43 protein-coding genes (2 of these 43 running past the window's edge) are annotated in these 57,671 nt (G+C 46.9%); 22 read left to right on the forward strand and 21 right to left on the reverse strand.

What is annotated here, in order from left to right; all coding sequences use genetic code 11:
* The 3 genes from NBH07_RS02220 to recQ all read right to left on the reverse strand — a co-directional run.
* A protein-coding gene (locus NBH07_RS02220) for a DUF6850 family outer membrane beta-barrel protein (RefSeq protein WP_009017478.1) crosses the window boundary here: on the reverse strand, window positions 1-701 show its 5' end (the start). Its footprint begins 817 nt before the window's first position; 701 of the gene's 1,518 nt are visible here — the first part of the coding sequence; its start codon is at window positions 699-701; the stop codon falls past the left edge of the window.
* 6 nt (window positions 702-707) lie between these two features.
* The gene (locus NBH07_RS02225; protein WP_005856809.1) at window positions 708-1,886 is read right to left on the reverse strand and encodes a DUF4876 domain-containing protein; all 1,179 of its coding nucleotides are present in this window, start codon (window positions 1,884-1,886) and stop codon (window positions 708-710) included.
* Between the two features lie 95 nt (window positions 1,887-1,981).
* On the reverse strand, window positions 1,982-3,817 hold the full coding sequence (gene recQ, locus NBH07_RS02230) for a DNA helicase RecQ (RefSeq protein ID WP_005856811.1): 1,836 nt from the start codon (window positions 3,815-3,817) through the stop codon (window positions 1,982-1,984).
* A 108-nt stretch (window positions 3,818-3,925) separates the two neighbouring features.
* Between recQ and NBH07_RS02235 the strand changes: the two genes are divergently transcribed.
* From NBH07_RS02235 to NBH07_RS02280, 10 genes are all read left to right on the forward strand, one after another.
* Complete coding sequence (locus NBH07_RS02235; RefSeq protein WP_005856813.1) at window positions 3,926-5,191, forward strand: DEAD/DEAH box helicase; 1,266 nt, start codon at window positions 3,926-3,928, stop codon at window positions 5,189-5,191.
* Window positions 5,192-5,497: 306 nt separating this feature from the next.
* Window positions 5,498-6,100 carry an RNA polymerase sigma-70 factor gene (locus NBH07_RS02240; RefSeq protein ID WP_008780573.1) on the forward strand — a complete coding sequence of 201 codons (603 nt, stop codon included), beginning with the start codon at window positions 5,498-5,500 and terminating at the stop codon, window positions 6,098-6,100.
* An 81-nt stretch (window positions 6,101-6,181) separates the two neighbouring features.
* Window positions 6,182-7,204 carry a FecR family protein gene (locus NBH07_RS02245; protein ID WP_008780574.1) on the forward strand — a complete coding sequence of 341 codons (1,023 nt, stop codon included), beginning with the start codon at window positions 6,182-6,184 and terminating at the stop codon, window positions 7,202-7,204.
* Window positions 7,205-7,287: 83 nt separating this feature from the next.
* Complete coding sequence (locus NBH07_RS02250; RefSeq protein WP_005856819.1) at window positions 7,288-10,590, forward strand: SusC/RagA family TonB-linked outer membrane protein; 3,303 nt, start codon at window positions 7,288-7,290, stop codon at window positions 10,588-10,590.
* Between the two features lie 14 nt (window positions 10,591-10,604).
* Window positions 10,605-12,296: a RagB/SusD family nutrient uptake outer membrane protein gene (locus tag NBH07_RS02255; protein ID WP_005856821.1), complete on the forward strand. Its 1,692-nt coding sequence runs from the start codon at window positions 10,605-10,607 to the stop codon at window positions 12,294-12,296.
* A 6-nt stretch (window positions 12,297-12,302) separates the two neighbouring features.
* Complete coding sequence (locus NBH07_RS02260) at window positions 12,303-13,829, forward strand: sulfatase family protein (protein ID WP_009017476.1); 1,527 nt, start codon at window positions 12,303-12,305, stop codon at window positions 13,827-13,829.
* Between the two features lie 101 nt (window positions 13,830-13,930).
* Window positions 13,931-15,331 carry a Gfo/Idh/MocA family protein gene (locus tag NBH07_RS02265; protein ID WP_005856826.1) on the forward strand — a complete coding sequence of 467 codons (1,401 nt, stop codon included), beginning with the start codon at window positions 13,931-13,933 and terminating at the stop codon, window positions 15,329-15,331.
* A gap of 145 nt (window positions 15,332-15,476) precedes the next feature.
* Window positions 15,477-16,733, forward strand: a complete 1,257-nt coding sequence (locus tag NBH07_RS02270; protein ID WP_005856828.1) for a Gfo/Idh/MocA family oxidoreductase — start codon at window positions 15,477-15,479, stop codon at window positions 16,731-16,733.
* A 12-nt stretch (window positions 16,734-16,745) separates the two neighbouring features.
* Window positions 16,746-20,213 carry a DUF1080 domain-containing protein gene (locus NBH07_RS02275; protein ID WP_009017475.1) on the forward strand — a complete coding sequence of 1,156 codons (3,468 nt, stop codon included), beginning with the start codon at window positions 16,746-16,748 and terminating at the stop codon, window positions 20,211-20,213.
* A 138-nt stretch (window positions 20,214-20,351) separates the two neighbouring features.
* The gene (locus NBH07_RS02280) at window positions 20,352-22,250 is read left to right on the forward strand and encodes a PAS domain-containing sensor histidine kinase (RefSeq protein WP_005856831.1); all 1,899 of its coding nucleotides are present in this window, start codon (window positions 20,352-20,354) and stop codon (window positions 22,248-22,250) included.
* On the opposite strand, the gene upp is transcribed toward NBH07_RS02280, so the two are convergent.
* The 3 genes from upp to NBH07_RS02295 all read right to left on the reverse strand — a co-directional run bounded on the left by upp (window position 22,193) and on the right by NBH07_RS02295 (window position 24,303).
* Complete coding sequence (gene upp / locus NBH07_RS02285; RefSeq protein WP_005856833.1) at window positions 22,193-22,846, reverse strand: uracil phosphoribosyltransferase; 654 nt, start codon at window positions 22,844-22,846, stop codon at window positions 22,193-22,195. The two genes, NBH07_RS02280 and upp, sit on opposite strands and share 58 nt — an antisense overlap.
* Window positions 22,847-22,998: 152 nt before the next feature.
* Entirely contained in the window at window positions 22,999-23,283 is a 285-nt protein-coding gene (locus tag NBH07_RS02290; protein WP_005856836.1) for an HU family DNA-binding protein, read from the reverse strand.
* Window positions 23,284-23,466: 183 nt separating this feature from the next.
* Window positions 23,467-24,303: a hypothetical protein gene (locus NBH07_RS02295; RefSeq protein WP_005856838.1), complete on the reverse strand. Its 837-nt coding sequence runs from the start codon at window positions 24,301-24,303 to the stop codon at window positions 23,467-23,469.
* A 100-nt stretch (window positions 24,304-24,403) separates the two neighbouring features.
* Here NBH07_RS02295 and murB point away from each other — a divergent pair, with 100 nt between their 5' ends.
* From murB to NBH07_RS02315, 4 genes are all read left to right on the forward strand, one after another.
* On the forward strand, window positions 24,404-25,417 hold the full coding sequence (murB, locus tag NBH07_RS02300) for a UDP-N-acetylmuramate dehydrogenase (RefSeq protein ID WP_005856839.1): 1,014 nt from the start codon (window positions 24,404-24,406) through the stop codon (window positions 25,415-25,417).
* The gene (locus NBH07_RS02305; protein ID WP_005856841.1) at window positions 25,417-26,172 is read left to right on the forward strand and encodes an MBL fold metallo-hydrolase; all 756 of its coding nucleotides are present in this window, start codon (window positions 25,417-25,419) and stop codon (window positions 26,170-26,172) included. Before murB ends, NBH07_RS02305 begins: the two co-directional genes overlap by 1 nt.
* A 118-nt stretch (window positions 26,173-26,290) precedes the next feature.
* Entirely contained in the window at window positions 26,291-28,669 is a 2,379-nt protein-coding gene (locus NBH07_RS02310; RefSeq protein ID WP_005856843.1) for an SLBB domain-containing protein, read from the forward strand.
* A 6-nt stretch (window positions 28,670-28,675) separates the two neighbouring features.
* Window positions 28,676-29,782 (forward strand): Wzz/FepE/Etk N-terminal domain-containing protein, encoded by a 1,107-nt coding sequence (locus NBH07_RS02315; RefSeq protein WP_005856846.1) that lies wholly within the window; start codon window positions 28,676-28,678, stop codon window positions 29,780-29,782.
* Here the strand turns inward: NBH07_RS02315 and NBH07_RS02320 are convergent.
* The 13 genes from NBH07_RS02320 to NBH07_RS02380 form a co-directional block, all read right to left on the reverse strand.
* Complete coding sequence (locus NBH07_RS02320) at window positions 29,779-30,660, reverse strand: hypothetical protein (protein ID WP_005856848.1); 882 nt, start codon at window positions 30,658-30,660, stop codon at window positions 29,779-29,781. The genes NBH07_RS02315 and NBH07_RS02320 overlap by 4 nt on opposite strands.
* Window positions 30,657-31,295, reverse strand: a complete 639-nt coding sequence (gene nth / locus NBH07_RS02325) for an endonuclease III (protein ID WP_008772131.1) — start codon at window positions 31,293-31,295, stop codon at window positions 30,657-30,659. The genes NBH07_RS02320 and nth overlap by 4 nt, the downstream gene beginning before the upstream one ends.
* A gap of 168 nt (window positions 31,296-31,463) precedes the next feature.
* Complete coding sequence (locus tag NBH07_RS02330; RefSeq protein ID WP_005856852.1) at window positions 31,464-33,977, reverse strand: beta-N-acetylglucosaminidase domain-containing protein; 2,514 nt, start codon at window positions 33,975-33,977, stop codon at window positions 31,464-31,466.
* A gap of 101 nt (window positions 33,978-34,078) precedes the next feature.
* Window positions 34,079-35,662 (reverse strand): DUF3857 domain-containing protein, encoded by a 1,584-nt coding sequence (locus NBH07_RS02335; RefSeq protein ID WP_005856854.1) that lies wholly within the window; start codon window positions 35,660-35,662, stop codon window positions 34,079-34,081.
* Window positions 35,663-35,675: 13 nt separating this feature from the next.
* Entirely contained in the window at window positions 35,676-37,592 is a 1,917-nt protein-coding gene (locus NBH07_RS02340; protein ID WP_009275969.1) for a DUF3857 domain-containing protein, read from the reverse strand.
* A 2-nt stretch (window positions 37,593-37,594) separates the two neighbouring features.
* Window positions 37,595-38,668 carry an AMP-binding protein gene (locus tag NBH07_RS02345; RefSeq protein ID WP_009275968.1) on the reverse strand — a complete coding sequence of 358 codons (1,074 nt, stop codon included), beginning with the start codon at window positions 38,666-38,668 and terminating at the stop codon, window positions 37,595-37,597.
* Window positions 38,669-38,671: 3 nt separating this feature from the next.
* On the reverse strand, window positions 38,672-39,730 hold the full coding sequence (locus NBH07_RS02350; RefSeq protein ID WP_009017472.1) for an o-succinylbenzoate synthase: 1,059 nt from the start codon (window positions 39,728-39,730) through the stop codon (window positions 38,672-38,674).
* 37 nt (window positions 39,731-39,767) lie between these two features.
* Window positions 39,768-40,592, reverse strand: coding sequence for a 1,4-dihydroxy-2-naphthoyl-CoA synthase (gene menB / locus NBH07_RS02355; protein ID WP_005856861.1), 825 nt, complete (start codon window positions 40,590-40,592; stop codon window positions 39,768-39,770).
* 3 nt (window positions 40,593-40,595) lie between these two features.
* The gene (gene menD / locus NBH07_RS02360; RefSeq protein ID WP_005856863.1) at window positions 40,596-42,284 is read right to left on the reverse strand and encodes a 2-succinyl-5-enolpyruvyl-6-hydroxy-3-cyclohexene-1-carboxylic-acid synthase; all 1,689 of its coding nucleotides are present in this window, start codon (window positions 42,282-42,284) and stop codon (window positions 40,596-40,598) included.
* Window positions 42,285-42,298: 14 nt separating this feature from the next.
* Window positions 42,299-43,396 carry an isochorismate synthase gene (locus NBH07_RS02365; protein ID WP_005856865.1) on the reverse strand — a complete coding sequence of 366 codons (1,098 nt, stop codon included), beginning with the start codon at window positions 43,394-43,396 and terminating at the stop codon, window positions 42,299-42,301.
* Window positions 43,393-44,625 (reverse strand): Cof-type HAD-IIB family hydrolase, encoded by a 1,233-nt coding sequence (locus NBH07_RS02370; RefSeq protein WP_005856867.1) that lies wholly within the window; start codon window positions 44,623-44,625, stop codon window positions 43,393-43,395. Before NBH07_RS02370 ends, NBH07_RS02365 begins: the two co-directional genes overlap by 4 nt.
* A gap of 257 nt (window positions 44,626-44,882) precedes the next feature.
* On the reverse strand, window positions 44,883-45,689 hold the full coding sequence (locus NBH07_RS02375) for a Cof-type HAD-IIB family hydrolase (RefSeq protein WP_008779905.1): 807 nt from the start codon (window positions 45,687-45,689) through the stop codon (window positions 44,883-44,885).
* Complete coding sequence (locus NBH07_RS02380; protein WP_009017470.1) at window positions 45,679-47,601, reverse strand: AAA domain-containing protein; 1,923 nt, start codon at window positions 47,599-47,601, stop codon at window positions 45,679-45,681. Before NBH07_RS02380 ends, NBH07_RS02375 begins: the two co-directional genes overlap by 11 nt.
* Before the next feature lie 185 nt (window positions 47,602-47,786).
* Here NBH07_RS02380 and NBH07_RS02385 point away from each other — a divergent pair, with 185 nt between their 5' ends.
* The 4 genes from NBH07_RS02385 to guaD are packed head-to-tail and all read left to right on the forward strand — an operon-like array spanning window position 47,787 to window position 51,760.
* Window positions 47,787-48,158: an Hpt domain-containing protein gene (locus NBH07_RS02385; protein ID WP_005856873.1), complete on the forward strand. Its 372-nt coding sequence runs from the start codon at window positions 47,787-47,789 to the stop codon at window positions 48,156-48,158.
* Between the two features lie 44 nt (window positions 48,159-48,202).
* Window positions 48,203-49,495, forward strand: a complete 1,293-nt coding sequence (locus NBH07_RS02390; protein WP_008772137.1) for an L-cysteine desulfidase family protein — start codon at window positions 48,203-48,205, stop codon at window positions 49,493-49,495.
* A 9-nt stretch (window positions 49,496-49,504) separates the two neighbouring features.
* Window positions 49,505-50,407 (forward strand): cation diffusion facilitator family transporter, encoded by a 903-nt coding sequence (locus tag NBH07_RS02395; protein ID WP_009017469.1) that lies wholly within the window; start codon window positions 49,505-49,507, stop codon window positions 50,405-50,407.
* Window positions 50,408-50,419: 12 nt separating this feature from the next.
* Window positions 50,420-51,760, forward strand: a complete 1,341-nt coding sequence (gene guaD, locus NBH07_RS02400) for a guanine deaminase (protein ID WP_009017468.1) — start codon at window positions 50,420-50,422, stop codon at window positions 51,758-51,760.
* Here guaD and NBH07_RS02405 read toward each other — a convergent pair.
* Both NBH07_RS02405 and NBH07_RS02410 read right to left on the reverse strand, forming a co-directional pair.
* The gene (locus tag NBH07_RS02405; protein ID WP_009017467.1) at window positions 51,725-52,693 is read right to left on the reverse strand and encodes a 4Fe-4S binding protein; all 969 of its coding nucleotides are present in this window, start codon (window positions 52,691-52,693) and stop codon (window positions 51,725-51,727) included. The two genes, guaD and NBH07_RS02405, sit on opposite strands and share 36 nt — an antisense overlap.
* A 44-nt stretch (window positions 52,694-52,737) precedes the next feature.
* Window positions 52,738-54,006, reverse strand: coding sequence for a type IX secretion system plug protein (locus NBH07_RS02410; protein ID WP_005856883.1), 1,269 nt, complete (start codon window positions 54,004-54,006; stop codon window positions 52,738-52,740).
* A 132-nt stretch (window positions 54,007-54,138) separates the two neighbouring features.
* Between NBH07_RS02410 and NBH07_RS02415 the strand changes: the two genes are divergently transcribed.
* The 4 genes in view from NBH07_RS02415 to NBH07_RS02430 are tightly spaced (at most 23 nt apart) and all read left to right on the forward strand, a layout consistent with a single transcriptional unit that may run on beyond the window.
* On the forward strand, window positions 54,139-55,485 hold the full coding sequence (locus NBH07_RS02415) for a Na(+)-translocating NADH-quinone reductase subunit A (protein WP_008772142.1): 1,347 nt from the start codon (window positions 54,139-54,141) through the stop codon (window positions 55,483-55,485).
* A gap of 23 nt (window positions 55,486-55,508) precedes the next feature.
* Window positions 55,509-56,711, forward strand: a complete 1,203-nt coding sequence (locus NBH07_RS02420) for an NADH:ubiquinone reductase (Na(+)-transporting) subunit B (RefSeq protein ID WP_005856887.1) — start codon at window positions 55,509-55,511, stop codon at window positions 56,709-56,711.
* 13 nt (window positions 56,712-56,724) lie between these two features.
* Window positions 56,725-57,537: an NADH:ubiquinone reductase (Na(+)-transporting) subunit C gene (gene nqrC / locus NBH07_RS02425; protein WP_005856889.1), complete on the forward strand. Its 813-nt coding sequence runs from the start codon at window positions 56,725-56,727 to the stop codon at window positions 57,535-57,537.
* A 7-nt stretch (window positions 57,538-57,544) separates the two neighbouring features.
* Window positions 57,545-57,671, forward strand: partial view of an NADH:ubiquinone reductase (Na(+)-transporting) subunit D gene (locus tag NBH07_RS02430; protein ID WP_005856891.1) — the 5' end (the start) only. The gene runs 503 nt beyond the window's last position; only the first 127 of its 630 coding nucleotides appear in the window; it begins with the start codon at window positions 57,545-57,547; the stop codon falls past the right edge of the window.

Below are 57,671 nucleotides of genomic sequence, written 5' to 3' on the forward strand. Positions count from 1 at the left end.
AGGCGTTTTCCTTGGCTGCGAAACAGGAAACTTCCCGATAATTCTTGCATCGGAAGCCAATAACCCAGAGGAAATGTATAAAGTTTATCTTTACTATCCGTATCATACGTTAATTCCTCTGTACGATGGATATAATGGATCGAGGCTCCAAAGCGTCTGCGTACTTGTTCGTAAACGATACCTCCTGATATCCGGATTAAGTGTGCCATCCCATGGTAGATATGGTAAGAGGAGCGATCTTCGTTGCTTGTAGCTGTATAGTCTCCATCTATCCCGACCTTGATTTTCGGGGATAAGACGTAAGCCGCTTGTCCATAGATCCTGTATTTCTCGATGCGTTGTGGCTCTCCCAAGGAATCGCCGGCCGTAATCAGATAGTCCGGTTGCGATAATAAATTCCATTTTCTCCCTTCCAGTAGGCTTTGCGACCAATCGATACCACCCGCCAGCCAAAGCAGACCCAGCTTTCGGTTACCGGATACATAAGCCCTATAGGTCTGTGTTTGATCCGGCTGGTCGCTGGCAGGTAAGGCAGCTTGATGGATCAAATAACTTAAACCAGCTTCCATAGCGCTGCCCTTAGGCACATAGCTGATGCTGACAGGATTGGCGGATAAAGCCCATGCGCTCTCTTGTTGAGCCCATGACCGTGAGGCATAGACAGATAGTGATATCATATATAGAATGATAGTGATCTTCATAGAGGCTTACCGTTTTAAGGAAGGTGGAGTTTTCTCGAAATCCTCGGCGGTGTTATTGGAATCTTTCCAGCGGAAGCGTTTCCCCTCTTGCTCATATTTCCGACGCATTGCCAGGCCGGAACCGCCGGACGTGGCTATACCCGGACTCACATCCATAGAAGATGGGATACGTGTGTAAGCTACCGTAGAGGTTGAAGAGACGAAATTTGCGATATCCAGCACCCAATCAGCGGGTATATGGAGGTATTTTAGCGTATTGAAACTCTCTGGTTCTTTTTGGATGTGATCCGGATTGGCGATCCATTCTCTTAAGTCCGTTTTGGGACGGAACAAGAGGATCGTCGGGCCGTTCATGGAAAACAGATAGGAGAAACCGGTGCCACGCCATACCAAGTTTAGAGGTTTTACACCGGCGGAGATTTGGCTTCCGGTCAAGATAGGATCCCAAAAAGCCCATTCCACGCTGGATAAATCGAGCGAGGCCGGAACTCCCACTTCGCTATTGGTATGGTTTATGGCGTTAATCGCTATTGTTTGTCGCTCCCCCGGTTGAATGGGATATTCGGTTCCCGTTCCCGGAAACTCCCAGCACATCATGAATAAAGGTATTTCTTTCATATCGGTATGGAGCATCCATCCGGAAGGCTTTGTCACGCTTACGGGTCCTGCTTGTGCGATACATAGGCCATCTAGGAAAATCAAGTCATCGGAGTTATTGACCAACGTGAGGTATTGATCTTTGTTATAGACATTTTTCCCGTCAGGCCAGAGACAACCGCTGAAATAAATCTCGCTAATCAGTAGACGGCCTCGTTCGGACACTTCCAAAGGTATTTCCACGGATCGTTCTTCTCCATTGGCCTCGAACTGGATATTGGAGAGGCTACCACTCAATATATAATCCCTGTTGCCAGTCGTGGTTTCCTGATTTGCGGAGATTGCGCATATGCCAGCGGTTAGTTCAAATAGAGCTAGTCCATTTGTGTCGGTGGTCGTGGTGTAGACACAGCCTATACTTTGATTGATTAGTGTGACCGGGATATTCGCCAAGGAGATATCTACGTATCCGGAAGGTTTCTTCAATTGGATATGGATACTCCCCGTTTTGAAATACTCATTCTCGCATCCTGCCAGAAAACACAGACAGAGCAGGTGGGTGAGGAGAGAAAAATGTTTGTCTATCATGAATATGAGGCATTGTGCTTAATATATTGTAGACAAATATATGTGATTTTTTTATATTTCCATTTAGGAGCTAAAAACATTAACATGTGTTCTTCTTATTTCGGTAGCTTCAGCACGAACCGGATCAAGGCCACGAACACCTTCCCATACCGGTCCAGCTTGATTTGCCCCACGCCCCGGATGTCGCTGAACTGGTCCAAGGTGACCGGTTTCTTCTCCACCATGTCTTCCAAAGAATCGTCGGAGAAGATGATATAAGCCGGCGTATGCTCTCGCTCGGCGATTTGCTTGCGAAGTTGGCGGAGGGAGTCCAGCAAGGTCTCGTCCGTAGAGGCGGACCGGATCGGCCGGATCGGCTGGGCCTTGAAGGAGGATTTCCGCTCGCCTCTCCGGACGGGGCGTGTCAGCTCATCCGGTTCCCGATAGATGACGAGCTGGGCCTTTTGCTCCCCGTACAGGACACGCCTGCCTAGCGGGGTCATCCGCAAGACACGCTCGGCGGCGTAGTCGATCTCCATGTACCCGAGTTGGATCATCTGGTAAATGTACTCCTTCCATTCTTTATAAGAGAGATCCCGTCCGGCTCCGTACGTCTTTAGCTTATCGTATCCTCTCTCCAGCAGCTCCGCGCGGGCGGAGGCACGGAGTATGTCGATCAGCATCTGCATGCCCACGTGCTCGCCGGTCCGGATAACGGCGCTCAGCGCCTTTTGTATCAAGACACTGCCGTCGAAACGTTGCGGAGGGTTCTTGCACACGTCGCAGTTGCCGCAATCATGGTCCGCCTCCTCGCCGAAGTAACTGAGCAGGACACGGCGGCGGCACATATCGGACTCGCAATACCGTCTCATCCGGTTTAGCTTCTCCAAGTTCACCTCGCTTTGGCCACTCTCCTCGGCGAAACGGCGAAGTACGATCAAGTCGCTCAAGGAATAGAACAGGAGGGCATCGCTTTTCATCCCGTCCCTTCCGGCACGGCCGATCTCTTGGTAGTAGTTCTCGATACTCCCCGGCATGCTGTAATGCACGACCCAGCGGACATTGCTCTTGTCGATACCCATCCCGAAAGCTACCGTGGCGCACACCACGTCCACCCGGTCGTTGATGAAATCGTTTTGGGCCTGTTCCCGTTGGGCGGGCAGGAGGCCGGCGTGGTAGGCGATCGCCTTGATATTATACATCGCCAACTCATCGGCCAGCTCGGTCGTATCGTTGCGGCGCATGCAATAGATGATACCGCTCTGCTCCCGGTGCCCCCGGATGAAATGGACGATGGCGGCGATCTTCTCTTTCTTGTTAAGCCCTCGGCGTACCGTGAGGGAGATGTTCGGGCGGTCGAACGATGATATGAACGTTTGGGGCGTACGAAGCCGTAACTGCTCTAGGATATCCTTCCGGGTGATTTTATCGGCGGTAGCGGTCAGGGCCACGACCGGGACTTTCGGGAAACGTTCCTTCAATATCGCCAGTTGCGTGTATTCCGGACGGAAGTCATGTCCCCAATGCGATACGCAATGTGCCTCGTCGATAGCGATGAGCGAGATGTCCAGCCGGGGCAGGAACCAGTCCGCCTCCATCTTGATCCGTTCCGGGGAGATATACAATAATTTGATCTTGCCCTGCACGCAAAGTTGCTTCACCTGTTGTTGCTCCTCTTCCGGCATCATACTGTTCAACGCCGCCGCAGGGATGCCGTTGGCGATCAACCCCTCTACTTGATCCTTCATCAAGGCGATCAAGGGGGACACCACCAAAGCCGTACCCGGCAGATAGATAGCCGGTAGCTGAAAACAGATCGACTTGCCTCCACCCGTGGGCATCAGCACCAACGAGTCCTCTTTCTGTAAGATACGCTGTATGATGTCCGCCTGCAAGGGACGGAAGGAGGTATATCCGAAGAACTTTTTCAGTAGTAGTAATAATTCTTTCATATCGCTTTACGGGCATAAAAAGCGCAAAGATAGTTTATATCATAAAGTTTTACTACCTTTGCCCACATTATTTACATAACGAGCCGTGATGGCTCACCCTATTTTAGAATGACATTTGAAGATTTAGATTTGATAGAGCCGATACGTAAGGCTCTCGTGCAAGAAGGTTATACGACTCCAACACCTATACAATCAGAAGCGATTCCCATCGTTTCGCAAGGTTATGATTTATTGGGTTGCGCCCAGACAGGAACCGGTAAGACGGCGGCCTTCTCCATCCCGATTATCCAGCGGTTATATCTCCAGAAGAAGAAAGGTTACAAACGGGGTATCAAGGCATTGATCCTTACGCCTACCCGTGAGCTTGCCATCCAGATCGGAGAGAGCTTTGCCGCTTACGGCCGTTTCGCTGGATTACGCCATACGGTGATATTCGGGGGAGTAGGGCAAAAGCCCCAGACGGAAGCCTTGGAAAGAGGCATCGATATATTAATCGCTACGCCGGGACGTCTGCTGGACTTGATTGGACAAGGATTCATCCACTTGGATACCTTGGAGTATTTCGTCTTAGACGAAGCGGACCGTATGTTGGACATGGGCTTTATCCATGACATCAAGCGTATTTTACCGCTATTGCCCAAGAAACGCCAGTCCTTGTTCTTCTCCGCTACCATGCCCCCTGAGATCGAGCGCTTGGCAGGTACGATCTTGAGCGAGCCGCAAAAGGTGGAAGTAACCCCGGCCTCATCGACCGTGGACGCGATCGACCAATCCGTTTATTTCGTCGAGAAGGCCGAGAAGATCAACTTGCTGAAAAGCTTGTTGGAGAACCCGGAACTGGAATCCGTATTGATCTTTACCCGTACGAAACACGGGGCGGACAAGGTGGCCCGTGTCTTGTCGAAAGCGGAGATAGGGGCGGAGGCGATCCATGGCAACAAGAGCCAGACTGCCCGCCAGCGTGCCTTGACGAATTTCAAGGATCATACGACCCGTGTGCTGATCGCTACGGATATCGCCGCCCGTGGAATCGACGTGGATCATCTGACACACGTCATTAACTATGAGCTTCCTAACGTACCCGAGACTTATGTACATCGGATCGGGCGTACGGGTCGTGCGGGCCGTGAAGGTGTGGCGTTCTCTTTCTGCGACGCCGAGGAGGTACCTTTGTTGAAAGATATCCAGAAACTGATCGGCAAGGAAGTCCCCATAGCCGGTGGCCATATGTATGAGACCAAGGAGGTGAAAGCCGCCGTAGCCGAGAAGAAAGAAGCGATCAAGCAAGAGTCGAAACGCCGTAATATGTTCGGAAGCAAACGTGACGGTAGTTACTGGCGTAACAAGAAGCGTGCCGCCAATTCTTCTAAGTAATCTAAGTTGTTGTATTGTAACGACGTATAGTGTCAGTCCTTTCCATAGCATTGGCACAGTCGTGCCACGCCGGTGGCATAGCAGTGCCACAAGGATAGCAAGGGCGTGCCACAAGGATAGCAAGGGCGTGCCACAAGGATGGCACAGCTATGCCACCCGTATGGCATCCGGTTCGTCACCTAAGTATCCAAACAGTCCGCTTTAGCGAGCTGTTTGGCGCTATTACCCTATACTTTCTTTTAAAATGAGGTAATCTCTGGAATATTTCATTATTTTTGTGATTCAATTGTGAGTGAAACTTAAGGGTTGACGTTTGTGCTGATTGTAAAGGAGGACATAATATCTCGGATCAATAATGGCGATGCCAAAGCATTTGAACAATTATATACGACCTTCTACGTGTACTTGTGCGCCGTAGCGACTAAATATGTCTATAATTCGGAGGCGGCACGTGAGATCGTTAATGATGTTTTTATGAATGTATGGAATCACCATTCGGCGTTAATACATCCGGTAAACGCTTATTTAATTCGCTCGGTACGTAATTATTGCCTGAATTATTTAAGAGATAAACGTCAGCAAGAAGTCCCTTTATCAGATGTACAAGAAAGCTTATTGTCGATACAAGAGTTGCAAATCGACGCGGACCCCCATCCGTTGGCTTATCTGGAGAATAAGGAATTCGAGGAGAAAATCTATCGTGCCGTGGATTCCTTGCCCGCTAAATGCCGGGATATCTTCGTGCAATATCTTTACCATAACAAGACCTATGAGGAAATAGCGATAACAAATCATATCAGTTCCAGTACGGTACGAGTACAGATCAAGATCGGTTTGGCGAAGTTGCGTGAACTTTTAGGCGATCTTTACCCTCTTTTCTTACTTATATTTAATTTTTTCGAAAAATAATTGGAATCTCCTTAAACGGAATCTCTAAAACAGGTGTATATAATAGAAACCGGGTTGAAAACCGGCTCCTTTGTTAATATCATGGAAATAGAGAATAAACACATAGAAGATTTAATTTATAGCTACCTCATGGGAGATATATCCGAGGAGGGGCGAAATGAATTACTACAATGGTTGGAAACGGATGACGCTCATAAACAGTGCCTTTCCGAGATGGCAGATTGTTGGGCGACGGCGCATGTACCTTTGTTTGCCTCTGATATGAAAGCCGATTTCCAAAAACATTTCGGGGCACTTATCGATCCCGCTATTCCTTCTGAAAAGAATCATTGGCTAAATTTTCGGTTTTTAGGAAAAGTTGCCGCCTCGGTCTTGATCGTGGTATCGGTGGGAACTGCCTCTTATTATATAGGTACGAGACATAATCAGCCGAAATCTGCCGCCTTGGCTTATTTTGAGACGACAACTCCTATGGGAGCCCAAACGAAAGTCGTTTTGCCGGATCAATCCGTGGTTTGGGTCAACGCAGGTTCCACGTTGAGATATGGCAGTGATTTCAATACGAACGGACGTAGCGTACAATTGGATGGTGAGGCTTACTTCGAGATTACCCGGGATTCCCTTAAGCCTTTTATCGTAAAATCAAAGAAGTTGGATATCAAGGTTCTAGGAACTAGATTTAACGTAAAGGCTTACGGAATGGATGAAATGACCGATGTCACTCTGGTGTCGGGAAAAGTAAACGTGAGCTTGCGGGATGAGGTTGCCCATGCGGGCGATGTGACCTTGACTCCAAACCGGAAACTAAGCTTTAATAAGCAGACCAATAAGGTAAGAGTCAGTGAGGTGGATGCCAAGGATGCTCTCTCTTGGATGGACGGTAGCCTGAAATTCTCCGAGCAACCTTTCATGAGTATCGCCAAGGATTTGGAACGTAAGTTCAACGTGCGTATTCGTGTCGAGAGCGATCTTTTGAGAAAGGAAATCTTCTCCGGTAGCTTTACGAAAGATTATTCGTTGGATAAGATCCTTCGTGAGGTGGACGTGGATCATAAATATGTGTGGACTCGTTCGGGAGATGAGATTATTATAAAAGATAAGTAAAAACAAAAATACAAACCTTAATCCTAAGGTGTAAGTGTGGAAAATAGTATAAACGAGAAAATTATTTATTAAATCTAACTTTAATGGAAATGAACTATTTCAAGAAGACCGGTAAGATGATGGTAGCCGCATGTATGCTTGCGGGACTGCCGTTTATTCCCGGTACGGTTTCAGCGTCCGAACTTCAGACACAAATGATGTCTGTTCAAATGGAAAGTACGACATTAAAAGAACTTTTCGATTTGATCGAGGAAAAATTCAATTACACGTTCCTTATCCGTAACAATGACATCAATCTGAATGAGCGTATCTCAATCGACATGTCGAACCGCTCGGTCGAGGAGATTTTGACGACGGCGCTGAAAAATCAGCATGCTGATTTTGTTGTAAACAACAATAGGATTGTTGTTTACAAGTCATCTTCTAATCCAAATGAATTGAGAAACACGGAGAGAATGGTGGCGCAGCAGACGATTACGATTTCAGGTACCATTGTTGACGCGGTGACGGGTGAGCCGGTAATCGGCGCGAACGTGCTTGTGAAAGGCACTACGAACGGTACCAGTACCGATTTCGATGGAAAGTTTAGTTTGGAAGCTCCGGCCGGAGCTACTTTGGTCGTTTCTTACATCGGTTATGTGAACCATGAGGTTAAAGCGACTAGTGCTCCGATGACTATCCGTATCAAGGAAGACACTCAGAACCTTGAGGAGGTGGTTGTTGTTGGTTACGGCGTGCAAAAAAAGGAAAGCTTGACGGGTGCCATGCAGGTGGTGAGCAACGAGAAATTGTTGGATGCCACTAGCCCTACGGTCGAGAACTTATTGTCTGGTAAGGCTCCGGGCGTGCAGGTTACTTCGGGTGGTGGTCAGCCGGGCGCTGCCGGTAAGGTGGTGATCCGTGGTAAGTCTACGGTAAACGGTAGCACGGACCCTCTTTGGATCGTGGATGGCGTAATCGTCGGTACGGATGCGGGTAGCTTGAACCCGGCTGATATCGAATCCATGTCTATCTTGAAGGATGCCGCTTCAACCGCTATCTATGGTTCTCAAGGAGCGAACGGTGTTATCGTGGTGACTACGAAGAAAGGTAAGATCGGAAAAGCTACGATCAACGCTTCCGTAAAGATGGGTGTGAACCAGTTGCACCGTGGAAACATGAATATGATGAACGGCGAGGAATTATATGATTATTATAAATCTTTCGCTAATCAAGACGCCCTTCCGAGTTATTTTACGGAGGATTTGCGCAACCGTAACTTCGACTGGTGGAAAGAGGGTACGCATCTGGGCTTCGCTCAAGACTATAACGTATCTGTTTCCGGTGGCTCAGAGAAGATCAAGACGTATACATCCGTTGGTTACTATAATGAGGATGGTGCCGTGAAAGGATATGACTACAAGCGTTATAACTTGCGTTTCAATGTGGATTACCAAGCGACGGATTGGTTGACTATCAAACCTAAAGTATGGGCTACCCGTAGCGACGTGATGGACCAGCAGCAAGATCTAGGCGCTATCATGTACGTTAATTTCCCTTGGGACTCCCCGTATGACGAGAATGGCGACTTGATCCAGCAATACAGGCCGACCGATTGGGTGAATAGCGATGCTACAAATTACTTGTATGACCTGCAATGGAATTATGAGAAGAAAACTTCCTATGAGTTTATGGGAAACTTTGACTTCGATATCAAGTTTACCGATTGGTTGACTTTTGCGTCCGTGAATAGCTATAAATATAATAACATTCTTTTCAAAGGCTATAACGATCCTCGCTCTAAGGCAGGAGAGGCCGACAATGGATTGTTGCAAGATAAGACCACAACTTCTTATCGGGTATATAGCAACCAATTGCTTCGTTTTAATAAGGTGTTCGATAAACATTCCATCAATGCGATATTGGCTTATGAGTGGAACTCTTATACCCGGGAAATCAAGGATCAGACAGCGGCTAGTTTCGCTCCGGGTTTCTCCGTGGCAGATGTAGCGACAACTCCTAAGACAATAAAAGGATCGCAAGAGGAATGGGCTGTACAATCCTATTTGTTCAATGCCAATTATGCGTATGACAATCGTTATTTATTGTCTTTCTCTTTCCGCCGAGATGGTGCCTCAAACTTTGGTGAGGATGCTAAATATGGTAATTTCTTCTCTGTTAGTGGTGGTTGGAATATCCATCAGGAGGAATTTTTCAAGGCAAAGGATTGGGTACAGCAATTGAAGTTGCGCGCTAGCTATGGTTCTGTAGGTAATCGTCCTACTGAGCTGTATTCGCAGTATACTTTGTATGCTATGTCTACGGGATACAACGGTGATCCGGGTGCGGTAATTGCTCAAAAAGAAAATAAGAACTTGACATGGGAGAAAACCTATACGGCGGGTGTAGGTATCGACGCTATCTTGTTCGATCGTCTGACTATTAATTTGGATTATTACAATAAGAAAACAACCGATTTGCTTTATAAAGTGCCTCTGCCCGGTGTGACAGGTATCACGGGTATCTATCGTAACGTTGGTTCTGTTAAGAATAATGGTTTCGAGGTTTCATTAGGTGTGGACATCTTGAAAGGTGGTGATTGGAATTGGAGCGTTGCCGCTAACTTGGGCTTGAACCGTAATAAGATCACAGAATTGTATGGTGGTAAGAGCGAGATTATTACTGCCAACGCAGGAACAAGCTATTACATCTATATGGATAAGATCTTGACTCCGGGTCAGGATGTGGATACTTGGTATGGAACTGAATGGGCTGGCGTAGATCCGCAAACAGGAGCTCCGTTGTGGTATACAACAAATGAGAAAGGAGAACGCATAACAACTTCTGATTATAGCGAGGCTTCCAAGCACCAGACTATATTAGGAAAATTAAGCCCTGACTTCTACGGTGGTTTCTCTACAAATCTATCTTGGAAGAATATCGATTTATCCGCAGTCTTCGGTTATTCGGTAGGAGGTGAGATTTACAATTATGACCGTTCTATGTATGATAGTGATGGTGCTTATGTAAACTATAATCAAATGAATTTAAGGGATGATTGGAATCGCTGGGAAAAACCGGGCGATATCGCTACCCATCCAAAAGCTGAATATGGTAATAAGAGCCAATCCAGCAAGGGATCTTCCCGTTACTTGGAGGATGCGAGCTATTTACGTTTGCGTAGCTTGACATTAGGCTATACGTTACCTTGGAAGATCCAATATGTAGACAATGTCCGTCTTTCTTTCTCGGGTGAGAACTTGTTTGTTCTTTCGGGTTTCTCTGGAGTGGATCCGGAACTTCCTGCTGAGGTAGGAAGCCAATACAAGGCTGGTTCGGTTGGTGTGGCCATTTCTCCGTACCCACAAGCCCGTAAATTTATGTTTGGTTTAAATGTTACATTTTAATTAAAGGAATAAGAATGAAAAAAATAGCTATAGTGGCTCTTGCGGCAGCGGCCACATTTATAACAAGCTGTGATATCGAACGTATGCCTTATGATAAGTATACGGAGGACAAGATCATGGAAGATAAGGATGCTGCGGTTGATGTCTTATTAAACGGTTGCTACGCTAAATTGAAAACTGCATCTGAGCATTTACACTATTGTGGAGAGTTCCCCGGGGATAACGTTTGCAAGGATAAGCCGACCACAAATCCATTCGGTACTTACTTTACTTATCAGCATACCGTTAATAATGGTGGGCTTTCTACGGTTTGGAACAGTGCTTATAATATCATCTCGCAGACAAGTTCTTTAATGAAGATGATCAATGAGAATGAATCTCCAGAGTTGAACCAAAAGTTGGGTGAGGCCTATTATATGCGTGGCATGATGTATTTTTATCTGTGTCGTGTGTTTGGCCGTCCTTATTATCAAGAACCGGAGAAGAATCTGGGTGTACCTATTGTGAATGGTATGCCTGAGGATATGGATAACCTGGATCTTCCGGATCGTTCTTCCGTGAAAGATACGTATGAGCAAGTTCTGTCTGACTTGAAAAAGGCAGAAGAGTTGATGTCTGATTTTAAGTCGCCTGCCTATGCCTCAAAGTATGCGGCTCAAGCCTTGTTGGCCAAGGTTTATATGTATATGAGTGGTACTTTTGAGAATCCGAATAAGGAATACGCTCAATTATCTTATAATTATGCGAATGAGGTAATCGAGAGTAATCAATTCTCCTTATTGAGTCGTTCGACGTTTATGACATATAATGAGCTTGCTCCGGATGCGGCTTCTCAAACGGAGACTATTTTTGCCGTGAAATTCATTGCTTCGGATTGGGATGATTGGGGTAGCCCGTTAGGTAGTATGTATGCGGAGATTGATGGTCAAGGCTGGGGTGAGGTATACGCTAGCGCTAAATACATGGATTTGCTGCATGAGACAGGTAAAAATACGGATGCCCGCGAGGCTTTTATCCATCCACAATATAAGAAGAATGATGCGGGAGATCAAATTCCGGCTTTCCGTTTCGTCGCTAACTTGTATACGGACGGAAAGATTTCCGGTTATGTATATCGTCAGGGTGAGACAAAGGAAGTAGGTGGTAAGTTAATCGCTACCGTGGATGATGAAGAGTACACATTAACTCCCGTAGATGTGGATAATAAACGTTATTCTATTAGTTATAAGGGAAAAACTTATGTCGGTGATTATGATTACCTGATGTTAGAAAGCCAAGGTAATCCGAAATTCTATAGTTATAAATGCTCTAAGCAAGAAGGTTATCCCCACCTTTATTCACCGGTTATCTCTCGCTTAGGTGAGTTATACCTGATTCGCGCCGAGGCTAGCGCTAAATTAGGAAACTATACAAAAGCATTAGCCGATTTGAATACCGTTCGTACCCGTTCCTTACCTAACGCCGGATATAAATCTTTGGATGCGACAAACGCTCATGAGCTTATCATGAAAGAACGTCAGTTGGAATTAGCTTATGAGGCTGACCGTGGTTTTGATGTATATCGTGTAGGCGATACGATGAAACGTCATTACCCGGGATTCCATGACGGCGTGCCTGAATATCCTGCTACCAGCCCGTTGGCTATCCAGTATATTCCGCAGTCTGAGATTAACGCTTATCCGGGTACATTAACTCAGAATCCGTAATAAGCGATGAATAAGTATTGTATAATGAGTGTGTTGGCAGGGTTTTCCTTGCCAACAACTTTAATAGCTCAATCAGCTCCCCGGCAACCTAACGTGGTGATCATCGTGGCCGATGATCTCGGGTATGGTGATCTAAGCTGTTACGGGGCTCATCGCATACAGACTCCGGGAATGGATCGTATCGCAAATGAAGGCATACGCTTTACGCAAGGTTATTGTACGGCGGCTACTTCTACCCCCAGCCGGTATTCCTTGCTTACCGGATTATATCCTTGGACAAATAGGGATGCCAAAATACTTCCCGGCAATGCGGCTCTGATTATCAATACTCAACAGGTTACCTTGCCGAAGGTGATGAAGCAAGCGGGCTATGTCACCGGCTCGGTCGGCAAATGGCATCTAGGATTAGGTGACGGGGTGGTAGACTGGAACCAGCTGGTTTATCCCGGAGCGAAAGAGATCGGTTACGACTATTCTTTTATCCAAGCTGCTACTAATGACCGGGTTCCCTGTATCTTTATCGAGAATGGGAGAGGTGTAAACCTCGATCCGAACGATCCTCTCTATGTCAGTTATAAGGAGAATTTCCCCGGGGAACCGACTGGGAAGGATAATCCTGAATTACTGAGAATGCTCCCGAGTGTCGGGCATGCCGGCGCTATCGTAAACGGTGTACCTCGAATTGGTTTCCAGAAAGGAGGCAAGACCGCCCAATGGAAAGATGAGGATATGGCAGAGTTGTTCCTTGAGAAGGCGAAAGGTTTTATGAAAGAGAATAAGGATAAACCTTTCTTCCTGTACTATGGCTTGCATCAACCGCATGTACCTCGTGTTCCGAACGAGAGATTCGCGGGTAAGTCGGGGATGGGACCTCGTGGAGATGTTATCTTGGAAGCGGATTGGTGCGTGACCGAATTCTTGAAGGAAATGGATAAGTTGGGGCTAACGGAAAATACGTTAGTTGTTTTCACTAGCGATAACGGACCGGTTCTGGATGACGGTTATCAAGATCAAGCCGTGGAATTGGTAGGGGATCATAAGATGGCCGGACCGCTTCGTGGAGGAAAGACGAGCTTGTATGATGGTGGGACCTGTATCCCGTTCATGCTTCGTTGGCCTGCGGAAGTTAAGCCGGGCGCTGTGTCGGATGCCTTGGTTTGCCAGATGGATTTGTTAGCCTCGCTGTCGGCGTTGATCGGACAGACCTATTCTGATAAGGTAGATAGCCAAAACACCTTGCCTGTCTTTCTAGGAAAAGGTGGTAATGGGCGAAAGGAACTTGTCTTGGAAGGTTATTTCAATTATGCGCTACGTGATGGTGATTGGGTCATGATCCCGCCGTATCCGGATACCTATGGTGACGCGGAGGAGGCTGCCTTTGCCGGAAATAGTAACTGTTATCAATTATATAATGTAAAGGAAGACATCGGTCAGCAAGTTAATTTGGCGGAAAAAGAACCTAAAAGACTTCGACAGATGATGATGACCTTCGAGAGGCTAAAAAGGGAAACCGGAAAGATAACGAACTTTTAGTCTTGGACTCTTTATTTTTTCAAAATACTCAATAACGTTTTGATTGAAAAAATATTTTTTTAATTTTGTATCCTCAAAACACAAACTAATTTATAAAATATATGGAAAACACTCGTCGTTCATTCCTTAAGAAAGTATCTGCCGCTGGTATTGGTGCCGCAGGCTTGGCAATGGCTGGAAACGCCGGAGCTACAACAACTGCCGCTGAACCCCAAAAGAAAAAAACAGCCGGTAAAGATGATGGTAAATTACGTTTCGGTTTCATCGGAACGGGTTCTAGATGCCATGAGCATATTAATAATGTATTGGCGATCCCCGGTAATAAGATCGTAGCGATTTGCGATATCCAACAGGGCCCGATCGATAGTACCTTGAAACATATCGCTAAATTTAATGTCCCTGCTCCGAAAGTTTACAAAGGGGGTGAACGTGAATTTGAGAATATGTTGAACAACGAGGAGTTTGATTGCGTGATCATCGCAAGTCCTTGGGAATGGCACGTACCGATGTCTGTCGCCGCTATGAAGGCTGGTGTTCCTTATGTAGGCGTGGAGGTTTCTGCGGCTAACACGTTAGAGGAGTGCTGGGATTTGGTAAATGTTTCGGAAGCAACCGGAAGCCATTTGAATATCATGGAGAACGTATGTTATCGTCGTGACTGTATGGCTGCGTTGAATATGGTCCGCCAAGGTTTGTTCGGCGAGATCTTGCATGGTGGTTGTGGTTATGAGCATGACTTGCGTGAGGTGAAATTCAACGATGGAACTCATTACAACTATGTACCGGGCAGTGGTGATCTTCGTATGGGTCCGACGGCTTTCGCCGAGGCTCAATGGCGTACGAACCATTCCGTACATCGTAATGGCGATATCTATCCGACTCACGGTATCGGACCGATAGCTCATTGTATGGATATCAATCGTGGTAACCGTTTCCTTTCTTTATCCGCTATGGCTACTCAATCTCGTGGATTGCATAAGTTTATCGTGGATAATGGGGGTGAGAATCATCCGTTGGCGAAGGTCAACTTCAATTTGGGAGATATCGTGACTTCTATGATTAAGTGTTCTAATGGACAAACGATTATCGTAACCCATGATACCAATTCTCCTCGCCCTTATTCATTAGGTTTCCGTGTTCAGGGAACTGAGGGTTTATGGATGAACGATGGCGATCATGTATATGTACAAGGAAAGTCTAAGCCTCATCGTTGGGATGATTCCGATGAATGGTTCAAGAAATATGATCATAAATTGTGGGCTTCCTTAGAGTCTCAAGCTGCTGAGGCCGGACACGGTGGTATGGACTATATCATGATGTACGACTTGATCGACGCTATCCGTAATAAGAAACCGGCTCCAATGGACTGCTATGACGCTGCCGCTTGGAGCGCTATCTCCGGCTTGTCGGAGATGTCAATCGCTCGTGGCGGTGCTTTGGTAGACTTCCCGGATTTCACCCGTGGGCAATGGATTCACCGTCAACCGCAATTCGCTTTGTAATAGATTTTCATAAAATACTAGGGAAGGATGTCTTTGTTAAAGGCATCCTTTTCTTTTTTATATACATTTTTCTTGTCTCTTCGAGTATTATGATTATTTTTGTCACTCAAGTTAATCTATTCTATCTAAATTTTAAATTCGTACTATGAAGACAAACAGAAGAGACTTCCTGAAGACTCTTGGAGGAATCGCGGCATTTACGATTGTACCGCGCCACGTGTTGGGTAATGGATTCATCGCTCCAAGTGATCAATTAACAAAAGGAATTATCGGTACAGGTGGTATGGGCCGTGGACATGTGGACTATGCTGGGACTCGTCTTGTCGCTGTGTGTGACGTCGATAAGAATCATCTGGAGCTAGGTAAACAGTTGGTAAAGGATAAGATTGCCGCATACCATGATTTTCGTGATTTGATTCTAGATCCCAATGTAGATATCGTTCATATAGCTACGCCTCCTCACTGGCATGGTATCATGTCTGTCGAGGCCGCTAAAGCAGGAAAAGATATTTGGTGTGAGAAGCCTATGACCCGTACGATCGGGGAGGGTAAACGGGTAATGGAAGCGATGAAGCAATACGGACGTATGTTCCGCTTGAACACTTGGTTCCGTTTCGCTGACCCGTTCTATGGACTGGGCACTCCAGTGAAACCTTTGAAGAAACTGGTTCAAAGTGGTATGTTGGGCTGGCCGCTAAAGGTAACGATCAGCAAGCATACCGGTTTCGACTGGAAGTTCTATTGGGTTGGTAAAGAATATCTGGAACCACAATCGGTGCCTAGTGAGCTGGATTATGATTTCTGGTTGGGTCCGGCTCCTTACAAACCTTATAACCCGCATCGTGTGCATCAGACATTCCGTGGATACTGGGATTATGACGGCGGTGGTTTAGGGGATATGGGACAGCATTATATTGACCCTGTACAATATTTTCTAGGAAAAGATAATACCAGCCCGGTTAAGGTAGAGGTGGATGCTCCGCAACAACATCCGGACGCCGTGGGTACTTGGCGCTCGATTACGTATACCTATGAGGATGGTTGCCAGATCGTACTTTGGGGAGGTGATTACGGGGATCCGAACACACCTTATATTTCCGGACCGAACGGGAATGTTTATAAGAATTTCGTATGTGATATCCCGGATTGGGAGAAAAAGTTATCCGATTATCCCGAACCTGAGCCACAGGTTACCGACTTTATCGAGTGCGTAAAGACTCGTCAGCCTTTTGCCTTGAATGAGCGTAATGGCTTCCGTTCCGCTACGATCGTGAATATGGGTGCCGTAGCCCTTCGTTTGAATCGTACGCTTCACTTTGATCCCGTAAAACTGGAATTTATTAATGATGAGGCCGCTAATCGTTTGTTGGATCAGCCGATGAGAGCGCCTTGGAACATTTAAATACATACACATATGAAAAAAGTATATATATCAATTGCCAGCTTATTGTTGTGCGGTAGTATGTTAATGGCTCAAAGCCCGGCTAATCGTACATCGAAGACGATCGTTGCCGATGTACTGGCACAGATGCCGGCGGAGCAACAAGCTGAATATAACAAATTAATTAATGACTTAAGCTCCACTGGCGAGGAAGGGGTCTTGATGTTGATTAACAAGATTAACGCTCCGGGAAAAGGCAGTAACTCGAACGTGGATTATGCGTTAAGCGGATTGACTCACTACGTGATGGCGAAAGGTGAGGAAAATGCCCGTCTAGCAACAGCCAACGCATATTTGAAAGCCTTAGATAAGGTGAGCGACCGGGAGACAAAGGCTTTTATTATCCGGCAGCTTCAATTACTGGGAAAAGATGAGTGTGTGGATACGCTGGCTAGCTATTTGAACGATGAGAGCCTAAGCGGTCCTGCTGCCCGTGCGTTATCCGCTATCCGTACCGATAACGCTAAGAAGGTTTTGGTGGCTTCCTTGATGCGTCGTTCCGGTACTCCGAAGACGCAAAAGGATATTATCCGTGCGATCGCTGACGTGCAAATCGCTGATGCGGAAAATGTATTGAAAGTGATGCTTGGTTCCAGCGATGAGAATATGCAGAAAGAGGTTCTTTATGCGTTGAGCCGTGTAGGTTCTAAAGCTTCTCTGAGTGATTTAGCCGCCGCTGCCGAGAAAGCCGGTTATAAAATGGAAAAGACCGGGGCGAATGAGGCGTATATCGCTTTGATTAAACGTGTCCTTGAGCAAGGCGATACCAAAGACGCGGAGAAAGCGGCGAATGATTTATTGAAGAAGTCTACGAAAGCGGGCATGACACAGACCCGTGAGGCCGCTCTTCAGATTCTATTGGCCGCTAAGCCGGAAGCCGCTACGAAGAATTTATTATCGGCTTTGAAAGATACGGATAAAGGATACCGTAATGCGGCTTTGAACTTCGCTTCGGGTTTCGCTGATCAAAATGTTTATATCGAGGTCATGAAACACATGTTAAAGGCGAAGCCGGAAGTCAAGGTAGATATCTTGAACTGGATAGGCCGTGAAAGCAAATGCCCGTCTAAACATGACGTGATCAAGAATCTGGAACTTCGTTTTGATCTACCAGCAAGACAAGTTCTTTTGGATCAATTGAAAGATAAGGATTTCTATGTGCAACAGGCCGCTGTTTGGGCCTTGGTTAAAATCGGTGATAAGAGTGTCATTCCTGTGCTGGCTGATTTGTTGAAGAGCAATGACAAGCAAGTGATTTTATTGGGTCAAGATGCTTTGATGGCATTTAACGGCGATATTGATCAAGCAGTCGCTAAAGTGATCCCGTCCGCTTCCGATGCCGGAAAAATCGCTGGTTTGGAGCTGTTGGCGATACGTATGGCCGATGCGAATCTAAATACGGTACTGGATCAGATTAAATCCGGCTCCTCAGAGGTGAAGAAAGCCGCTTATACCGCATTGAAAGATGTAGTATCCGAGAAAGATTTCACTTTATTGTGCGGAATGTTGGAGACTGCGGAGGCTTCAGCTGTCGCTCCGCTTCAAGATGCGATCATTGCCGCCATCTCTAAACAACCGGCGGCAACTCAAGTATCTAACGTGAATCGTCGTATGATACAAGCGGGGGACAGCAAGAGATATCTTTATTATAAGGTCTTATCAGCGACTGGCGAGAAAGAGGCTTTGGCTACGATCGTGGAAGGATTGAATAAAGGAAATGGAGCGGCCAAGGATGCGGCTCTTGACGCTTTGTTGGCTTGGAAGGGTATTGAGGCTGCCGACGAACTATTTAAGGTTTGCCAATCAGCCGCTTCCGATCAAGTATTCGACAGGGCGTTAAAGCGTTATGTGCAGTTGGTATCTAATCCGGCATTTACGAGAGAGAATCGTTTGTTGAGCTTGCGGAAAGTCATGGAGATTGCCCGGACGAGTGAGCAAAAGGCTCTTATTTTACGTCAGATCCAACGGGCGGATACCTTCTTGGCATTGATGTATGCGTCGGAATTCTTGGATTCAAGCGATGCGGCTGTTCGTTCTGCGGCTGTTTATGCGGTTTGGAATATCGCTCGTAACCATCCGGAATATAAGGGTGACAATGTGAAGGCTATCTTGAAACGTGTTTTGACCATGTTTGACGGGGAAGACGCTCGTTATGATATCGATGCCTTGAAGCAACATTTGGATGCGATGCCGGACGAGGTCGGATTTGTCTCTATCTTTAATGGTAAGGATTTAACGGGTTGGAAAGGTTTGGTCGAGAATCCGATCGCCCGCGCGAAAATGAAACCGGCTCAATTGGCGAAAGCGCAGGAGAAGGCAGATGAGAATATGCGTCGTGACTGGAAAGTAGAGAACGGCCTGTTAGTATTTGACGGTACTGGGTACGATAACCTATGTACGGAAAAGCAATATGGTGATTTCGAGATGTATGTGGATTGGATGTTGGATCCGAAAGGCCCTGAGGCTGATGCCGGTATTTATCTGCGTGGTACTCCTCAAGTCCAGATCTGGGATACTTCTCGGGTAAATGTTGGTGCGCAAGTAGGTTCCGGTGGCTTGTACAACAATCAGGTAAACGAGAGCAAGCCTTCGAAAGTGGCCGACAATAAATTGGGTGAATGGAATTCCTTCTATATTAAGATGGTTGGTGACCGTGTGACGGTTGTCTTGAACGGAGAAAAAGTGGTAGATAACGTGATTCTGGAAAACTATTGGGATCGCAAGCTTCCGATTTTCCCGGTAGAGCAAATCGAGATGCAAGCTCATGGCAGCAAGGTCTATTACCGTAATATCTACGTAAAGGAATTGGAAAAACAAGAACCGTTCAAATTATCGCCGGAAGAGGAAAAAGAGGGCTTCAAGGTTTTGTTTGACGGAACGAATATGCATGAGTGGACTGGAAACACGGTTGATTATATCTTGGAAGATGGCTGTATCTCTATGGTCCCAAGCAGTAGTTTCGGAGGTAATCTGTATACCAAGAAGGAATACGGAAACTTTATCTATCGTTTTGACTTCCAGTTAACCCCGGGAGCTAATAACGGTGTCGGTATCCGTACGCCGATGGAAGGAGACGCAGCATATGTAGGTATGGAAGTGCAGGTCTTGGATTGTGAACATCCTATTTACCAAGGGAACATCACTCCGCTGCAACATCACGGTTCCGTATACGGTATCATTCCCGCCCGTGAGGATCATCCGAAAGCGTTCAAGCCGGTTGGAGAATGGAATACGGAAGAGATCATGGCAGATGGCGATCATATCCGTGTGACGGTGAATGGAGTCGTAATCTTGGATGGAAATATTCGGGATGCCGTGAAGAATGGTACGCTGGATGGAAAGGAGCATCCGGGTTTGTTTAACAAAAAAGGTCATATAGGTTTCTTAGGACATGGTTCCCCTGTCAAATTCCGCAATATTCGTATCAAGGAATTGAAATAATTTATATCAGGCTTTGAATATAGAAAGAGATTGTCTTGAGTGATTCGAGACAATCTCTTTTTTATTATAGGGGATTTATACTATTTAAATTATATCTTTGTGAAATCATAGTGTAATTTTATCGGAAGGGATATTTTTATGGAGGATATACAGACTCAATTGGATCAATGTAAATTGTTATTGGATAGAGCGGAAGTTGGCTTGTGGGAAGCCGATTTTGTTCAAAGAAGTTATATCTGTTCCGATTATTTAATGAGTATATTTGGGAAGAAGGGGAATAATCTCTCTTTTTTTGAATTTTACTATATAATCCGGGAAGACTTTAGGGATCTGATTACTACGGATTTTTTATCGATCCAATCTGTCGATACGTATGAGCAAATATTTCCGATAATAACACCGACTGGGGAAAAATGGGTACGCTCCAGATTATGTGAGCGTAAGTTGAATAATGGAGTGTGCGTAAAAGCGTTGGGCATATTACAGATTTTACCTAATTTCAAACTGAAAGAGGAAAAGATTAGTAAGATGATCGATCATAATGAGATGATCTTCCGAAAGCTGTATGTAAATTTACCTGTGGGGGTCGAGCTTTATGACAGGGACGGTTACTTGATTGACCTGAACGCAAAGGATATGGAGATATTCGGTATCCGGTCAAAGAAGGACGTTTTAGGAGTCAATATTTTTAGCAACCCGATTATGCCTAAAGATGTGATCAAGAAACTCAAGGAGAATAAATCCGTGAATTTCCGGCTGAATTATTCGTTTAAGAAGGTCGATGATTATTATAACACCTCGAAAGTAGGCGAGATGGATATCGTTACCAAGGCCAGTATTTTATATGACCAAAGAGGTGAACCTTCCAGCTATTTACTTATTAATTTGGATAATACGGAAAAGATGATCGCCTATAACCGTATTTCTGAGTTTGAGAATGTATTTACCTTGGTCAGCGTATACGCTAAAGTCGGTTATGCCCTTTATGACTTATATACCTTTGAGGGCTATGCCATTAAGCAATGGTATGAGAATATGGGAGAGAAGGATGGAACCCCCTTGTCCCAAATTATTGGGATTTATTCTTATATTCATCCGAACGACGCTGGATATATAAACTCATTCTTTGAGGAGGTAAAACAGGGCAAAGCGCATCATTTCCGTAGGGAAGTGCGTGTGAAGTCTGGTGACGGATGGAAATGGATTTGTGCCAATATCACCCGTAACCCTCAAAGCGTAGACCCGAATAAACCGGAGATGATCTGTATTAATTATGATATCACGGAGTTAAAGGACTCTCAATTGAAAAGGGAAAGGGCGGAAGAACTGGATCGTTTGAAGTCTGCCTTCCTAGCGAATATGAGTCATGAGATTCGTACGCCATTAAATGCCATTGTCGGTTTTTCTCAATTATTGGCGGAAACGGATGATCCCGAGGAGAGGCATGAGTTTGTGGAAATCATCGATAGCAATAATCGGATGTTGCTTCAATTGATCAGTGATATTCTAGATTTGGCAAAAATTGAATCTGGTACGATGGATTTCAAGTTCGCCGATATGAGCGTAAAAGAGGTGATCAATGAGATCGTGACCTCTTTCCGTATTAAGATGCCCGATAACGTAGCTCTGATCGCTCCCAAAGATTCACCGGAATGCCAAATCTATAGCGATCGTATGCGGCTGACGCAGGTAATTTCCAATTTCCTTAACAATGCGATCAAGTATACGAGCGAAGGTTGTATCACCTTAGCTTACGAGATCATAGGTGATGAGATAAAATTCTCCGTGACTGATACGGGGGATGGCATGAGCCAAGAGATACAAGCCCATATCTTTGATCGTTTCTATAAAGGAAATACGTTTAAACAAGGTACGGGCTTGGGGCTATCTATTTGCGAGACCATCGTAAATAGACTAGGTGGTCGGATCGGTGTAAATTCCGAGTTGGGCAAAGGCAGTACGTTTTGGTTTACACATCCCTATTCCTTCTCGCCGAACGCTAAATCTCCTGCATCGCCTAATCCGGGAACGATATAAGAATGATCGTCGAGGTCATTATCTAATGCGGCGATCCAGATTGTAGTCTTGTCATCCGGCATTTTCTTCTGCAAGTATTCCAAGGCTTGTTTGCTTGAGATGATGGAGGCTACGTGTACATGGTCGGGTACTCCTTTGGTCAGCAGGGCCTCATACGCCAATTCCATAGAGCTTCCGGTGGCCAACATCGGGTCGGATATGATCAAGGTTTTACCTTTTAAGCGAGGAGAGGCGATATATTCGATATGAATATCAAAATTCAAACGGTCTTTATATTTGCGGTAAGCGGATACGAAAGCGTTCTCCGCATTATCCAGATACCGAAGGAAACCTTGGTGGAATGGAAGCCCGGCACGCAAGATCGTACTAATCACGATTCGATCGTCCGGCGTATTCATCGGGGCTATACCTAGCGGGGACTGGATGTCTTTCGTACTGTAATGAAATTCCTTACTGATCTCGTAAGCCATGATTTCTCCGATACGTTCAACATTGCGACGGAAACGAAGGCTGTCTTTTTGTATGTCTACATCTCTAAGTTCTGCAACAAACTTGTTTAATATGGAATTTGTGTCTCCAAGATTGACGATTCTCATGAGTCTTTTTTTGAGCCCAAAAGTAATCATTTCCGGACACTAAAAATCATAAGTATGAAATTTTTCATTCATACTTATAAATGAAAGATTTCATACTTATGATTTTTTATCCCCTTACCGGGGATATTTTTACTACGTTTTCGGTTACTTTATTATTTCAGGTGGGCATTCATCGCCTCAAGGAGGAATTTACCCGGTTTGAATTTTACGGTCGTACGAGCGGGGATCATTACCGGAGTACCTGTTTTAGGATTTCTGGCAAGACGCTGTGTTTGCGGTCTTGGGATCAATGTTCCAAATCCGACAAGTACGATTTCTTCATTTTCGGACATACGCTCAGTTACGATCTCGATGTAAGCATCCAATACTTTCTTTGCTTCTTGCTTTTGTAACCCGGTCTTGTCTGCTAAAGCCTCTATAAGTTCTGCTTTGTTCATAAAATGCAAATTTTTTAAATTGTTAAACACTACAAATGTACACTTTGAAGCTGGTTTTATAGTTACGTTTTGCAAAGATACATTTGCATTTGAGTTTCTTATTAAACAAGGCCTACAGATGTTTGTTACATTTTTAAGAACAAAAAATGTTAATAATGTGTTAGTTTGCGAATTTCGAAACATTTATTGAATCTTGATATACCCGATTCGTGTGTACTTGATAGTACGGGATTCTATATGTTTTAAGACCTTAGCGGAAGTCAAAGTCAATTTTTCCCCTACTTGGAAAGCATGAGCGCCCGGTGGTAACGTTTGCGTGGTAAGACTACGATCTTTCGCTTTTATCCTCAATAAGAAATAATTTCCGGCGATGTCCACGGCCGTGAGCAATTGATCTACATAGAAATATTCGGTACCACGGATAATCTGTGTCTTGTAAGAATCGTCTTCTATGCGGACTTTTGTGATTGTTAACTTTAAATCGCTCAATTTTTCTCCCGGTGTTCCTACAAAGCGGCTTACAGGCATTTTATATTTCTTACGGGTCTGTAGGTCGAGATAGATTTTACTGTAGGTCACAGCTAACTCTTTAAAACGCATCTCGCTTTTTACGTGAGGCTCATATTTATCGGCTATCCAAACGACGTATCGGGGATCGATCGTATAGATGTCATGCAAATGGTATCCTCTGTATTTACCGAAAGAAATAATATCGTCTCCATTATCGGGAGAGTCTTTGATATCTGTCGTTATAAATAAAGGTAGAAAGGAGTTGCTTACCATCTTAATTGCCTTATTCACCGAGCTGATGGCATTCAAGTCGAGATTCGCCAAATAGACTGTCGGATGATAAGTGGCCGAAGGTGTAAAGAACCAAAGCGTATAATATAAGGTCTTTGAGGTAGGCAAAAGAATGTAATACCGCCCTTTGTCTGACGTTTTTCCTCGATTGAACGTGTTTAACTTGTCGAGGATCATCTTCTGTATTTCACCGGATATGCCGGATGTGTTCTCATCCATACGATCAACTCTATATACAAATCTACTGAAAAAATCCGGAACTACATAATTTGCGGATGAGTTATTTATGACTACTTTTGCCCTAAAAATAAAATAGACGATGAGAATAGAGCAGAATTATTCGTTGGAGAAACACAATACGTTCCATCTTCCGGTAAAGACACGTTGGTTCATGGAGTATGAGACGGAGGAGGAGTTGCGACGAATCTTACATGATGAATACTTTCAGGAATGTTTATCCTTGCATATAGGAGGCGGGAGCAATCTATTGTTCATCAACGATTATAATGGTATTATCATCCATTCCCGAATCAAGGGGATTTCTATCTCGGCGGAAACGGACGAGTATGTATCGCTTCGTGTCGGGGCTGCGGAGATCTGGGATGATGTCGTGGCATACGCCGTATCGAAAGGTTGGGGAGGTATAGAGAATCTTTCTTTAATACCCGGTGAGGCGGGCGCTGCCGCTATCCAGAACATCGGGGCTTATGGCATGGAGATCAAGGATGTGATCGAGAGCGTGGAGGCTTATAACCAGTTGACATTCGAGAAACGGACTTTTACGAATTCGGATTGTGAATATGGATATCGTAATAGTTATTTCAAGAATGAACATCATGACCCCCACATCATAACTTATATCACGCTTCGACTATCCAAGAACCCTGGTTTTTCAGTTAATTATGGGAACTTAAAGGAGGAGTTGACGAAATATCCGGAAGTTACTTTGGAAACGATCCGTGAGGCTGTCATAACAATTCGCAGGCAGAAGCTTCCCGATCCTGAAGTATTAGGCAACGCAGGCAGTTTCTTTATGAACCCGATAATTACGGCAGAGCATTTTGAGAAATTGAAAAAGCAATTCCCGGAAATCCCGTCTTATCCCGCTTCGGAAGGAAAGATCAAGGTTCCGGCCGGTTGGTTGATCGAGCAATGTGGGTTTAAGGGTAAAAACCATGGGTCGGTAGGTGTTTACGAGAAACAAGCGTTGGTATTAGTGAATTTAGGAGATGCCCGGGGGGATGAGATCGCGTTGGTCGCGGAGAGCATTCGTACCGCCGTAAAAGATCGTTTCGGTATAGAGCTTATGCCTGAGGTTAAATATGTCGGATAATGAAAATCGTTTTTTTAGGAACAGGAACGTCTACGGGCAATCCTGAGATAGGTTGCCAATGTGAGGTATGTACTAGTAAAGACCCCCGTGATTGGCGTCTACGGGCCTCGATCTTGGTAGAGACGGAAGGGAAACGGATATTGATCGATTGTGGTCCGGACTTCCGTTGGCAAATGATAACCAATAAGATTTACCATTTTGACGCCGTTTTAGTAACCCATGAGCACTACGATCATGTAGGTGGCTTAGATGATCTACGTCCTTTTGGTCGGTATAAAGATGTGGATATTTATGCGGAAGACAATGTCGTGGAGGCGATAAAAACTCGCATTCCTTATGTGTTCCGGGAGCATAAATATCCGGGAGTGCCTAATTTGGTATTGCATACGATCGGGACGAAACCGTTTGAGGCCGCCGGTGTCATGATCACTCCCATTCGTGTAATGCACGCTAAGCTGCCGATCTTAGGTTTCCGTATCGGCAATATGGCTTACTTGACCGACCTTAAATATCTTCCGGAAGAGGAGTACGCTAAGTTGGAAAACCTTGATGTATTGGTTATTGATGCTCTTCGGAAAGGAGAGCATCAATCGCATGAGAGTCTGGAGGAAGCCTTAGCGAATATATCCCGTATCCAGCCCAAGGAGGCCTATTTAATCCATATGAGTCATCGCATAGGGTTGCATGCGGTCGTTGAAAAAGAGTTGCCTCCGCATGTACATTACTCATATGATGGATTAACGGTGACTTTTTAAGCCATATATTAAAAAGATTCTTTATCTTTGCCAGCTGAAAATCTAGAGAATAGCTGCTTTTTTTAAGTTAGTCGCTTATAGCAGGGGTGGTATATAATAAAAAACAATAATAGACTGTATGAATTTATCGTTTAAGAACGTACTATGCGTATGTTGCTTATTGCTGTCGGGATCTGTGTATGCGCAGGTTCCGCAAGACTTGATTGACAAGGCGAAAGCCGCTGGAATGTCGGATACGCAGATACAGCAGGAATTAGCCAAGCGTATGAAACAAGAAGGGGGATCTGTCGGATCTCAAGCTACCGCTACCGATGCGAAGGTTAGCGACCGGGTAATGCCGGTAATCGATGAAGGACAATCCTTAGAAGCCCAACGTAGAAATAATCTTCCTGCTTCAGCCATGGAGAATACCGTATTCGGGCATGAAATCTTCTCAAACAAGAACTTATCTTTTGCCCCAGATTTAAACATCCCTACACCTAAGGATTATGTGCTTTCCGCTGGTGATGAGTTATTGATTAATGTATGGGGAGATTCCGAGCTAAACTTGAAATTAAAGATCTCTCCGGACGGTACGATCCTTGTACCAAATTTAGGTCCGGTGTCGGTCAGTGGATTGACGATCGCTGGCGCTGAGACTCGTCTGCGTCAGGAGTTGAGCCAGATTATGTCTACGCTGTCTGGTTCGGGAGAGGGGAATACCTTTGTTTCCGTCAGTTTGAGCCAGATTCGTAGCATGAAGGTGAATATTGTCGGCGAGGTAGTCGCTCCCGGTACGTATACATTACCTTCATTCGCCACATTATTTAATGCGTTGTATGCCGCCGGTGGTGTGAATAAGATTGGTTCTTTGCGTAGCATCAAGGTATATCGTAATAGCAAGGAAATCGCTAATCTCGACGTATATGATTATTTATTGAACGGAAAGTACACAACGAATGTCCGTTTGGAAGAGAACGATATGATTATGGTAGGCCCGTACGACCAGTTAGCGGTGGTTCGAGGTAAGGTGAAACGTAATCGTATTTTCGAGTTGCGCAAGGGCGAGACCTTGAAGCAATTGCTGGATATGGCCGGCGGATTTACCGGCGACGCTTATACGAAGGACGTACAAGTGAAGCGTAAATCAGATAGTCGTTACCAGATCTCTACGGTTTCGGAGGATAAGTTCGCTTCTTTCGTGATGCAGGATGGCGATTCTTTGCAGGTAGATTCCGTTATTCCTTTTTATGAGAATCGTTTGGTCGTGACGGGAGCTGTATGGCGTCCGGGAGAATATGAGTTAAGTCCGTCGGTTCGTACGGTAAAGCAATTGGTAAAACAGGCCGCGGGTCTTAAAGGAGACGAGTTCGCCGGCCGTGCCTTGATTACCCGTTTGAATCCGGATTTCACGACTACGATGATCGCCGTGGATATTCGTGGTATCTTGAACGGTACCGCTCCAGATGTGGAGTTGCAAGCGGAAGACCAATTAAGCATTCCTTCCCTATTCGATTTGCGCGAACCTTATACGATCAAGGTTGGCGGAGCCGTGAATTATCCGGATACGGTGCTTCCGTATCGTCATAATTTGACAATAGAAGACGCTATCATGATGGCAGGTGGTTTAAGAGAGTCCGCTTCTTCTATTAATGTAGAGGTAGCCCGTCGTGTGAAGGATCCTAGTTCCAATCAGAATGTCAACCGGATCGCCGATGTATATAACTTCTCGTTGAGTGAGGACTTCAAGTTGAATGCGGGAGATACGATCTTCACATTGGAGCCGTTCGATGAGGTTTATGTTCGTTTCTCCCCGGGGTATCATGAGCAACAGGTCGTGAAGGTGAACGGCGAGATCACTTTTGCCGGTAGCTATGTATTGGCTACGAAGAACGCTCGCTTGAGTGATATTATCGCGAAAGCGGGAGGAGTTACCCCAGAGTCTTATGTAAAAGGTGCTAGCTTGAAACGTCAGTTGACAGAAGATGAATTGAAACGCATGGAGACCCTTCTGGCTTTAAGTGAGGCGAATAAGCAAAGCCGGGATTCCATCGGTGTAGCGTTGATGAATGTGAAGGACTATTCCGTAGGTATTGATTTAGAGAAAGCGTTGGCAAATCCGGGTAGTATCGATGACGTTGTGCTTCGTGACGGCGATGAGCTTTATATCCCGCAGATGCAAAGTACGGTGAAGATGAGCGGAGCCGTGACTTATCCGAACAGCGTAACTTACACGAAAGGTATGTCGGTTATGGATTGCTTGTCTCAAGCCGGTGGTTATAATGATATCGCACGTAAGTATCCGATCGTAATATATATGAATGGTAAGGTCGCTACGACGAAGCGTACCGCTATCTTTTTCAAGCGTTATCCGAAAGTGGAGCCGGGCTGTGAGATCGTAGTTCCGACGAAAACGCAACGTGAGCGCCGAAGCTTGGCTGAGATCATGAGTATCAGTAGCTCCGCTACCTCTATGGCTGCGATGATTACCTCTATTGTTAACATGATTAAAAACTAATCAGGCATGGATACGATAAACGAGATAAAAAGACAAGAGTTACCTGAGGAGCAGGAGATCGATTTAATCGAACTGGCGCAAAAACTGTGGAAAGAGCGTAAGTTCTTATTGAAAGGCTGTGGTATTGCGGTGGTAGTAGGTTTGATTGTAGCTTTCAGTATTCCCAAGGAATATACAACTACGGTGAAATTGGCACCAGAGACACAGGATGCGGCAAAAAAATCTAGTCTTGGCGGTTTGGCTGCTATGGCTGGGATTAATCTGAATGCCGCTGCCGGTGCGGACGCGATCTCTCCGGATTTGTATCCGGATGTGGTGCAGAGTACCCCGTTTCTGTTGGAATTGTTTCCGGTAGAGGTTACCGATAAGGAAAAGGAGTTAAGCACTACATTGTATGATTATATGAGTGAACATCAACGTAAGGCTTGGTGGGGATATATTGTCTCCGCTCCATTCAAGGCGTTGGGTGCGGTAATGAGTTTAATCTCCGGTGACGAGGAAGAGTCTGAGGGCTTGAATCCTTACCATTTGACAAAGGATCAAGAAGAGGTGGTGAAGGCCTTGCAGGAGCGGGTTTCTGTTTCCGTGGACAAGAAGACCTTGGTTATCACGGCTTCCGTACAGATGCAGGACCCGGTTATTTCCGCTCAGATGACAAAGGTCGTTTTGGAAAACCTCCAGAATTATATTACGAATTATCGTACGCAGAAAGTAAAGCAAGATTTGGAATTTACCCAGAAGGTATTTGGCGAGTCACGTGACGCTTATTATAAAGCGCAACGTGCGTACGCTGCTTTCGAGGATGCCAACCGTAATATTATCTCTTCCAGCTACCGTACGGAGCAGGAACGTTTGAAGAATGAGATGACCCTTACGTTTAATGTTTACAATACGTTGGCGCAGAAGTTGGAGCAAGATAAATTGCGTGTACAGGAAGAAACTCCGGTGTATACCGTAATCGAGCCGGCTACCGTACCTTTGAAAGCATCTTCTCCTAAGAAGGCACTTATCTTGGTCGGTTTTGTCTTCCTCGCTTTATTCGGATGTATCGGATATTTATTCGTAAAAGATATGTTTGTGGCAGCTTTCAAGAAAGAAGAGACTGGAGCTTAATTCCCGCAAACCGTAAAATATGCCACGGCCTCGTCATGACTGACTTGTGTCGTGGTTTTTATTTGCGGGAATAGCCGATTGATCCGGGTGGTTATCGTATCGCATAAATTGGGGTAAAAGTTCTCCAAGGCTTTCTCATAGGGTTGCTCGTTGAAGCAGCAAAGGCTTCCTTCATTATAGAATAAATCCATTGCCAACCATTGATTTTTCATTCTCCACTCCGTCGAGTCATTCATTTGTACCCGTAAATGTAAAGGGGCGCTTTTGATGAAGAGATTCATTGCGCCACGCTTGCCTTTTTTACGAATCAGATCTGTTAGTTCCGGAATGACATGTGCGGGGTATGTCTGTTGCCTTTCCACCGTCTCTACCAATAATCTTCGGTTGTAGGACGCTACGAATATACCCTCGTGGTAGTAACAACCTAGAAAATGCTTATCAACATCAGGATAATATCTAACAGGAACGGAGGTTTCCTCTCGTTGCTGGGCCGGAAAAGTGAAAGAGACGTCCAGTTGCTTGAAAATACGCTCTGCCGTATGACTATCCATAGGGGCGTACAAGACATCCCCTTGTGGATAATAAGCGATTAGGAAAGACGATAATTCCAGATTTTGCCGTATTAAAGAAAGGAAAATAGCGGGGGTATGATCTGAGAACGCCTTGCGTATATTCTCCATGGGTAGTATCATCTTCTCGAATACAGGAGGACGATTGATGGCAAAAATTGCCGTGGGGCTTGGAACGACCAAACTATAGGGATCTACCGTAGCGACAAATTGCTCGTCGTTCATATGCTTGTAAAAGTACCTCACGCATACGATCGTACCCAGAAACAAGACAAAAAATGCCGTTATGTCTTTCTTGCTGATCCTCATGTTTGCTTTAGGAAGTGTTTACACCAAGGCTTTAATCCGCATTCCTCACATTTCGGTTTCCGGGCGAGGCAAACATATCTTCCATGCAATATCAACCAGTGATGGGCGATGGGGATCAATTCTTCCGGAATGTTCTTCACCAACTCCTTTTCCGTTTCCAAAGGTGTCTTGCTATTATTGGTCAAGCCGATCCGGTTGGAGACACGGAATACGTGCGTATCCACCGCCATGGCCGGCTTGTCATATACTACGGATGCGATTACGTTCGCTGTTTTTCTTCCTACGCCCGGCAGTTTTTGTAGCTCATCAATATCGGAGGGAACCACGCCTTTGAAATCCTCTATCAGCATTTTCGCCATACCTACCAGATGTTTAGCCTTATTGTTCGGGTAAGATACGCTTCGTATGTATTCAAAGACAACTTCCGGTGTGCTAGCCGCCATTACCTCAGGAGTCGGGAAAGCCTCGAACAGGGCAGGTGTGATCATATTCACTCGCTTATCCGTGCATTGTGCGGATAGGATTACCGCTATCAATAGTTGATAGGGGTCGTCATAATGTAGTTCAGTCTCGGCTACCGGTACGTTTTCCTTAAACCAGTTTAATACGCCTTTATACCTTTCTTCTTTTCGCATTGCTTTTTCGGTTTCTGTTTTTCGCATCCTAAAGGTATAACTTTTAATAGGAATATACAAGCGGAGATGTGCCAAAAATAAGATACACCCGAATTGTACGAATAAATAAAAAAGTACCGATCTCCTTCTTCCATCTAAGAGAGAAAGAAATCGGTACTTTTTTATTTATTATTCCCTAACGATCTGGTGGATATGTATAGATTCTTTTCCTATTGTGGTGATTTCTAAAGAAGAGAAATCCTCGAACATGGTTTTATTTAATTTGATGTAGCCTACGTTTCCTTGATAGACGATGTTTTTCTCGCCATCTTGGGAGAGGCCGGTGATGGATACCAGATTCTCGTTACTTCCGGAGAGGAAGAAAGATACGGCGTTGATATCATCACATTTTATATGAATCATTTCTCCCGGGTTCAAGTTCTTATACGTATCTAGGTTCATATCGTACATCATAAGAGCCTCATTGATTTGCGGGTCTTGTTTGGTTGTCGCCGTGAATCCTAGTACGTATAGCTCCATTTGCTGATCCGAGTTATTTCGCATACGGATATAACGGGCTTTCGGGTCGATGGTGCGGATCGTATCTTTAGCGTTTTCCGTGGAGACATGAGGGATTAGGCTCCAGCTCTTTCCGTCGGCGGACCACTCGAATACCCGTCCGGGTTGGTTGCTTTTCGGAAGATTGAAACAGAAGGATTCCGCTTCTTTCTGGATTTCCCAGCCGATACCCAGATATTGGTTAGGTTGTACCTTGACTACCTCGAATAGGGGAACGTAACCGACCGTATTGTCACCCTCGGCACAAGGCTGGCTCTTTAATTGGTCGATATTCGTGAATATGGAAGGGATGCTAACCTTCACCTCGTCCGGGGCGATACCGTCCGTAGATAGCAGGTTACGACCTGTCTGGCGGTATAAGTCTACGATGAAAGGGTGTAAGACTTTCGATCCGACTTTCACGCCTTTAGGCTGCGCCTTCTGGTTCAGCGTGCGGTTTATCAGTTTCATGCTATCTAGCAAAGCGGATGTTTCCAGATAGCGTTGCCACGTATAAGACCGGTCTTTCTCATACCAAGCGTGCGCCATATGCAGAGCGCTTGTTCCGGCTTTTCCTAAGAACTCGAATTGGATAAGCCATGGATTGATTTGCTCGATCAAGCGTTTATTGGGACTTTGGCTATAGATCATACTCGGGGAAGCCGTGATTTGAGCGAATAAGGTTCCCAGAAGATTCGCGCTTTGCTCCGGGAACGTGTTTTTCTTATATCCGGCGAGGAATGTCTGGATAGGAGCCACATAGTTAGCGGACTCTTCCCGGCGGTATTGATGTCCGTTCGGACCCGGATCGCAGTTATGCTCGCAGAAAATGCGGAAAGCCATGGAGGCCTCCGGCATGATGAAGTCGCAAGCGTCTTTCCATGCCTGTGTAGGATCGTAATTCTCGATATTCCAAGTGTACATTCCAACGCCGAATATAGCGACCTTGGAAGCCTCGGCGTATTCCATAGGATTGGATACGAATCCGGTCATGGTGCCGGCGGCTTGCGTATCTAGGCCGTAGGCGGGTCCCATCAACAAATGATCTTGGCAATAATCGCTTACGGGGAAGTTCCACCAGATATAGGCGGGACGACGGATACGGTTGTTTACCCACTCGACGCCTTCTTTCGTGATATCGGCTACGACACGGTCTCCGGTCCACATGATTTGGATAGCGGGGTCGAGTTGGGTACCGAGGATATCCAGATAATCGGTCTTAGCCCATGAGCGGTTGTATTCGGTAGGGCACATGATCAGGGGCTGCACGTCATTTTTCTTGGTAATAAACTCCTTATGGATGTAATTCAATAAGCCGGCTTGCTTTTCCGGGCGGGCTCCCTCTCCGGATATATCATCGAAGAAAACGGCGAAAGAGCGTACGCCCAAATCGTACATTTTCTCGAATTTGGAAAGGATGTTCATGCTATCTGTCAGGTTCCATTGAATATCTTGTCCCGGGTGGATGGCCCAAACGAAGTTTACTTTGTTATGGGTGGCCTCTTCCGCTAGTTCCTTGATATGCTCGGCTTCCTCGGCGGGATAAGGTTTGCGCCAGTTGGGGGAGCTGTGATAAGGATCATCTTTCGGACCATAGATATAGGTGTTCAGCTTGATCCTTCCGTAAAAGCGGATTTGCTCGATACGGTCGGCGTGGCTCCAAGGCTGTCCGTAGAATCCTTCCACGGTACCCCGGAATAATACGTCCGGATAGTCCTTGATCGAGCAGAGAGGCAGGATCTTCTTACCCTCGTCATATTTAGCTAATTGCTTGAGGGTTTGGGCGGCGTAAAACAAGGAATTATCGTCTACGATCCCGATCATGATACCTTTTTTAGTGATCGTCAGCGTATAGGCACCTGAGCGTTGCATTTCCGGAGTTTTGTCTTTTAGCTTCTTGATCTCTAAAGGGAGAGATTTGCCGGATTTAGCAAAAGGTAGCGCTTCTTTAAGTAGTTTGACCGCATCTGCGTCCGGATTATTTATACCCCGTAGGGTATATCCATGGGACGGTGCGTATGTTTGGCTGGAAATAGTCACCTCTTGGGGCTCGGGGAAGATTCCTAGGGATAGCTTTTGGCTATGCGTTAGGTTACAAACGCCTAGAAGGAGCATGGTGGCGAGTAAATACTTTAGTGTCTTCATATACGATATGATTTAATGTTAACGTTCGTAAATGTATGAAATAATTAAACACGGAGCACACGGAATACACAGATTTGTTCCGTGCCCTCCGTATTTAGATCTTATAGGGAGAATAGCAATACCCGGTTATCCGGATTTGTCCATTCATGGATCAAGCTACGCACGCCGCTGTATTCGGCGGGAGTGAACTGTTGCTTGTTCAACTCGATCGTACGTACCACCTCAATCGTATTTCCTTTCGGAGTGATCGTGCGGGTTACTTTACCAAAAGGCTTGCTTATCACTTGCTCTTTTGTGGAGGTCTGCAACTTCATGCCCTCGGCGGGAGTAACCGTGTATGTTACCTCTTCCCTGATTAGGGAGGGGAGTTCGAATAAGTTGGAACGCTTGCTGTTCAAGGCACTCATGCCCCAGCTATCGATTCCAGCGGAGATGGCTGGCAATACGCAGATGGCGAAACCGTCTTTTGCTTGATCGGCGGAGATGGCCACGGATCTACTTTCCTTAATCTGAATAGGTGTGGTCTCAATCTCAATGGAAGTTCCGGAGAGGGAGACTACCTTATCTAGTCCGCCACGATTTGTCAGCGGGGAGGCGGATAGGTATTGATCTTTCCCATCGACAGTGGCTTTTACGGCTAGTGTCTGGATGGCAGCCAGCCCGCAAGCGTCCGTATCGAGATGGCCGGGATAGACGGCGAGGACTTCCGACGGGATTCCGGCGGCATTCAACATCACGTTCAAGAGCTGTGCGATCTCTAGCGGCGTACCGTAAGCACTGCGGAGAACGGTATCGATGTCACGGACGGTATAGCCGGTCATCGCCATGGGGATAGGACAGGTACTGAGATTGTTGAGTATATGGTCTCGGATGATGTTCACCTTCTCTTGTTCGTTACCGCTTTTATCGGTGAGGAATTGGGCGAAGGTTTTGCTCTCGTATCCCTGCGATTCCTTTAAGCGCTTATCCAAAGTGGCTAAGGCCGCTTTACCTGAAGGATAGGTAGAGGCTACCAAGTGGGGTGAAGCCTCACGGTTCTTTGGTTGGAAAGCCTCACGGGAGGAAGCGGGAATGTTCCGTAGTGTCCAGTGTACCTCCTTTATACCGTCATGGCTCTCTTCCACGGCTTTTACGGGGGAGCCGTATAGACCGCAAGCCAAGGGGGTCCCTTCCGGTACGGAAATAGAGACCTTGCATTCCTTCACGGGAGAGGTCTCTTGTAGTCGCTCGTTGATATCCAGAGCCGGATAGTAGCCCGGTTTTGTGATAATAGAGTAATCCAAGTAAATCGTGGCCCCAAGTTCTAGGCCAGTGTGTACCACGACCATTTCCTTGAGTTGGTTATAGGCCGGAGCGTCGGCGGCGAAACGGGGCAGGACCTCCACGAAGGCGTTATCGGGTGTCTTTACGATCGTACCGTCTTTCTGCCTCGTATAGGATGAGTGAATCTTCAGTGTTTGGAAATCGGGATTGTAGACGATAAAACTCTCGCCATACGTGCTATTCATCGCGGTATGCGTGAAGAGCGTCAACTCCATGGAGGATCGATATTCTTGGCTGCCGTCGGCATGCAAGGTCCAAGCTTTCGATACTTTCCCGTACTCAGCCTCCGATGCGGCGAATGAAGTAACCGTCATCGCTAACAAGCTTAGGAGAAGAATCAGTTTATAGGTTATCTTAATCATTGTCTTTCTTTTTTTATTTCTTGATAATCAAATAGTCACCATAACTCTTATAGGCGTTCACGGCGGAACGGAAGCCTTTCCAGTCAGCCGCGTCGTAGACACGCTTCTTCAACGCTAGCTTCTGGCGCAAGACGATGTTCCGGTCGCCTTCCTGTGAAAGGGAACCTTCGAAATCGGCCGCATTGCTTCGCAGGGCGTCATTCTTCGGGGCGTTCAGGAGGGTATAGCCTTTGGGGAGACGGATGGTCTCATCTTGTTCTACCAAACGGGAGCAAGCGTCCTTGAATCCATACGCACGGTTTTCCGGTTTCGTATCGATACGCAAGAAACTCTTCACTTGATTGTAGAGGTTATTCATGACTAGCGGCTTGATAAGCATCTGGTCTCCGGCGATGATCGCATAATCGGGGATCTCATAAGAGAACGTGATCTTGATAGGGGCCGCTTGATAGTTCTTCGGGTCCTTACCGTAATCTACACGAAGCAGTTTGGCGTTGGGGGATACGGCCAGCAATTGCTTCTCCATCGTGTTCTGCCAGTCGGATTGCCATCCGGTGGTGAAGATGCGGCGGATATTGCTGTCGGACTGTCCCTCGGCGGTGATCGTGAATTGTCCGCGGAGCGTGCCTTTCTCGTCTAGGCGGTTGTCAGCGTGGATGCGGACGTAGTGGTTTTCTGGGGCGGAGACAGGGGTCAGGCAGAGGTCGGAGCCTTCGGGCACACCCGGGAGGTAGTTCTGCTGTTGCTCGGCGCTACTCCATAATTCCCGGCAGAAAGGAACCCAAGTCGGGTCGAGAGGCATATACGTGCCGCTAGCCAGTTTTACCACCGCCACGCAATGGTTGAAATGGTCGGCGGGGATGCTTTCTACACGGCTTCCCGCCATGGTCATCGCCGGGTAAGCCTCGAATCCGGCCATGCGGAGGAAGGCGATCAACGTACCGGCGATATCCTTGCAGACACCGCAACGATCGGTATAATTCATCTTTAGGTTGTGAAGCGTGAAACCCTCGCCTTTACCCATCGAGATCCCGGAGTAACGGATGTTATCGGCCACCCAGTGGGTCAGCACGGCTATCTTCTCCATTTCCGTCTTCTTGCCTTTGATCAGCTCGTCTACCTTCCTTTGGGCTTCCGGGATCGCGGTAAAGCTTCCGTAATCCTCGTTAACCTTATTGAACCATACGGATTTATCTTCCCAGCGGGGCGTGCTGGACATCATGAGCTTCGGGGCTGCGTCGAATAGGTCTACCATATTCGGTTCCTTGGCGAAAGGAAGGATATCGTCGGAGGCGAAGGTATATACTTTCCGTCCATCCTCATATCGCATGGAAGAGGTACATTCGCCTTGGTAGAACTGGAATTGCAACTCTTTCTCCATCGGCATGGATATCCGGTATACCTTACGCACGGTAGGCTCGGTAGCCCAGAAGGGGACGATATCGTAAAACTGTCCCCGCATAGGAGGGATGAAACGCTCGTCGTCGCCCGCCGTCAGCAAGGCGTAGGTGAAACCTTTCTTGGCGATCTCGTACTCCACGACATCTCCCGGTTGCAGGCGGCCCACTTCCAGCATGATCTGCCGGGCGCCCCAGTAGATGGCACGTGCGGGGGCGGCATAGTCGCAAGCCCCAGTCACGTCGAGATTGATCACGTCGCCATTCGCACGGTAGATCGTGGCGTAACGAAACTCGGCATGCGCCGTCAGCGGGTCGTAATCGTATTTGATGATACGGTTGGCGACGGCTCCCTTGGGAGTCTGTACCTTAAAAGCCTTGCATACGGCGAAAGCCCCCGAGCCGGTAGGTTGTACCGTGACGGCGGTGCTGTCCAGCAAGGTGACGCAGTCGTATCCCGCGTAGGCTTCCTGCCCGTACATAGGCGATAAGGCCAATAGGGAGACCGCGGTGATTGTTAGAATCCTTTTCATGTTTATAGTGTTTTTGTGATGATATTTCTCGCTAGCTCCCGGCAGGCGGCACGATCGATCTTGCCGCTTCCGGTTTTGGGGATGGCCTCTACCTTCAAGACGAATCTCGGGCGTTGGTATTTGGGGAGGCATCCCATCAGCTCTCTTGACAGCAGGCTGTCAGTTCTCTTGACAGCAGGCTTCCGATTGCCTTGACAGCAGGCTTCCGGTTGCGTTGGCAGCAGGCTTCCGGTTGCGTTGGTAACTTCGGTGAGCAACGTTACTGCCTCGCCCAACTTCTCGTCCGGTACGGAGGTGATGGCGAAATCGCCCATTATGTAGGGCCGTAGCCGCTCTTCCACCTCCTCGATCTGTATCTTGATACCTCCGCTATTGATGATATTATCTTTCCTTCCGATAATGGCGAAACTCCCGTCCGGCAGCAGGCGGGCGACATCGTTCGTCACCAGCCGCTCGTCGCAAACCAATGGGGCGTCTATCACCAAGGTATTGTCCGGCGACAAGGATAACGTCACCGAGGAGAAGGGATGGTAATAGGGCGAGGCTTCCGGCCCGTTCAGCCGGCGCAGGGCGACGTGAGACAGCGTCTCCGTCATTCCGTAGGTGGAATAAACCGTGTTTGGCATCTGCCGTATCTCCTGTTCCAAGGCCGCGTCGATCGCCCCGCCGCCGATAATCAGGATATCCGTTTGCTCCAGCCGTTTACGTTCCTCGGGTACTCGCAACGTATTGTAAACCTGCAAGGGGATCATGGCGGCAAAGCGCAGGGGCGTATCCCCCCAATCCGCCAACGGGTGTCCGGAGGGCTCACGCACCTCCAGATCCAGTCCGGCGTATAGGGAGCGGACCACCATCATCTTTCCGGCTATATAGCGCAGGGGCATACATAACAGGGCCTTGTCGCCCTTCTTAAGACCCAGATAATCGCAGGTAAGCCGGGCGCTGTTCAGCATCCGGTCCTTGCGCACTCTCATCCGCTTGGGCGTACCGGTGGAGCCGGAGGTCTGGACTTCCAGAAAAGGGGAGGGATCGTGCCATTCAGCTAAGAATGCTTGTAAATCATCTTGTATCGGCATAGGTCAAAGGTCGTTGGAGAACCAGATGGTGTCTCCTTTTCGTTGGATTAACCGATGTTTATCATCCTTGAAAATCTCGCCGGTTCCCAGACCTTGCGGTAGCGGGTTACCTAACGTGGCGCACCATTGGGCGATAGCGTTCAGTCCGATTTGCGATTCCAGAGCGGAGGTGACCCACCATTTGGGTCGCTCGGGGGTACTCCCTAAGATAGTTTCCGCTAAGTGAACCCATTCCGTACATCCGGCGATGCCTCCGTGGAGGGAAGGCTTTAATATAATGTATTGGGGATGGATCGTTTCCAACAACCGCCGTTTCTCGTCCGGGGCGTTACAGCCGATCAGTTCCTCGTCGAGAGCGATGGGAAGGGGTGACTCTGCCGCAAGGTGTGCCATTTCTTCCAACTGCCCGGCACGGATAGGCTGCTCGATGGAATGCAAGTCCATCTCGGCGAGCCGCTTCAGTTTGTCCATCGCCTCCGAGGGTGTGAAAGCGCCGTTGGCGTCTACCCGAAGCTCTATTTCCTTGGCAGAGAAATGCGCACGGATGTGTTTCAATAAAGAGAGTTCCCGGTCGAAATCGATAGCGCCGATCTTCAGCTTGACGCAGCGGAAGCCCTCCTTCATCTTTTCCTCTACCTGTTCCAGCATGTACTTATAATCGCCCATCCAGATCAGTCCGTTAATGGGGATGCCCGCTTGCCCCCGCGAGAAGGGCGTGTCGTAATGCCGCCAACCACCCTGTTCATAATGACGCATGGCCATTTCCAATCCGAAAAGGATGGATGGGTAATGGCGCAAAGATTCGGTGTCAACATATCCCTTCTGTTCCAGATCGAGGCAAGCCTTGGATAACGTGATCTCGTAATCCACTCCATAATCGCAACTGAGATCCGGCAGGGGGGCACATTCTCCGATACCAATAACCGAGGGTTCGTCTTCCTTGCGGATTCGGACCTCCCACAATTTCCGGGTCGTGTAAACACCCCGTGAGGTTCCTGCCGGTCGCTTGAAAGTCAAGCACCGGGGAACCACCTCTGTTTTATAAAACCTCTCCTTCACCATTCATTCTCAATTTTCAATTCTCAATTCTCAATTCCCTTTACGGGAACTTCGGGTAATCCTCGAAGCGTGGACGGCGTTTCTCCAAGAATGCCTTGCCGCCTTCCTGCGCCTCGTCCGTCATATAGTAAAGCATGGTAGCGTCTCCGGCCAACTCTTGTATACCGGCCTGTCCGTCCAACTCGGCGTTCAAGCCCGCCTTGATCATGCGCAAGGCCAACGGGCTAAGCAACATCATCTCCTCGGCCCATTGAACGTACTCGTCCTCTAATTTATCCAAGGGGACTACCTTATTTACCAGACCCATATCCAAAGCCTCCTGTGCATTGTACTTGCGGCATAGGAACCAGATCTCACGGGCCTTTTTCTGTCCGACCACACGGGCGAGGTAAGAAGAGCCGAACCCGGCGTCGAAGCTACCCACACGAGGGCCTGTCTGTCCGAAGATAGCGTTCTCGGAAGCGATCGTAAGGTCGCAAACCACGTGCAATACGTGTCCGCCGCCGATAGCGAAACCGTTCACGGCCGCGATGACGGGTTTCGGGAGAGAGCGGATCTGCTTTTGTACGTCCAATACGTTCAAGCGAGGTACGCCGTCTTTACCCACGTAGCCGCCACGTCCTTTCACGTTCATATCGCCTCCCGCGCAAAACGCCGTATCTCCGGCTCCTGTCAGAACGACTACGTTAATGTCCGGACGTTCCCGGCAGATGTAAAAGGCGTCGCTCATCTCCGTGGTCGTAGTCGGGGTAAAAGCGTTGCGATACCGTTCCCGGTTTATCGTAATGCGGGCGATGCCGTTGTAGAAATCAAATAAGATCTCCTCGTATTCCTTGATGGTTGTCCATTCTCTTTTCGTTTCCATATATTATATGTTTTGTGCTTGGGATGAATTTTTTAGTTGATGATAATATTCCTTGAGCAATCGTACGTCTTCCGCTTTGTCCGTGAAAACCTCCATGAATAGGGGATGTTCGCTCGGTTGCTCCGTTTGGGTAAAGGCGCTCATCGCAGCTGCCAACTCCTCGGCGTTATGAACGGCGGAGTAGGAGAATCCCCTTTCCGTGGCCCATCCCTCTGCTGAGGTCTGGTGGGAGGCGGTGACGTAACGGTGCGTACGCTCGTTCATCTTGAATCCTGGCAAGGCTTGGAAGATCTCACCACCTCCGTTGTTCAAGAGCAGGATACGAAGGTTATTGTGCAAGTTTCCGTTCCACAACGCATTCATATCATAGAAGAAACTAAGATCGCCTATAACGATAAAGTTTAGTTTTTGCGAGGCCGAGGCGTATCCGATAGCCGTAGACAAGGAGCCTTCGATCCCGCTCGTACCTCGGTTACAACAAACCTCAACCGTCTCGGGTACGGTGTACAATTGTGCGTAACGTACGGTGGAGCTATTCCCCAGATGCAAGGCCGATTCAGCCGGAAGCGAACGTATCAAACCACCGATCGCCGCCATTTCGGAGTAAGCGAACTCCGGCTCCGGCAGATTCCGGGATTTATATTCCCAAGCCTTCGGATATTCAATCTGCCTATTCTCCAGCATATAAGCGATTTTCTCCAGAAACTCGAAAGCGTCCATCTCGATCACCGTGGTCAGGCTACCGAATAAATCCGCTACCTCCCCATCCAATGAGACATGCCAATGCTCCTTAGGCGGGTGTTTCCGCAAAAACTCTTTCAGCCGCTTGGAGACAATATGGCCGCCGTAGGTGATCACGAGCTCGGGAACCAGCTTCTCTTTTTCCTCCTCTGGGGTAGCGTACAGGATGGCGTCGAAATTCTTGATCGGCAATCCCGGTACGATACGGTTGCCGATGTGCTCGGAGAGCCAAGTGAAATGCTTGTATAGTAACTTGCATATTTTCTTCTCGAAGAGATAGATCAAGCTCATTTGTCCCGCTATCATCATTCGCTTGCTATATTTGTTCAAACGCTCGATCAGATCGTCATATTTCCGGTCGTACACGTTTAGGCCTTGATAACGGGTGATTACCCGTACCTTCGGCAATTCGGGTGTCGTGAACTGAAATAAAGGCTCGGAGATCGGGACGTTGATATGAACCGGCCCTTTGCCGTGATGGTTCAGTTCCAACAAAGCCTCGTTGATCAATCGATTACAATACCATTCATCTTGATCCGTATGTATTTCCGGTAGCTGTACCGATTTCTTCACCAGCGAGCCGAACACCCCGGGTTGCGGCAAGGTCTGTCCGTCCATTTGCCCGATCCATGCGGCGGGGCGGTCGGCGGATATCACGACAAGCGGAACTTTCTGATAGAAAGCCTCCGCTACCGCCGGATGTATATTCAGCAAGGCCGTGCCCGAGGTACAGCAAACAGCCGCCGGCTTACCTCCGTGCAACGCTAGCCCTACGGCAAAGAATCCCGCGCTTCGCTCATCCGTCACGGAATGGCAATTGAAGAACGAATGGTTTGCCAATGTGTGCACAATCGGAGAGTTCCGGCTCCCCGGACATAGCACGATATTACTTACGCCGTGCTCTATCAGCAAGGCTACCAATTGAAGGATGTTCTTTTTATCGCTATACATTATATGATATAAAATTATAAATTACCCACTATTCTCCGCATCGTATCTAATTTATCCTCTGTCTCCTGCCACTCATCCTCTAGCTGCGAGGCCGCCAACAGACCGCCTCCGGCATACAGCGTAAAGGTTTGGGGGAGGATATTCATGCAACGGAGGTTTACGTACAGATCTGTTTTGCCTTTGGGATCCAGCCAACCGATGAAACCGGAGTAATAGCTACGATCGTACCCCTCATTCTCGATGATGAAATGATAAGCCTCCTCCTTGGGAAGACCGCAAACGGCTGGAGTAGGGTGTAATAGTTGAAGGACATCACCCAGCTTCTCGGGATTCGGCAAGGAGAAGAAGAAATCGCTTTTCAAATGGGAAACCTCTCCGGCCCGGGCTGAATAAGGCCCCTTCTCCTCGGGAGTAATACCCAAGGTGGACAGCTGGCGGCGTATATAGGAGGCGACTAATTGCTGTTCTCTCCAATTCTTATGGTCCCAGCTTTTCGGTAATTTCCCGTCTCGTAAGGATTGGGTTCCGGCCAAAGCTACCGTTTGCCAGTCGCCTTTCTCGCCGGATAACAAGATTTCCGGTGTCCCACCCATCCAAGTTCCGGTTTCCGGGGTATGGCAAAGGTAGACATAGGAGCGGATATATCGTTCTACTGCGGCGAAGAATGCCTTGCCGGGTGAGAAAGAGGGATCTTTCCGGATCGTTTTGCTACGGGATAGGACTAGTTTATCTTGGCTTCCTTTTAGCAAAGGGCTGGTAAACAGGGAGAAATGGTAAGCGTATCGTTCCTTCTCCTCGGATTCGGATGGGATTTCGATTTCATTCGAAGGGAATTCGTTTTTCTCTCGAGAGAAATCCCAATCGGATTCGGAGGGGATTTCAAAGCAATCCGGTTGGATTAAAACGATAGGTCGTTCCGCTGTCACCTGAAACGGAGCGATTACAAAACCGCTCCGTTCATTTAAGTCTTTTATGTCGTATAATAGGCAAGGAGAGCCGGCGCTTTGCATCCTGAAATGGAGCCTATCCTCACCGGGAATACGCCAAATAGCGAAACTCCGGCCTTGCTTGATCAACGTGTCTATTATTTCGTAAGAATCTCTTGGAATCATTTCTTCTTTAGTATGCTATTGATTACCCGTACCGAGGAAACCAGTTTGTCGGTAGAGGTGAATATGTCTACGTTCCACACATGGGATGAACGGCCTTTGTGGATAATCGTCCCGACGGCACGTACCGTGTCTCCCTCGTGGGCGGACGACATATGGCTGCCGCTAACTTGCATGCCGACTACCATCTCGTCCGGTTTCGCCAGAATCATGGAACCTAGTCCGGCCACGGTCTCCGCCAAAGCCAGCGTAGCGCCTCCGTGCAAGATACCGAAAGGCTGGCGGGTCCGTTCGTCTACAGGCATGGTCGCTTCCACACGATCCTCCGACGCATAGGTATATTGAATGCCTAGATTACCCATTAAGGCATGTTTGGCCCGTGCGTTTAGTTGATCTAACGGAACCTCCGTGGGTTTGATCGTGGCAAGGATCGCTTTCTCGATCGCTACCGCCACACCATCCATATTATTAGATAAGGTCGTGAAATCGGCGCAAGCCTTTACGGAGTCGCGTGCGTTACCCATCGCCACGCCGGTACCGGCTAATTGAAGCATGGATACGTCGGCTACGCCATCACCAATAGCGACAACCTCTTCGGTCGTGATATTCAGCATCTCCATCAATACCGCCAACGTATTTCCCTTATTGATGAAATGAGGAGCTACCTCCAAGAAATAGTCCTCGGAGCGGAAAGCTTCCAATACCCCGTCCAGACGTTTCTTCCAATGATTTTCGAGACCCACTAGATTGTTCTCGTCATCGCTGGTAAGAATACACTTACAGGGTGCGAAATCCACCGCTTCCGGGAAATTCTCCACACCGATGATGCGCATCTTATTGAGTTCGGCCTCCTCTTGGACATGCTTGTTTTCCGGGCTATCGGTCAGGATATAGTCCTTGTGATACGTGAAGATAGCAAAACCGTTTTCCTTCGCCTTCCGGTTCAAATAAGGAATCATGGCCGGATCGATTCGTTTCTCGAACATCAATTCTCCGGTCTGGGCATTGATGATCTGACCTCCGTTATAAGATAATATGAAACCACCGTAATGATTCAATTCAAGAGCCTCCGCCAAGGGTTGAACCCCGTTGGTGGGTCGGCCGGATGCCAATACAACATGAACTCCCATCTGCTGAGCCTTTAACAGGGCGGCATGGGTCCGGGGAGTTATCTCTTTCTTGTCGTTAAGCAACGTCCCATCTACGTCTAAGACTAATAATTTGTACTTCATGGCGTCTTATTTTATGGTTTAGAATACAAATGTACATAAAATAGTTGATAGTTAGAAGACATTTCCATGAAAGGAATTTACGTATATCGGCGCAAGCTCACGCCTATATCGGTGTAGCCTTGCGGCGATATACGTACAGGCTTATGCCGATATAGGCATTGGCCTGTGTCGATACTGGTGTAAATGTCTCTGAAAAAACACGTACGTGTTCTCGCGAAAACATGTACGTGTTTCTCGGAAAATACGTACGTGTTTTTTCAAAGCAATTCTTGGATGAAACGAGCCACTCCATCCTCATCGTTCGTGTATTGGGTGATGCGGTCGGCATTGGCCTTGACAGGGGGCTGGGCGTTGGCCATAGCGACTCCCAATCCGGCGAAACGGATCATGGATACGTCGTTGAAACCGTCGCCGATAGCGATCACTTCCTCCTGTTTTATCCGGGTTCGCTCTAGTAAGCGGGATAACGAGGCTGCCTTATCGATGCCTTTGGGGACAAGCTCCAGATAGAATGCCTCGGAACGATATACGTTGATACGTTTCCCTAATTCTTGGCGGAGCTTCTCTTCCAACGATACCAACATCTCCGGTTCGCCTACCACCAAGCATTTATCGGCTGGCTGATGCAAATCCCGCAGAAAATCGTCGGTAGCCTTGATCTTCATTTTGGTTAAGAAAGATTCGTATTGTACGTATTTATTTTCCGGATGCTCGCTTAAGATATATTTACCGTTGTAGGAAAGGATAGCCAGTCCCGCTTCTTTGGAGCGGTTGTATAAAACAGGTACGATATCGGGTGGCAAAGCCTGTTCGAAAAGTACTTTGTCTGTCATCAAGTCGATCACCTTACCGCCGTTGAAGGAAAGGATAAAACCACCATATTGCTTCATGTTCAGTTCCTCGGCTAAAGGCACGATACCGTAGGTGGGCCGGCCGGAGGCTAAGACTAGATGCAATCCTTTTTCCTGCGCTTGCAGAAGGGTTTCCCTCGTAAACGGGGTGATCTCTTTTTTACTGTTTGTCAGTGTACCGTCTAAATCCAGTACCAATAATTTATAGTTCATGCTCTTGTTTCGTGTTGATCGTGATTATTTTACCTCTTTGGGAGATATAATTATAGAGTTCGTTATAAAATGCGTGTCGGGTAAGGGTGGAAGCGTCTCCCAAGATCATCAGTTTCATACGGGCACGGGTGATCGCTACGTTCATGCGCCGTAAGTCGTTCAAGAAACCGATCTTTCCATCCTCGTTGGCCCTCACCAAACTGATCAAGATGACATCGCGCTCTTGCCCTTGGAAACCGTCTACGGTATGTACGGTAATCAGTCTGCGTAAAGGCTTGAAGAAAGCGTCCTGTTTGATTAATTTACGGATGTATTGTACCTGCGCCTTATAAGGGGAGATCAATCCGAAGTCGATATGCTCCTCCAGCACTCTCTCCTTGGATATTTTCTGTATATAGGAGCGTAATTGTTCCACGAGCAATTCCGCCTCTTGCCTGTTGACACGGCTCATGGTCTCTTCTCTCGTATTTTCCGTGAAATCGCACTCGGACGTATCGAACCATACGATGGGAGTGTCCAGTCGCAAGATTCCTCGCCCACTTACCTCGGGAGCGGATTCGAGTTCGTTATGATAGAACCATTGGGAGGAGAAGCGCATGATATCCTCGTGCATACGATATTGGATCTTCAGGAGAGAGACCGTTTCCGGTTTCGTGTGGGCTATCTTTTGCATCAAGGTACGTCCTAAGCCTTCTCGTTCCGCTTCTATACATTTAATAGTAGGGGGCAATTGGTGATGATCGCCCGCTAGTATGACCCGGTCTGCCTTGCCGATCGCTATCCAGCAAGCGGCTTCCAAGGCTTGGGCGGCCTCATCGATAAACAAGGTCGTGAAGTGCCGGTTCATCATGACCCGGTTTGCGGAGCCAACCAAGGTGCAAGCGACAACACGAGCCTCGTCGAACAGCTCTGTATCGATCTTGACTTCCAGTTCGGTCGCCCGGAATTTCAAACGGGAGAGGCGGTTTCGGATCGTATCCCGTTCCTCCCGGCTTTTCTTTCGCATATTGGATTGTATATCCCGTACCGCTTTCCGGATGCTCCATAACTCGGGATAATCCGGATGCGACTCGAAACGGCGTTCATATGTGAAAGAGAGCATCTTGTCATTGATACGAGTGGGGTTCCCGATGCGCAGGACGTTAATGCCTCTATCTACCAGTTTCTCCGAGATGCAGTCTACGGCGGTATTGCTTTGAGCGCAAACGATCACTTGATTCTCCCGGTGAAGGGTCTCGTAAATGGCTTCCACCAAGGTGGTTGTTTTCCCGGTTCCGGGAGGGCCGTGTACGATAGATACTTGTTTCGCTCCCAATACCTTGTTTACGGCTTCTTCCTGCGAGCGGTTCAACCAAGGGAAGCGGATCGGGAATAATTCCCGCTGTCCGGGTTTTTCCTGCCCCAGCAATACATCCCTAAGATGGGAGAGTTGGTTGTTTTTTGCCCGCATCACGTCCGAGAGAGCGGAAAACATCGTTTTATAGCTGGTCTCGTCGAAGTAGAGTTGCACGCCGAGATCATTGCTTTTTTCTTGTATATCCATCAAGGCGGAAGGAGTGGGGAGAACTACCACCATCCGGTCCTCTTGCACGTAGCTGATCGTGGCGGAGAAATCCAGATACTTAAATTTACCACTGATATCTGCCGTAAAGAAGCAAACCGGGCGCCCGTACTCAAAATTATGCTCGATCTCCCGGTCTTCTGTCCTTTCGATCTCGATCACCAATTGGTTTAAGGAGTTATAATAACTGCGTCCCGGAGTGACCGGATACCAACAGAGGCCCTGCGCCACTCGTTTTCGCAAACCCGTACGCTCGGATTGCTGTCGGTATGTTTCCTTCTCATATTCATATTCTTTCTGCAGGAGATCATATTGATGTTGCAAATCTACAAGCGGCGATGAAATTCCCATTCCTTTTTCAATTCTATTAATCGGATAAATACAGCCCGGGCGTTCTAGGTCCCGAAGTAGGCGACAAAAGTACTAAAATTATCGTTCCGTACCCAAGTTGCGGTAAGTAAAGAAAAAGAATACCGCTAACGTTGGTAGTGTCTATAAAATTCCTAATTTTGTACGAAAACTAATATCATAAAAAAATGAATGAGAACGATGCTTTTTATAACGCATTAATAGATGTAGCTGCTTGGGATAAAGAGAATACCTTAGATCGTTTTATGAATAGTGATAGCCTCTTCAAAAAGTTTCTATATAAATTTATTACTACAGACGGTTCGTATGTGAAATTACGGAGCTCTTTAGTAGAGCGGGATTTGGAGAATGCCAAGCTATATTCGCATACCTTGAAAGGGATAGCCGCTAATTTAGGTCTGGTAAATCTATTCGATGTATCGAATAATATACTATCGCTGTTGAGAGAAGGGAATCTGGAAGAAGCGTTGCGTTATGAAGATGCATTGGGAAAACAATACGATGCCTTGCGAGATATCGTTGTTGAGTTTTGTTCTTAATCTATTGTATATTAACTATCTAATTCTAAATAAAGACTATCAGTATGGATACTATCATAAAAACTCAAATTATAGATTTGATTCACAGGGAGGTAATCCCTGCTATCGGATGTACGGAACCTATTGCCGTGGCTTTGGCGGCCGCAAAAGCGGCGGAAGTGCTGGGGCGTAAGCCAGAGAAGATAGAGGTTTATCTGAGCGCCAATATCCTGAAGAATGCCATGGGAGTAGGAATCCCGGGGACTGGCATGGTGGGGTTGCCTATCGCTATCGCCTTGGGATCGATCATCGGTAAGTCCGCTTATGGGCTAGAGGTGCTGAAAGACTTGACTCCGGAGGGATTGAAAGAAGGTAAGGAAATGGTCTGCAAGAAATGTATCGGTATAGACCTGAAAGAGAATGTAGATAAACTTTATATCGAAATTATAAGTTCTGCAGGGAACGATCGTTCAAGGGTGATCATTTGCCATGAGCATACCCATATAATATATGTAGAGAAAAACGGGGAGGTATTGACTGATTTACGTACGGCAAACGCTTCTGGCGAGGAAGTATGTGAGAATAAGGATTTACGTCTTTCCTTCTCTATGGTCTATGAGTTTGCCATGGAAATGCCATTGGATGAGATTCGTTTTATTTTAGAAACGGCCGAGTTGAATAAGAAAGCCGCCCAAGCTTCCATGAAAGGCAATTACGGACATACCGTAAGCAAGACGGTCTCGGGTGCTTTCGGCCGTAAGTTCATGGGAGATTCCGCTTATACGCATATGTTGATCATGACTTCCGCCGCTTGCGACGCTCGCATGGACGGCGCTATGATCCCGGTGATGAGTAATTCGGGAAGCGGTAATCAAGGAATCGCCGCTACGCTTCCGGTTCTTTCTTTCGCCGAGGATATCCAATGCTCGGAAGAGCAACTGATCCGTGCGTTGATGTTAAGCCATTTGATGGTGATCTATATCAAGCAAAGTCTGGGACGCTTGTCCGCCCTTTGCGGTTGTGTGGTTGCCGCTACGGGAGCGAGTTGCGCTATCACCTATTTGATGGGAGGAAATAAGGCGCGGATTTCTTATGCGATCAAGAATATGATCGGTAATATTACCGGAATGATCTGTGACGGTGCCAAGCCGAGTTGTGCGATGAAAGTATCTAGTGGCGTATCTACGGCGATGCTTTCCGCTTTGATGGCCATGGAGGATAAGGTGGTGACTTCCGTGGAAGGTATCATCGATGAGGATGTGGATAAATCGATCGCGAACTTGACCGCTATCGGTTCTAAAGGAATGGAGGCGACGGATCGTCTGGTGCTGGACATCATGACCGGTAAATCTTGTTAATGGGATTCTATGGAGGAGGCACCAAAGGCGAGGAAAAAAGAGATTATGCGAGTGACACTTTTAGGGTCATTCGCTAATTTTGTTTTATTGGTATTCAAGTTCGTGGCGGGTATCTGGGGGCATAGTAGCGCTATGATCGCCGATGCGGTACATTCGTTATCTGATTTCGTAACGGATATAATCGTACTTCTTTTTGTCAATATATCTTCCAAGCCGAAGGACGAGAGCCATGATTACGGGCATGGTAAATACGAGACTTTGGCGACTTCAATTGTCGGTATCGTCTTGCTTTGTGTAGGTTTTGGTCTTTTCTGGGAGGGAGCGAACAAGATTTATGACTTTTATTTCAAGGGGATTCCGTTGGAAAGTCCGGGAATGATCGCTTTAGTTGCCGCTCTTATCTCCATTGTGATCAAGGAATTACTGTATCATATTACGGTTTGGGTAGGAAGGAAGCAGAATAGTCAAGTCGTTATCGCTAACGCTTGGCATCATCGCTCGGATGCCTTTTCCTCGATCGGTACGGCTTTAGGTATCGGAGGGGCGATTTTGTTGGGGGATAATTGGCGTGTGCTGGACCCGTTGGCGGCTGTGATTGTCAGTTTATTTATCGTAAAAGTAGCCTTACAACTAGTGATCCCGGCGATTAATGACTTATTGGAGAAATCTTTGCCGAAGGAGGTGGAGGATGAGATCTTGGCGATCATTAGTGAGGTTCCCGAGGTAAAGAGCCCGCATAATCTACGTACCCGCCGCATCGGTAATAATTTTGCTATCGAGGCGCATATACGGGTGGACGGACAGATAACCGTGACTCGTGCCCATGACTTGACGAAAGAGATCGAACAGAATCTGCGTGATAAGTTCGGTCAGGCTACGCACATCGCTTTGCACGTGGAACCAATTAAATAAACGAATTGTTATTTGACCATGATGAAGAACTTATATAGGGGAGAAGTGTTCTATTTGATCGCTTCCCCGCTGGATCATGTGGAGGCTTACCGCTATTTTGAGGATGGGGGACTGGCTGTTGTTGATGGAAAGATTGTAGAGGCGGGGCCGTTCGAGGCGATGCGTTCCCGTTACCCGGATTTCCCGGTGACAGACTATTCCGGTAAATTGATTACACCCGGCTTTATTGATTCCCATATCCATTTCTCCCAGTCGGAGATACAGGGAATGTATGGCAAGCAACTTCTGGATTGGCTAGACGAATATACGTTTCCCGCCGAGGAAGCTTTCTCTTCCATGGAATATGCACAAGATATCGCTCGCTTTTTCGTGAAGGAACTGGTGAAGAACGGAACTACGACTTGTGCCGCTTATGCCACGGTTCATCCAGCTTCCGTAACCGCATTATTTTCCGTGGCTACGGAGTATAATATGTGTGTCTTGGCTGGAAAGGTGATGATGAACCGGAACGCTCCGGATTATCTGATGGATACCACGCATCAGGGTGAGTTGGACTGCCGTAGCTTAATCGAGGATTGGGACGGGAAAGGACGGAATCACTATGTGATCACGCCCCGTTTCGCCATAACCAGTACGCCGGATCAATTAAAGTCTGCCGGTCGTTTACATGCCGAATATCCCAGTACCTATATACAGACACATCTTTCGGAGAATCAGGGAGAGATTGAATCTGTCTTATCGCTCTGTCCCGGTCATGCGGATTATCTGGAGGTCTATGAGCGTGCCGGATTGTTGACCGATCGTTCGATATTCGGGCATTGTGTCCATCTAACCGATCGGGAATATAAGCGGTTGGGAGAAACGGGAGGCATTATCGCCCATTGCCCGACCTCGAACCTTTTCCTTGGAAGCGGATTATTCGATATGAGGGAAGCGAACCGTTACGGCGTACGTACTACCTTGGCGACAGATGTCGGTGCGGGTACATCTTTCTCTATGTGGCGTACGATGGGAGAGGCCTATAAGGTACAACAGTTGAACGGTTATCCGATGACAGCTTTGGAGGCTATCTATAAATGTACGCTAGGCTCTGCACGGGCCTTATCGTTGGACGACCGAATCGGAAGTTTCCTCCCTGGCCGTGAAGCGGATTTCATAGTCGTGGATTATGCCGCTACCTCTGTCCAGAAATTGCGTATGGAGTATCTTCGTTCGAGAGATAAATGGACGATTGAGAATAAGCTGTTTGGCCTGCAAACCCTCGGCGATGACCGGAATACGGTATGTACTTATATAATGGGCAAGCAAGTATACGGCTCAGATTCGTGCGATCATCAAGAAGCAAGTATGTAATACGACCGTTACGACGATCCATAGGCGCTCGGCAGTAGTCGGGCGCAATCCCGGGAAATGATATTCTATAGCCCCGTGCTTGCAAGCGGAGAGGCAATCTCCGCAATAGGTACAGGTATAGCCGATCTTTCCCTTCTTGATCTCTTCTTTATGTAGGGCATCGTAACGGCAAGCGTTTGTGCAAGCCATGCAATGGCAACAATCCGTGGTCAGTCGTACCCGGAAAGGAGAGAGGTATTTGAGGAAAGACACTAAAGTCCCGATCGGACAATAACTACTGCAATGCACCATCTTCCGTCTCTTTCTGGAAAACAATAGCATGATAAGTAGGCCGATAACTCCGACCGCTATTCCAAAAGCGGTGGCTATCCTACCGCTCGCTCCGAATATTCGGAGTAGGATGGCCCCCAACATAACCAGAAATAATATGCTGTATCGCATTTGCTTGTGATAGGGGAACCTTTTTCGTTCCAATTTTCCCCGGGCACTCCATGCGTCGAATGCCCCGAAGTAACAAAGCTGGCTACACCAAGCGGGACCGGATAGTAATAAGGTGCTGATAAAAAGTATGGGCATGAATAATCCCTCGAAGCGATAAAGCGGTCCGGCCAAGATTACCGCAGGGATCGGTAAATGCAATTTTCCGGTCATAAGGAAAATAGGATCGGCAAAAATCCCTAGAGCAAGTTGCCCGAAAAAAACGATCGAGAATAACAACCACGCTCGTTTTCTCCATTTGGGACGTTCTTGCCGATCTTGCATCTTATAGCAGAGCCAACCACCGTATAGCATGGCAAGTATCACTTGTATCCATCCTCCATACGGAAATAACCTTTCGCCTATCAACAGTGGATTTTTAGGCATGACTTGAACGATCGAGAGAAGTCCCCCGACTAATAATACGGTACTGATAACAATACGTCTCGTTTTCATGCTCAATTATTTTATGCGTAAAAGTATGCCTTTTACGCGAATAATTATAGCACGGGCATTGTATTTCTGATACTAGTTACACCGATTAAACGATCATACCGTGCTCCCATTGGACAATAGTAGACGTAAATGCTATATTCGTTCTCCGTCTGGAAGAAATTACCCTCGATAGGGCCGGTCTGTCCTACGGTCTGTCCGTTAGGGACAAAGAGGTACTGATAGTTGTAACTGCCTTGTTTCAGTAAGACGGATTTCTCGTATTGATGCGTCTCCGGATTATAGCCCATCTTACTTTTCTCGTCCAATACATTATTATATAATTCACCGTTCAAATACACGTTTCCATCGGGAATTAAGTCCATGGCGAGGGTAAAGTGAACGATGTAATAGTCCGCTTCCGTATCCGGGTCGTTACAATTACTGCAACGGATGAAAAAACGGCCGTCTTGGTCTTGATCGTATTGATACGATAATTGGTCACGCCGATAGTCCGTCATCAACTCTACATGGTAATATGGATTATGGAACGAGATACTTTCTACGTGCATGCCATTGTATTTGTTGCTCAAAAATTCCATACGGCGATATTCGTTTCCTGCGGGAAAGATCAAGTTCTGATTGTTCGTATAAGAGATCTGGTTTTCTAAAATAGTCATAGGCTGAAGACCTGTTACGGCATTATCCCTGCGGTTATTCTGATAAACCCAGATTTTCAAGTCGGTCTGAGGATAGGTGATGGGGAAATTCTTGTTATTGATCGCAAAGCTGACTTGTTGGTGTGACTGATTGGTATCGATATCCGTATTTCCGCTCACCGTAGCGGCGACACTAACCATCGGCTCGAAAATAGAAAAGCATGCGGTAAATACGATCTGGGAGGGATCATCCTCGTTATATACTTGCAAGGCATAATTCCCCGAGACCTTCGGTTGAACGTCATCGTTTGGGAAAAGTAATCGGTAGTTGGTGTATTGCACCGTAGTACCCATCGCATTGGCGAAATCCTCGATCGTGCTCCCTTGGAAACCATTCATATACTCAATCGGGGAAAGATTCGATTGCGTCCAATCGGCGTTGCAATGAACCAGATTATAGGCGTATCGCCCGAAGCCCGGATTAAAAGCATCGAAATTAACTTCGATACGGTTTTCACCGCCCAGTTCAATGAATGGATCGGAGAACATCTCGCCGGCAACCTTCACTTGGAGGGTCTTTATTTGCTTATCGCTAACGTTGGTGAAGTAAGTCACTTGAGCGTTCAACGGTACTAAAACCGTGATAAGCAGCAGAAATAGGATTTTAAAAACTTTCATTTTCTTATTACTTTCTTTAACGACGCAAAATTATGGAATTATTTCTCTATTTATTTGCCTTTCCCTGCTCTAAAGCATGAAAAAATGTTTACTTTTGCAGGAAAATTACATATAAACAATTTTAGTTGTATCATGGCAAATGTGATTAAGATTAAAAAGGGTTTAGACATTAATCTGAAGGGCAAAGCTTCGGATGTACTGTTAAACGGCGGCAAGAGCGAGTCTTACGCGATCGTCCCCGATTATTATAACGGTATTCTCCCCAAAGTTGTTGCGAAAGTAGGAGAAAAAGTCAAAGCCGGTTCTGTACTGATGATTGACAAGAACCGCCCCGAGATCAAGTTTGTTTCGCCGGTCAGTGGCGAGGTAACTGCCGTAAACCGAGGAGAGAAGCGTAAGGTGCTAAGCATCGTTGTGAAGCCGGATGCGCAGATCGAGTATGAGGAGTTCGGTAAGAAGAACGTAGCATCCCTACAGGGAGCAGAGGTGAAAGAGGTACTTCTGAACGCTGGTATGTGGCCGTTTATCAAGCAACGCCCATACGATATCGTTGCCGCTCCATTGGATACTCCGCGTGATATCTTCGTTTCGGCTTTTTACTCCGCTCCGTTGGCTCCAAACTTCGATTTTATCGTAAAAGGTCAGGAGGCTGATTTCCAGACTGGATTAAACGCCCTAGCTAAATTAACGAATGGAAAAGTGTATGTGGGTGTAAGAAGTGGTTCTGTTGTGAGCGGAATGAAAGGTGTGGAGATCGTGGAAGTAGAAGGTCCGCATCCCGCAGCGAACGTTGGCGTGCAGATCAATCATATCAAGCCCGTTAACAAGGGTGAGGTAGTTTGGACGGTTAATCCGGCAGACGTGATCGTTATCGGACGCTTGTTTAACAAGGGTGTCGCCGATTTCAGCCGTATGGTTGCTATTACCGGTTCCGAGACTACCGAGAGAGGCTACGTTAAAACGATTTCAGGTTGTACGATTAAGAGCTTGGTTAACGGTAAAGTGTTAGGACAGGAACATATCCGTATTATTAGCGGTAATGTTTTGACAGGTACCAAGGTGAATATGGATGGTTACCTAGGCGCTTATGATAACCAGATCACCGTGATTCCGGAAGGTGATGAGACGCATGAGTTCTTAGGTTTCGCTATGCCTCGTTTCAACCAGTTCAGCGCTAGCCATAGTTACTTTAGCTGGTTAGGTACTAGCAAGGAATATGTGATCGACGCCCGTATCAAAGGTGGTAAACGTGCCATGATCATGTCTAATGAATACGATAAGGTGTTTCCGATGGATATCTATCCGGAGTATTTGTTGAAAGCGATCATTGCGTTCGATATCGACAAGATGGAGAACTTAGGTATCTATGAGGTGGCTCCCGAGGACTTCGCTCTTTGCGAGTTCGTGGACACTTCCAAGATCGAGTTGCAAAAGATCGTTCGCGACGGATTGAACCTGTTGTATAAGGAAATGAATTAATAACATAAAAAACTTATAATACATTGAAAGCGTTAAGGAATTATCTCGACAAGATTAAGCCTAACTTTGAGGAAGGCGGAAAGCTGGCGATGTTCCGTTCTGTTTTTGACGGTTTCGAAACATTCTTATTTGTTCCGAACGAGACCTCTAAAACGGGCGTACATATTCATGACTGTATTGATTCAAAGCGTGCCATGACCGTGGTTATCATCGCTTTGTTGCCTGCTTTGCTTTTTGGTATGTATAATGTCGGTTATCAGCACAATTTAGCTGTGGGGGCTGATCCGGGATTTTTGATGACTTTTATTTTTGGATTTTTGGCGGTATTGCCTAAGATCATTGTTTCGTATGTGGTAGGTTTGGGTATAGAGTTCGCTGTCGCCCAAGTGAAGAAGGAAGAGATTCAAGAAGGATTCTTGGTTTCCGGTATCTTGATTCCGATGATCGTTCCGGTCGATACTCCGTTATGGATGATCGCCGTAGCTACTGCTTTCGCTGTTATTTTCGCGAAAGAGGTATTTGGTGGTACGGGATATAATATATTTAATGTAGCATTGGTTACACGTGCGTTCTTATTCTTCGCTTACCCGGCAGCAATGTCTGGTGATCAAGTGTTCGTTCGTACGGCTGATACGTTTGGTATTGGGGCTGGCCAAGTGGTTGACGGCTTTTCCGGAGCTACTCCGCTGGGACAAGTCGCTATCGCTGGTAAGGAGATGATCGGTTCTTTCCAAGCTGTTGACGTATTAGGCAACCCGATCTCTACTTGGGATGCGTTTATTGGTTTGATCCCGGGCTCTATCGGTGAGACTTCCGTATTGGCTATTTTGATCGGTGCGGTTATCTTGTTGGTTACGGGTATCGCAAGTTGGAAGACAATGGTTTCCGTGTTCGTGGGTGGTGCTTTCATGTCATTGATCTTTAATATGGTCGGTACAACGGTCGCTATGTGCGTATCTCCGCTGGATCACTTGTTCTTAGGTGGTTTCGCTTTTGGTGCCGTGTTCATGGCTACAGACCCTGTGACTTCCGCTCGTACGGAGACAGGTAAATATATCTATGGTTTCCTTGTAGGTGCTATGGCCATTATTATTCGTGCGTTGAACCCGGGTTATCCAGAGGGTATGATGCTCGCTATCCTGTTGATGAACGTGTTCGCTCCGCTGATCGACTATTATGTTGTGGAAGCTAATATCTCTCGCAGATTGAAACGTGTAATAAAATAAAGTAAGAAGGAATATGGCTAAATATAAATGTAAGGTATGTGGCTATGTCCACGAGGGAAATAAGGCTCCTGACACTTGCCCGGTATGTTCCGCTCCTGCTTCCGAATTTGAGGAAATCAAGGAGGAGGGCGCCGCTAAGAAAGGCATAAACCGGGATAGCAATGTTTATACGGTTGTTTATGCGGCTGTGATGGTTGTGCTAGTGGCTGTCGTATTGGCGTTTACTTCACAATCATTGAGAAGTTTTCAGAAACAGAACGAGGATAACGATAAGAGACAACAAATTCTGCGTTCTATCAACGTAAATGTTTCTTCTTCTGAGGCTGAGACCAAGTACAACGAGTTGATCAAGGAAGCTTTCTTGGTAAACGAGAATGGTGAGAAGGTTGAAGGCGACGCTTTCGCTACGGATGTAGTTAAGGCTGCCACTGAGCATCAATATCCGGTTTTCGTCGCGAATGTAGATGGTCAACCGAAATATATCATGGCTTTGCATGGAGCAGGTCTTTGGGGTCCGTTATGGGGTTATATCTCTGTAGATAGTGATAAGAATACTATTTATGGTGCTGACTTCAGCCACCAAGGTGAAACTCCGGGTCTGGGAGCTGAGATCTCTAAACCGGCGTTCAGCAATGAGTTCAAAGGTAAGAAGATCTTCATGAGTGGAGAATTCAAGTCTGTCGCTGTTGTTAAGCCGGGTAAGAGCGTAGCGGGACAGGATTATGTAGACGGTATCTCAGGTGGTACAATTACCAGTAAAGGTGTGGATGAAATGTTATTCAACAGCTTGAGCGGTTATGTTAAATTTTTGACCTCACAAAATTAAGTAGAAGATGGGATTATTATCTGAAAAGAATAAAGAAGTTCTGTTAGGCCCGTTGAGCGCTAACAACCCGGTTGTCGTTCAGATGTTGGGTATTTGCTCTGCGTTGGCTGTAACATCAAAACTTGAGCCGGCCA

Source organism: Parabacteroides sp. B2-S-102, assembly GCF_023656665.1.
In the GTDB taxonomy this organism is placed as follows: domain Bacteria; phylum Bacteroidota; class Bacteroidia; order Bacteroidales; family Tannerellaceae; genus Parabacteroides; species Parabacteroides distasonis.

Excerpts from the sequence above, each read along its gene's own strand:
- nth (WP_008772131.1), bottom strand. The coding sequence starts at position 31,295 with ATGCGAAAAGAAGAAAGGTATAAAGGCGTATTAAACTGGTTTAAGGAA.
- murB (WP_005856839.1), top strand. The coding sequence starts at position 24,404 with ATGAGAATAGAGCAGAATTATTCGTTGGAGAAACACAATACGTTCCAT.
- NBH07_RS02305 (WP_005856841.1), top strand. The coding sequence starts at position 25,417 with ATGAAAATCGTTTTTTTAGGAACAGGAACGTCTACGGGCAATCCTGAG.
- NBH07_RS02245 (WP_008780574.1), top strand. The coding sequence starts at position 6,182 with ATGGAAATAGAGAATAAACACATAGAAGATTTAATTTATAGCTACCTC.
- NBH07_RS02265 (WP_005856826.1), top strand. The coding sequence starts at position 13,931 with ATGGAAAACACTCGTCGTTCATTCCTTAAGAAAGTATCTGCCGCTGGT.
- NBH07_RS02270 (WP_005856828.1), top strand. The coding sequence starts at position 15,477 with ATGAAGACAAACAGAAGAGACTTCCTGAAGACTCTTGGAGGAATCGCG.
- NBH07_RS02410 (WP_005856883.1), bottom strand. The coding sequence starts at position 54,006 with ATGAAAGTTTTTAAAATCCTATTTCTGCTGCTTATCACGGTTTTAGTA.
- NBH07_RS02405 (WP_009017467.1), bottom strand. The coding sequence starts at position 52,693 with ATGAAAACGAGACGTATTGTTATCAGTACCGTATTATTAGTCGGGGGA.
- NBH07_RS02345 (WP_009275968.1), bottom strand. The coding sequence starts at position 38,668 with ATGCCGATACAAGATGATTTACAAGCATTCTTAGCTGAATGGCACGAT.
- NBH07_RS02390 (WP_008772137.1), top strand. The coding sequence starts at position 48,203 with ATGGATACTATCATAAAAACTCAAATTATAGATTTGATTCACAGGGAG.
- NBH07_RS02315 (WP_005856846.1), top strand. The coding sequence starts at position 28,676 with ATGGATACGATAAACGAGATAAAAAGACAAGAGTTACCTGAGGAGCAG.
- NBH07_RS02385 (WP_005856873.1), top strand. The coding sequence starts at position 47,787 with ATGAATGAGAACGATGCTTTTTATAACGCATTAATAGATGTAGCTGCT.
- NBH07_RS02235 (WP_005856813.1), top strand. The coding sequence starts at position 3,926 with ATGACATTTGAAGATTTAGATTTGATAGAGCCGATACGTAAGGCTCTC.
- NBH07_RS02275 (WP_009017475.1), top strand. The coding sequence starts at position 16,746 with ATGAAAAAAGTATATATATCAATTGCCAGCTTATTGTTGTGCGGTAGT.
- NBH07_RS02335 (WP_005856854.1), bottom strand. The coding sequence starts at position 35,662 with ATGATTAAGATAACCTATAAACTGATTCTTCTCCTAAGCTTGTTAGCG.
- NBH07_RS02375 (WP_008779905.1), bottom strand. The coding sequence starts at position 45,689 with ATGAACTATAAATTATTGGTACTGGATTTAGACGGTACACTGACAAAC.
- NBH07_RS02320 (WP_005856848.1), bottom strand. The coding sequence starts at position 30,660 with ATGAGGATCAGCAAGAAAGACATAACGGCATTTTTTGTCTTGTTTCTG.
- NBH07_RS02330 (WP_005856852.1), bottom strand. The coding sequence starts at position 33,977 with ATGAAGACACTAAAGTATTTACTCGCCACCATGCTCCTTCTAGGCGTT.
- NBH07_RS02350 (WP_009017472.1), bottom strand. The coding sequence starts at position 39,730 with ATGGTGAAGGAGAGGTTTTATAAAACAGAGGTGGTTCCCCGGTGCTTG.
- NBH07_RS02395 (WP_009017469.1), top strand. The coding sequence starts at position 49,505 with ATGGAGGAGGCACCAAAGGCGAGGAAAAAAGAGATTATGCGAGTGACA.
- menD (WP_005856863.1), bottom strand. The coding sequence starts at position 42,284 with ATGTATAGCGATAAAAAGAACATCCTTCAATTGGTAGCCTTGCTGATA.
- menB (WP_005856861.1), bottom strand. The coding sequence starts at position 40,592 with ATGGAAACGAAAAGAGAATGGACAACCATCAAGGAATACGAGGAGATC.
- NBH07_RS02280 (WP_005856831.1), top strand. The coding sequence starts at position 20,352 with ATGGAGGATATACAGACTCAATTGGATCAATGTAAATTGTTATTGGAT.
- NBH07_RS02290 (WP_005856836.1), bottom strand. The coding sequence starts at position 23,283 with ATGAACAAAGCAGAACTTATAGAGGCTTTAGCAGACAAGACCGGGTTA.
- NBH07_RS02295 (WP_005856838.1), bottom strand. The coding sequence starts at position 24,303 with ATGGATGAGAACACATCCGGCATATCCGGTGAAATACAGAAGATGATC.
- NBH07_RS02255 (WP_005856821.1), top strand. The coding sequence starts at position 10,605 with ATGAAAAAAATAGCTATAGTGGCTCTTGCGGCAGCGGCCACATTTATA.
- upp (WP_005856833.1), bottom strand. The coding sequence starts at position 22,846 with ATGAGAATCGTCAATCTTGGAGACACAAATTCCATATTAAACAAGTTT.
- NBH07_RS02365 (WP_005856865.1), bottom strand. The coding sequence starts at position 43,396 with ATGATTCCAAGAGATTCTTACGAAATAATAGACACGTTGATCAAGCAA.
- NBH07_RS02370 (WP_005856867.1), bottom strand. The coding sequence starts at position 44,625 with ATGAAGTACAAATTATTAGTCTTAGACGTAGATGGGACGTTGCTTAAC.
- NBH07_RS02415 (WP_008772142.1), top strand. The coding sequence starts at position 54,139 with ATGGCAAATGTGATTAAGATTAAAAAGGGTTTAGACATTAATCTGAAG.
- NBH07_RS02380 (WP_009017470.1), bottom strand. The coding sequence starts at position 47,601 with ATGGGAATTTCATCGCCGCTTGTAGATTTGCAACATCAATATGATCTC.
- NBH07_RS02340 (WP_009275969.1), bottom strand. The coding sequence starts at position 37,592 with ATGAAAAGGATTCTAACAATCACCGCGGTCTCCCTATTGGCCTTATCG.
- NBH07_RS02310 (WP_005856843.1), top strand. The coding sequence starts at position 26,291 with ATGAATTTATCGTTTAAGAACGTACTATGCGTATGTTGCTTATTGCTG.
- recQ (WP_005856811.1), bottom strand. The coding sequence starts at position 3,817 with ATGAAAGAATTATTACTACTACTGAAAAAGTTCTTCGGATATACCTCC.
- NBH07_RS02260 (WP_009017476.1), top strand. The coding sequence starts at position 12,303 with ATGAATAAGTATTGTATAATGAGTGTGTTGGCAGGGTTTTCCTTGCCA.
- NBH07_RS02225 (WP_005856809.1), bottom strand. The coding sequence starts at position 1,886 with ATGATAGACAAACATTTTTCTCTCCTCACCCACCTGCTCTGTCTGTGT.
- NBH07_RS02250 (WP_005856819.1), top strand. The coding sequence starts at position 7,288 with ATGGAAATGAACTATTTCAAGAAGACCGGTAAGATGATGGTAGCCGCA.
- nqrC (WP_005856889.1), top strand. The coding sequence starts at position 56,725 with ATGGCTAAATATAAATGTAAGGTATGTGGCTATGTCCACGAGGGAAAT.